At 56.3% G+C, this 57,671-nt stretch carries 51 protein-coding genes, 2 tRNA genes and 1 pseudogene (1 of these 54 running past the window's edge); 24 read left to right on the top strand and 30 right to left on the bottom strand.

Annotated elements, in window-relative coordinates:
• From tolQ to sdhC, 14 genes are all read right to left on the bottom strand, one after another.
• A protein-coding gene (gene tolQ / locus ABLU78_RS12640) for a Tol-Pal system protein TolQ (RefSeq protein WP_015704769.1) crosses the window boundary here: on the bottom strand, positions 1–185 show its 5' end (the start). Its footprint begins 508 nt before the window's first position; only the first 185 of its 693 coding nucleotides appear in the window; its start codon is at positions 183–185; its stop codon lies beyond the left edge, outside the window.
• The gene (gene ybgC / locus ABLU78_RS12635) at positions 182–586 is read right to left on the bottom strand and encodes a tol-pal system-associated acyl-CoA thioesterase (RefSeq protein WP_004859689.1); all 405 of its coding nucleotides are present in this window, start codon (positions 584–586) and stop codon (positions 182–184) included. Before ybgC ends, tolQ begins: the two co-directional genes overlap by 4 nt.
• 160 nt (positions 587–746) lie before the next feature.
• Complete coding sequence (ybgE, locus tag ABLU78_RS12630) at positions 747–1,037, bottom strand: cyd operon protein YbgE (RefSeq protein ID WP_015367664.1); 291 nt, start codon at positions 1,035–1,037, stop codon at positions 747–749.
• On the bottom strand, positions 1,037–1,150 hold the full coding sequence (gene cydX, locus ABLU78_RS12625) for a cytochrome bd-I oxidase subunit CydX (protein WP_004100325.1): 114 nt from the start codon (positions 1,148–1,150) through the stop codon (positions 1,037–1,039). The genes ybgE and cydX overlap by 1 nt, the downstream gene beginning before the upstream one ends.
• 15 nt (positions 1,151–1,165) lie before the next feature.
• Positions 1,166–2,305 carry a cytochrome d ubiquinol oxidase subunit II gene (gene cydB, locus ABLU78_RS12620; RefSeq protein ID WP_015367665.1) on the bottom strand — a complete coding sequence of 380 codons (1,140 nt, stop codon included), beginning with the start codon at positions 2,303–2,305 and terminating at the stop codon, positions 1,166–1,168.
• A 15-nt stretch (positions 2,306–2,320) separates the two neighbouring features.
• Positions 2,321–3,889, bottom strand: coding sequence for a cytochrome ubiquinol oxidase subunit I (cydA, locus tag ABLU78_RS12615; protein ID WP_015367666.1), 1,569 nt, complete (start codon positions 3,887–3,889; stop codon positions 2,321–2,323).
• A 791-nt stretch (positions 3,890–4,680) separates the two neighbouring features.
• Positions 4,681–5,550 carry a succinate--CoA ligase subunit alpha gene (gene sucD / locus ABLU78_RS12610; protein WP_015367669.1) on the bottom strand — a complete coding sequence of 290 codons (870 nt, stop codon included), beginning with the start codon at positions 5,548–5,550 and terminating at the stop codon, positions 4,681–4,683.
• Complete coding sequence (gene sucC, locus ABLU78_RS12605) at positions 5,550–6,716, bottom strand: ADP-forming succinate--CoA ligase subunit beta (protein ID WP_015367670.1); 1,167 nt, start codon at positions 6,714–6,716, stop codon at positions 5,550–5,552. The genes sucD and sucC overlap by 1 nt, the downstream gene beginning before the upstream one ends.
• Positions 6,717–6,861: 145 nt before the next feature.
• Positions 6,862–8,082 carry a 2-oxoglutarate dehydrogenase complex dihydrolipoyllysine-residue succinyltransferase gene (gene odhB / locus ABLU78_RS12600; protein WP_020079338.1) on the bottom strand — a complete coding sequence of 407 codons (1,221 nt, stop codon included), beginning with the start codon at positions 8,080–8,082 and terminating at the stop codon, positions 6,862–6,864.
• Positions 8,083–8,096: 14 nt separating this feature from the next.
• Positions 8,097–10,904: a 2-oxoglutarate dehydrogenase E1 component gene (gene sucA / locus ABLU78_RS12595; RefSeq protein ID WP_015367672.1), complete on the bottom strand. Its 2,808-nt coding sequence runs from the start codon at positions 10,902–10,904 to the stop codon at positions 8,097–8,099.
• Positions 10,905–11,240: 336 nt separating this feature from the next.
• On the bottom strand, positions 11,241–11,957 hold the full coding sequence (sdhB, locus tag ABLU78_RS12590; protein WP_008805686.1) for a succinate dehydrogenase iron-sulfur subunit SdhB: 717 nt from the start codon (positions 11,955–11,957) through the stop codon (positions 11,241–11,243).
• A 15-nt stretch (positions 11,958–11,972) separates the two neighbouring features.
• Positions 11,973–13,739 carry a succinate dehydrogenase flavoprotein subunit gene (gene sdhA / locus ABLU78_RS12585; RefSeq protein WP_032707635.1) on the bottom strand — a complete coding sequence of 589 codons (1,767 nt, stop codon included), beginning with the start codon at positions 13,737–13,739 and terminating at the stop codon, positions 11,973–11,975.
• A complete protein-coding gene (gene sdhD / locus ABLU78_RS12580; protein WP_015367674.1) occupies positions 13,739–14,086 on the bottom strand; it encodes a succinate dehydrogenase membrane anchor subunit in 348 nt (115 codons plus the stop codon). The genes sdhA and sdhD overlap by 1 nt, the downstream gene beginning before the upstream one ends.
• Complete coding sequence (sdhC, locus tag ABLU78_RS12575; RefSeq protein WP_020079340.1) at positions 14,080–14,484, bottom strand: succinate dehydrogenase cytochrome b556 subunit; 405 nt, start codon at positions 14,482–14,484, stop codon at positions 14,080–14,082. The genes sdhD and sdhC overlap by 7 nt, the downstream gene beginning before the upstream one ends.
• A 639-nt stretch (positions 14,485–15,123) precedes the next feature.
• Here sdhC and gltA point away from each other — a divergent pair.
• Complete coding sequence (gene gltA / locus ABLU78_RS12570) at positions 15,124–16,407, top strand: citrate synthase (RefSeq protein ID WP_015367676.1); 1,284 nt, start codon at positions 15,124–15,126, stop codon at positions 16,405–16,407.
• 97 nt (positions 16,408–16,504) lie between these two features.
• Here gltA and nei read toward each other — a convergent pair whose 3' ends face one another.
• The 8 genes from nei to ybgI form a co-directional block, all read right to left on the bottom strand.
• Positions 16,505–17,296, bottom strand: coding sequence for an endonuclease VIII (nei, locus tag ABLU78_RS12565; protein WP_032722427.1), 792 nt, complete (start codon positions 17,294–17,296; stop codon positions 16,505–16,507).
• Between the two features lie 15 nt (positions 17,297–17,311).
• Positions 17,312–17,956 carry a pyroglutamyl-peptidase I gene (gene pcp / locus ABLU78_RS12560; RefSeq protein ID WP_015704765.1) on the bottom strand — a complete coding sequence of 215 codons (645 nt, stop codon included), beginning with the start codon at positions 17,954–17,956 and terminating at the stop codon, positions 17,312–17,314.
• Positions 17,957–17,965: 9 nt separating this feature from the next.
• Positions 17,966–18,961, bottom strand: coding sequence for a DUF979 domain-containing protein (locus tag ABLU78_RS12555; protein WP_015367679.1), 996 nt, complete (start codon positions 18,959–18,961; stop codon positions 17,966–17,968).
• Complete coding sequence (locus ABLU78_RS12550; protein WP_015704763.1) at positions 18,958–19,683, bottom strand: DUF969 domain-containing protein; 726 nt, start codon at positions 19,681–19,683, stop codon at positions 18,958–18,960. Before ABLU78_RS12550 ends, ABLU78_RS12555 begins: the two co-directional genes overlap by 4 nt.
• 73 nt (positions 19,684–19,756) lie before the next feature.
• Positions 19,757–20,500 (bottom strand): 5-oxoprolinase subunit PxpA, encoded by a 744-nt coding sequence (gene pxpA, locus ABLU78_RS12545; protein WP_020079344.1) that lies wholly within the window; start codon positions 20,498–20,500, stop codon positions 19,757–19,759.
• On the bottom strand, positions 20,490–21,422 hold the full coding sequence (gene pxpC / locus ABLU78_RS12540; RefSeq protein ID WP_020079345.1) for a 5-oxoprolinase subunit PxpC: 933 nt from the start codon (positions 21,420–21,422) through the stop codon (positions 20,490–20,492). The genes pxpA and pxpC overlap by 11 nt, the downstream gene beginning before the upstream one ends.
• The gene (gene pxpB, locus ABLU78_RS12535; RefSeq protein ID WP_015704760.1) at positions 21,416–22,072 is read right to left on the bottom strand and encodes a 5-oxoprolinase subunit PxpB; all 657 of its coding nucleotides are present in this window, start codon (positions 22,070–22,072) and stop codon (positions 21,416–21,418) included. The genes pxpC and pxpB overlap by 7 nt, the downstream gene beginning before the upstream one ends.
• Positions 22,073–22,086: 14 nt before the next feature.
• Positions 22,087–22,830, bottom strand: a complete 744-nt coding sequence (gene ybgI, locus ABLU78_RS12530; protein ID WP_015367684.1) for a radiation resistance protein YbgI — start codon at positions 22,828–22,830, stop codon at positions 22,087–22,089.
• Between the two features lie 268 nt (positions 22,831–23,098).
• On the opposite strand from ybgI, the gene ABLU78_RS12525 reads away from it, so the two are divergent.
• On the top strand, positions 23,099–24,577 hold the full coding sequence (locus tag ABLU78_RS12525; RefSeq protein WP_032705585.1) for an MFS transporter: 1,479 nt from the start codon (positions 23,099–23,101) through the stop codon (positions 24,575–24,577).
• Positions 24,578–24,580: 3 nt separating this feature from the next.
• On the opposite strand, the gene phrB is transcribed toward ABLU78_RS12525, so the two are convergent.
• Together phrB and ABLU78_RS12515 are read right to left on the bottom strand one after the other, a co-directional pair.
• On the bottom strand, positions 24,581–25,990 hold the full coding sequence (gene phrB / locus ABLU78_RS12520; RefSeq protein ID WP_116328455.1) for a deoxyribodipyrimidine photo-lyase: 1,410 nt from the start codon (positions 25,988–25,990) through the stop codon (positions 24,581–24,583).
• Positions 25,991–26,169: 179 nt separating this feature from the next.
• Positions 26,170–26,376, bottom strand: coding sequence for a DUF2517 family protein (locus ABLU78_RS12515; protein ID WP_015367687.1), 207 nt, complete (start codon positions 26,374–26,376; stop codon positions 26,170–26,172).
• 313 nt (positions 26,377–26,689) lie between these two features.
• Here ABLU78_RS12515 and kdpF point away from each other — a divergent pair, with 313 nt between their 5' ends.
• The 6 genes from kdpF to kdpE are packed head-to-tail and all read left to right on the top strand — an operon-like array spanning position 26,690 to position 34,475.
• Entirely contained in the window at positions 26,690–26,779 is a 90-nt protein-coding gene (kdpF, locus tag ABLU78_RS12510; protein WP_020079348.1) for a K(+)-transporting ATPase subunit F, read from the top strand.
• On the top strand, positions 26,779–28,458 hold the full coding sequence (gene kdpA, locus ABLU78_RS12505) for a potassium-transporting ATPase subunit KdpA (protein WP_032707629.1): 1,680 nt from the start codon (positions 26,779–26,781) through the stop codon (positions 28,456–28,458). The genes kdpF and kdpA overlap by 1 nt, the downstream gene beginning before the upstream one ends.
• Positions 28,459–28,478: 20 nt before the next feature.
• The gene (gene kdpB / locus ABLU78_RS12500; RefSeq protein WP_015704756.1) at positions 28,479–30,527 is read left to right on the top strand and encodes a potassium-transporting ATPase subunit KdpB; all 2,049 of its coding nucleotides are present in this window, start codon (positions 28,479–28,481) and stop codon (positions 30,525–30,527) included.
• Between the two features lie 10 nt (positions 30,528–30,537).
• Positions 30,538–31,110 carry a potassium-transporting ATPase subunit KdpC gene (gene kdpC, locus ABLU78_RS12495; RefSeq protein ID WP_047055997.1) on the top strand — a complete coding sequence of 191 codons (573 nt, stop codon included), beginning with the start codon at positions 30,538–30,540 and terminating at the stop codon, positions 31,108–31,110.
• A 3-nt stretch (positions 31,111–31,113) separates the two neighbouring features.
• Complete coding sequence (gene kdpD / locus ABLU78_RS12490) at positions 31,114–33,801, top strand: two-component system sensor histidine kinase KdpD (RefSeq protein ID WP_048228541.1); 2,688 nt, start codon at positions 31,114–31,116, stop codon at positions 33,799–33,801.
• A complete protein-coding gene (gene kdpE, locus ABLU78_RS12485) occupies positions 33,798–34,475 on the top strand; it encodes a two-component system response regulator KdpE (RefSeq protein ID WP_020079352.1) in 678 nt (225 codons plus the stop codon). The genes kdpD and kdpE overlap by 4 nt, the downstream gene beginning before the upstream one ends.
• A gap of 54 nt (positions 34,476–34,529) precedes the next feature.
• Here the strand turns inward: kdpE and pgm are convergent, their stop codons facing one another.
• The gene (pgm, locus tag ABLU78_RS12480) at positions 34,530–36,170 is read right to left on the bottom strand and encodes a phosphoglucomutase (alpha-D-glucose-1,6-bisphosphate-dependent) (protein WP_015367693.1); all 1,641 of its coding nucleotides are present in this window, start codon (positions 36,168–36,170) and stop codon (positions 34,530–34,532) included.
• A 32-nt stretch (positions 36,171–36,202) separates the two neighbouring features.
• The gene (seqA, locus tag ABLU78_RS12475; protein ID WP_015367694.1) at positions 36,203–36,763 is read right to left on the bottom strand and encodes a replication initiation negative regulator SeqA; all 561 of its coding nucleotides are present in this window, start codon (positions 36,761–36,763) and stop codon (positions 36,203–36,205) included.
• Between the two features lie 229 nt (positions 36,764–36,992).
• Between seqA and ybfF the strand changes: the two genes are divergently transcribed.
• From ybfF to ABLU78_RS12435, 8 genes are all read left to right on the top strand, one after another.
• Positions 36,993–37,766, top strand: a complete 774-nt coding sequence (gene ybfF / locus ABLU78_RS12470; RefSeq protein WP_048228540.1) for an esterase — start codon at positions 36,993–36,995, stop codon at positions 37,764–37,766.
• 133 nt (positions 37,767–37,899) lie between these two features.
• Positions 37,900–38,193, top strand: a complete 294-nt coding sequence (gene ybfE, locus ABLU78_RS12465; RefSeq protein ID WP_045366391.1) for a LexA regulated protein — start codon at positions 37,900–37,902, stop codon at positions 38,191–38,193.
• Between the two features lie 149 nt (positions 38,194–38,342).
• Positions 38,343–38,873: a flavodoxin FldA gene (fldA, locus tag ABLU78_RS12460; RefSeq protein WP_048228538.1), complete on the top strand. Its 531-nt coding sequence runs from the start codon at positions 38,343–38,345 to the stop codon at positions 38,871–38,873.
• Positions 38,874–39,165: 292 nt separating this feature from the next.
• Positions 39,166–39,618: a ferric iron uptake transcriptional regulator gene (fur, locus tag ABLU78_RS12455; protein ID WP_015367698.1), complete on the top strand. Its 453-nt coding sequence runs from the start codon at positions 39,166–39,168 to the stop codon at positions 39,616–39,618.
• A gap of 113 nt (positions 39,619–39,731) precedes the next feature.
• Positions 39,732–40,658, top strand: coding sequence for a tricarballylate utilization LysR family transcriptional regulator TcuR (gene tcuR, locus ABLU78_RS12450; RefSeq protein WP_048228537.1), 927 nt, complete (start codon positions 39,732–39,734; stop codon positions 40,656–40,658).
• A gap of 96 nt (positions 40,659–40,754) precedes the next feature.
• Positions 40,755–42,158: an FAD-dependent tricarballylate dehydrogenase TcuA gene (tcuA, locus tag ABLU78_RS12445; RefSeq protein WP_048228535.1), complete on the top strand. Its 1,404-nt coding sequence runs from the start codon at positions 40,755–40,757 to the stop codon at positions 42,156–42,158.
• Positions 42,145–43,284, top strand: a complete 1,140-nt coding sequence (gene tcuB / locus ABLU78_RS12440) for a tricarballylate utilization 4Fe-4S protein TcuB (RefSeq protein WP_048228533.1) — start codon at positions 42,145–42,147, stop codon at positions 43,282–43,284. The genes tcuA and tcuB overlap by 14 nt, the downstream gene beginning before the upstream one ends.
• A gap of 54 nt (positions 43,285–43,338) precedes the next feature.
• Positions 43,339–44,634, top strand: a complete 1,296-nt coding sequence (locus ABLU78_RS12435) for an MFS transporter (protein WP_032723580.1) — start codon at positions 43,339–43,341, stop codon at positions 44,632–44,634.
• A 52-nt stretch (positions 44,635–44,686) separates the two neighbouring features.
• Here ABLU78_RS12435 and chiQ read toward each other — a convergent pair whose 3' ends face one another.
• Both chiQ and chiP read right to left on the bottom strand, forming a co-directional pair.
• Positions 44,687–45,019, bottom strand: coding sequence for a ChiQ/YbfN family lipoprotein (gene chiQ / locus ABLU78_RS12430; protein WP_015367703.1), 333 nt, complete (start codon positions 45,017–45,019; stop codon positions 44,687–44,689).
• Positions 45,020–45,066: 47 nt separating this feature from the next.
• Positions 45,067–46,467, bottom strand: a complete 1,401-nt coding sequence (chiP, locus tag ABLU78_RS12425; RefSeq protein ID WP_015704749.1) for a chitoporin — start codon at positions 46,465–46,467, stop codon at positions 45,067–45,069.
• A gap of 105 nt (positions 46,468–46,572) precedes the next feature.
• On the opposite strand from chiP, the pseudogene ABLU78_RS12420 reads away from it, so the two are divergent.
• Positions 46,573–46,650 (top strand): annotated as a pseudogene (locus ABLU78_RS12420) (methionine synthase); the annotation flags it as partial.
• 252 nt (positions 46,651–46,902) lie between these two features.
• Here ABLU78_RS12420 and glnS read toward each other — a convergent pair.
• Both glnS and nagE read right to left on the bottom strand, forming a co-directional pair.
• Positions 46,903–48,570, bottom strand: a complete 1,668-nt coding sequence (gene glnS / locus ABLU78_RS12415; protein WP_015704748.1) for a glutamine--tRNA ligase — start codon at positions 48,568–48,570, stop codon at positions 46,903–46,905.
• 177 nt (positions 48,571–48,747) lie between these two features.
• A complete protein-coding gene (gene nagE, locus ABLU78_RS12410; protein WP_048228531.1) occupies positions 48,748–50,700 on the bottom strand; it encodes a PTS N-acetyl glucosamine transporter subunit IIABC in 1,953 nt (650 codons plus the stop codon).
• 314 nt (positions 50,701–51,014) lie between these two features.
• Between nagE and nagB the strand changes: the two genes are divergently transcribed.
• The 7 genes from nagB to ABLU78_RS12375 all read left to right on the top strand — a co-directional run bounded on the left by nagB (position 51,015) and on the right by ABLU78_RS12375 (position 57,593).
• Positions 51,015–51,815: a glucosamine-6-phosphate deaminase gene (gene nagB, locus ABLU78_RS12405; RefSeq protein ID WP_015367707.1), complete on the top strand. Its 801-nt coding sequence runs from the start codon at positions 51,015–51,017 to the stop codon at positions 51,813–51,815.
• Positions 51,816–51,917: 102 nt separating this feature from the next.
• On the top strand, positions 51,918–53,066 hold the full coding sequence (nagA, locus tag ABLU78_RS12400; RefSeq protein WP_015367708.1) for an N-acetylglucosamine-6-phosphate deacetylase: 1,149 nt from the start codon (positions 51,918–51,920) through the stop codon (positions 53,064–53,066).
• Positions 53,067–53,074: 8 nt separating this feature from the next.
• Complete coding sequence (locus tag ABLU78_RS12395; protein ID WP_015367709.1) at positions 53,075–54,295, top strand: N-acetylglucosamine repressor; 1,221 nt, start codon at positions 53,075–53,077, stop codon at positions 54,293–54,295.
• 45 nt (positions 54,296–54,340) lie between these two features.
• Complete coding sequence (locus ABLU78_RS12390; protein WP_015367710.1) at positions 54,341–55,093, top strand: HAD-IIA family hydrolase; 753 nt, start codon at positions 54,341–54,343, stop codon at positions 55,091–55,093.
• A 279-nt stretch (positions 55,094–55,372) separates the two neighbouring features.
• Complete coding sequence (gene asnB, locus ABLU78_RS12385) at positions 55,373–57,037, top strand: asparagine synthase B (protein ID WP_015367711.1); 1,665 nt, start codon at positions 55,373–55,375, stop codon at positions 57,035–57,037.
• A 386-nt stretch (positions 57,038–57,423) separates the two neighbouring features.
• A tRNA-Met gene (locus ABLU78_RS12380) sits at positions 57,424–57,500 on the top strand.
• An 8-nt stretch (positions 57,501–57,508) separates the two neighbouring features.
• Positions 57,509–57,593, top strand: a tRNA-Leu gene (locus tag ABLU78_RS12375).
• Positions 57,594–57,671 lie beyond the last annotated feature (78 nt).

Here is a 57,671-nt window from a genome sequence, read left to right as displayed (position 1 = left end):
AGTTCAATGCCGGACCAGAACTTATCTTCAAACGCTTCGGCTTCGCGGCTGGCGGAATTGAGGATACGCGTTCTCTGAATAATAATAGCCCAGGAAGCGATAGAAAAACCAATCAAAATCAACATGATAAGTTTAACCAGAAGGCTCGCCTTCAGGAACAAATCAAGGATATTCATGTCAGTCACTGCTTAAACTCCGCGACAATAGACTTGGGAAGCGCACGAGGCTTCATTAAGAGTGGATCAACGCACACAATGAGAACTTCAGCTTCGTTCAAAACTGTATTCTCGGCGTTGACGATTCGCTGCGTGAAAACCAAAGAGGTGCCTCGCATCGAGGTAATTTCCGTCTGGATTTCGAGCATGTCGTCGAGTCTGGCGGGCGCAAAATACTCCAGCGTCATTTTGCGAACGACAAAGGCAACTCGTTCAGCCAACAGAACCTGCTGACTGAAGTGATGGTGGCGCAGCATCTCTGTGCGTGCTCTTTCATAAAAAGCGACGTAACTGGCGTGGTAAACCACACCACCGGCATCGGTATCTTCGTAGTAGACCCGGACCGGCCATCGAAACAGCGTTGTATTCACTTTACATCCCGGTAATGCAAAAAAAGAGTAGTGCTTTCAAACTTCGCTACTATACGCGCGGGAATCGTGGTTTGGAATGGGAGAAAGTAAACGGCGAGTAAATTTTTATGGGCTTATGCAAGCCCATGCGGTTAACAGACTTCTCTTATACTCTTATCTTTCAAAAGAAGAAAAAGATCAGGCCTGCAAAGAGAACAATATCAGCGATAAGCGGACAGAAAATCCCCTGCCAGTGCACGGCTTTCGGACGGAAGCCCACACCGTGAATGACGCCGGCGCACACCGCCCACATCAGCAAGAAACCATGCCAGATTTCAAGCCCACTGGTCTTCGCCGCAAAGCGCGACGGGTCCCAGAAGATGCAGCCTGCCAGCAGCAGCGCCATTAATAAGGAAAGCGCCCTTAACGGGCGCTTGTCCATCATCGCGTAAAGGGTCGCGATAATTTTCATCAATGCTCTTCTTTACCTGCTTTGGTTGCTTCCACGTGCTCAAGCGCCAGCGCGGTAATCACCCCAAAGGCACAGGCAAGCAGCGTTCCCAAAATCCATGCGAAGTACCACATATATAGCTCCTTACCTTAGTACAGCGAGTGGGTGTTCTTTTCGATGTCTTCGCGGGTAATGCGGCCAAACATCTTCCAGTAACACCAGGTGGTGTAGCCGAGGATAATCGGCACAAACACGATAGCCACGTAGGTCATCACATTCAGCGTCAGCTGGCTGGAGGTGGCATCCCACATCGTCAGGCTCGCATTAAGCATCGTGCTGGACGGCATGATGAACGGGAACATCGCGATACCCGCGGTCAGGATGATGCAGGCCAGCGTCAGCGAGGAGAACAGAAACGCCATGGCGCCTTTATCTGCTTTTGTCGACGCGACGGTCAGCAGCGGCAGCACCACGCCCAGGGCAGGAATAGCCCACAGCGCTGGCATATTGTTAAAGTTAACCATCCACGCGCCGGCTTCACGCGCCACTTCTTTGGTCAGCGGGTTAGACGGGCCGGTATGATCCAGCACCGATTTCACCACGTAACCGTCGATACCGTAGTAGACCCATACGCCCGCCAGCGCGAAGCAAACCAGCGTCACCAGCGCCGCCACCGTGGAGACGGTGCGGGTGCGCAGATGCAGTTCGCCTACGGTACGCATCTGCAGGTAGGTCGCACCCTGCGTCAGGATCATCGCCACGCTGACGATACCCGCCAGCAGACCAAACGGATTCAGCAGCTGGAAGAAGTTGCCGGTGTAGTACAGACGCAGATACTCATCAATATGGAACGGTACGCCCTGCAGCAGGTTGCCGAAAGCCACGCCGATAACCAGCGGCGGCACAAAGCTCCCCACGAAGATGCCCCAGTCCCACATGTTGCGCCAGCGGGTATCTTCAATCTTGGAGCGGTAGTCGAAGCCCACCGGACGGAAGAATAAAGATGCCAGCACCAGAATCATCGCCACATAGAAGCCGGAGAACGCGGCGGCGTATACCATCGGCCAGGCAGCAAACAGCGCGCCGCCGGCGGTGATGAGCCACACCTGGTTTCCGTCCCAGTGCGGGGCGATGGAGTTGATCATGATTCGACGCTCGGTGTCATTACGACCGAGGAAACGGGTGAGCATGCCCACCCCCATGTCGAAACCGTCGGCGACGGCGAAGCCAATCAGCAGGATGCCGATCAGTAGCCACCAGATTAAACGCAATACTTCATAATCGATCATTTGACGACTCCTGTCTTAGCGTGCCGACTGAATAGCCGCGGAGGACTGTTCAAAGTGATAGCGACCCGTTTTCAGGCTGCTCGGTCCTTTGCGGGCAAACTTGAACATCAGGAACAGTTCAGCCACCAGGAACAGCGTATACAGACCGCAGATCAGCAACATCGAGAAGATCAGATCGCCCGCGGTCAGCGATGAGTTCGCCACCGCTGTAGGCAGCACTTCACCAATCGCCCACGGCTGACGGCCATATTCGGCAACAAACCAGCCCGCTTCAACGGCAATCCACGGCAGCGGCAGACCGAAGAACGCGGCGCGCAGCAGCCATTTTTTCTCGCCAATGCGGTTACGAATCACGGTCCAGAAAGAGGCGCCGATAATCAACAGCATCAGTACGCCGCACGCCACCATGATACGGAAGGCGAAGTACAGCGGCGCTACGCTCGGAATAGAGTCTTTGGTCGCTTTAGCAATCTGCTCTTCCGTGGCGTCGGCGACGTTCGGGGTATAGCGCTTGAGCAGCAGGCCATAACCGAGGTCTTTCTTAACATCATTGAACCGATCGCGTACCGCCTGATCGGTGGAACCGGCGCGCAGCTGTTCCAGCAGCGCATAGGCTTTCATCCCGTTACGAATACGCTCTTCATGCTGCGCCATCAGATCTTTCAGGCCGATAACCGGCTTATCCACCGAGCGGGTAGCGATGATACCCAGCGCGTAAGGGATCTGGATGGAGAAGTGGTTGGTTTGCGCTTCCTGATCGGGAATACCAAACAGGGTAAAGGCAGCCGGCGCCGGCTGAGTTTCCCATTCTGCTTCAATCGCCGCCAGTTTGGTTTTCTGCACGTCACCCATTTCGTAACCGGACTCATCGCCGAGGACGATAACGGAGAGGATAGCGGCCATACCAAAGCTTGCAGCAATCGCGAAGGAGCGCTTAGCAAAGGCGAAATCACGGCCTTTAAGCATGTACCAGGAGCTGATAGCAAGGATGAACATCGCGCCAGTCACATAGCCGGAGGCCACGGTGTGGACGAATTTAACCTGAGCAACCGGGTTCAGGACCAGCTCAGAGAAGCTGACCATCTCCATACGCATGGTTTCAAAGTTAAAATCCGATGCGATCGGGTTCTGCATCCAGCCGTTGGCCACAAGGATCCACAGCGCGGAGAGGTTAGACCCCAGAGCGACCAGCCAGGTCACCGCCATGTGCTGAACTTTGCCCAGACGATCCCAACCGAAGAAGAACAGACCTACAAAGGTAGATTCGAGGAAGAAGGCCATCAGACCTTCAATGGCCAGCGGCGCACCGAAGATATCGCCCACATAGTGAGAATAGTAAGACCAGTTAGTCCCGAACTGGAACTCCATGGTCAAACCGGTTGCGACACCCAGAGCGAAGTTGATACCAAACAACTTGCCCCAGAACTTGGTCATATCTTTATAAATCTGTTTGCCGGAAAGGACGTAGACCGTTTCCATGATGGCCAGCAGGAACGCCATACCGAGCGTTAGCGGCACAAAAAGGAAGTGGTACATCGCGGTCAAGGCAAACTGTAAGCGCGACAGTTCGACTATATCTAACATCATGACTCCTTGCTCATCGCATGAAGACTCCGAGAACGAACCCAAAATTCAGGTTCATACGCATGCCCCAATACAAAATTATTTGCTCCCTGGTACGTTACTGCTCATCTGGCGATGAAACAGTGCCCTCGCAAAGGTTACAAATACGTTAACGAAAAAACCAAATGATTCTCTAATATATTACGCCGCAATAACCTTACAATAAATAGGATTTTATTGTTCCAGCTTTACATTTTTCGACGGTGATCAATATATAGCGAAAATGCCCTGAATAGGCCAATTTGATTTGCGACAATTTAACGTTTTTTGGGGATTTTTTCCAAGTATTAAGCATTGATATAAATCAATTTTTCCCGCCTATGTTAATTATGTGGCGCAATAAAGAATAACAGTGAAATTGATGTTAAAAATGTGTTTAAAGTCTGCCGCTAGCGGTTACTAAAAAGAGAGAGATGAGAATTATAGGTAATATAATTTTAACTTTGACCAATTTAAGGTAAGAAATGATGCGATCCTAATAATGTTAGACCGGTCACACTATTTTTCCCAATCGAAATGCAAAAAATAACGTCTGCGTTTTTCTGTTTATTTTCACATAAAATTAACCATCTCCCCGCCCCCGGCAAAGCGGCGAGTGATTATTCCCAATAATATTCAGTAAATCAATATAATAGCGTTTTTTAACGCAAGAGAGCGCCTGCGGCTGTCGACAAGGCAAAAAAAAGGCCACCTGACGGTGGCCAACCATGTCGAAATCGGACATTAGTCTGCTCCTGAGGAGCAGTGAGGGTTTACTTGATGATAGCTTTCAGCGCTTCGCCGATATCCGCCAGGCTGCGAACGGTTTTCACACCGGCCGCTTCCAGCGCAGCAAATTTCTCATCAGCAGTACCTTTACCGCCCGCGATGATGGCGCCGGCGTGGCCCATACGCTTGCCTTTCGGCGCGGTAACGCCCGCGATGTAGCCGACAACCGGCTTAGTCACGTGCTCTTTAATGTAAGCTGCCGCTTCTTCTTCCGCGCTGCCGCCGATTTCACCGATCATGACGATCGCTTCGGTCTGCGGGTCTTCCTGGAACATTTTCAGGATATCGATGAAGTTGGAGCCCGGGATCGGGTCGCCGCCGATACCGACGCAGGTAGACTGGCCGAAGCCGTAGTCGGTGGTCTGCTTAACCGCTTCATAGGTCAGGGTACCGGAACGGGAAACGATGCCCACTTTACCCGGCTTGTGAATGTGACCCGGCATGATGCCGATTTTGCATTCGCCCGGGGTGATAACGCCTGGGCAGTTCGGGCCGATCATGCGAACGCCAGCTTCGTCCAGCTTCACTTTCACGGTCAGCATATCCAGGGTCGGGATACCTTCGGTGATGGTGATAATCAGCTTAATGCCCGCGTCGATAGCCTCCAGAATGGAGTCTTTGCAGAACGGCGCCGGAACGTAGATGACGGTCGCAGTCGCGCCGGTGGCTTCAACGGCTTCGCGCACGGTGTTAAATACCGGCAGGCCCAGGTGGGTGGTGCCGCCTTTACCTGGCGTTACGCCGCCAACCATCTGAGTGCCGTAAGCGATCGCTTGTTCAGAGTGGAATGTACCCTGGCTACCGGTAAAGCCCTGGCAGATAACCTTGGTGTCTTTATTAATTAAAACTGACATTATTTCCCCTCCACTGCGGCAACAACCTGCTGTGCTGCGTCCGTCAGACTTTTCGCTGCAATAATATTCAGGCCGCTGTCAGCCAGTTTTTTCGCGCCCAGTTCGGCGTTGTTACCTTCGAGACGTACAACAACCGGTACGTTAACACCCACTTCTTCAACCGCGCCGATGATGCCGTCAGCGATCAGGTCGCAACGTACGATACCGCCGAAGATGTTAACCAGAACCGCTTTAACGTTGTCGTCAGAGAGGATGATTTTGAACGCTTCGGTCACGCGCTCTTTGGTGGCGCCGCCGCCAACGTCGAGGAAGTTAGCCGGTTCGCCGCCGTGCAGCTTAACGATGTCCATGGTACCCATCGCCAGGCCTGCGCCGTTAACCATGCAACCGATGTTGCCGTCGAGGGCAACGTAGTTCAGTTCCCACTGCGCCGCCTGAGCTTCGCGCGGATCTTCCTGAGACTGGTCGCGCATTTCACGCAGATCCGGCTGGCGGAACAGCGCGTTGCCGTCAGCGCCCAGTTTACCGTCGAGGCAGATCAGGTCACCCTGCTTGGTGATAACCAGCGGGTTGATTTCGATCAGCGCCAGATCGCGCTCCAGGAAGATGGTCGCCAGACCCATGAAGATCTTGGTGAACTGCTGAACCTGTTTACCTTCCAGACCCAGTTTGAACGCCAGTTCGCGACCCTGGTAAGGCATCGGGCCCGCCAGCGGATCGATGGCGATCTTGTGGATCAGGTGCGGGGTTTCTTCCGCTACTTTTTCGATTTCCACGCCGCCTTCGGTAGACGCCATGAACACCACGCGACGGGAGCTACGGTCAACAACCGCGCCCAGATACAGCTCTTTATCAATATCGGTCGCTGCTTCAACCAGAATCTGGTTTACCGGCTGGCCGTTAGCATCTGTTTGGTAAGTCACCAGGCGTTTGCCCAGCCAATGCTCAGCAAAAGCGCGAATCTCTTCTTTGCTCTTAACTACTTTCACACCGCCCGCTTTACCGCGGCCACCAGCGTGAACCTGACATTTCACTACCCACGGACCCGCGCCGATTTTTGAAGCGGCTTCTTCTGCTTCACGCGGAGTAGTACAGGCATAACCCACCGGCGCCGGTAAGCCATAGCGGGCAAAAAGTTGTTTTGCCTGATATTCATGTAAGTTCATGTGTTCAGTCCATCCTTCAGGTAATAATTATCTTTAAACCTGTAGGCCTGATAAGACGCGCAAGCGTCGCCATCAGGCATCTCATCAACGCCGGATGGCGGCGCGAACGCCTTATCCGGCCTACGGTAGGTAATACTCTTACTGACTACACGTCCAGCAGCAGACGAGTCGGATCTTCCAGCAGCTCTTTAATCGCTACCAGGAAGCCTACCGATTCACGTCCGTCGATCAGACGGTGGTCGTAGGAGAGCGCCAGGTACATCATCGGCAGAATTTCTACCTTGCCATTGACCGCCATCGGACGGTCTTTAATGGCATGCATACCCAGAATGGCGCTCTGCGGTGGGTTGATGATCGGCGTGGACATCAGAGAACCGAATACGCCGCCGTTGGTAATGGTGAAGTTACCGCCGGTCAGGTCATCTACGGTCAGCTTGCCGTCACGGCCTTTCACTGCCAGCTCTTTAATATTCTTTTCGATATCCGCCATGCCCAGCAGGTCAACGTCACGCAGCACCGGAGTCACCAGGCCACGTGGGGTCGAAACCGCCATGCTCACGTCGAAGTAGTTGTGATAAACCACATCGTCGCCATCGATGGAAGCATTCACTTCCGGGTAGCGTTTCAGCGCTTCAACAACCGCTTTCACGTAGAAGGACATGAAGCCCAGACGGATACCGTGACGTTTTTCGAACGCTTCGCCGTACTGCTTACGCAGATCCATAATCGGCTTCATGTTGACTTCGTTGAACGTGGTCAGCATGGCGGTAGAGTTTTTCGCTTCCAGCAGACGCTCGGCAACGCGTTTACGCAGACGGGTCATCGGTACGCGTTTTTCAGAGCGGTGGCCCAGTTGCGCAACCGGCGCCGCAGCAGCGGCTGGCGCTTTCGCTTCAGCTTTCGCCGGCGCGCTCGCCAGATGTTTCTCAACGTCTTCGCGGGTCAGGCGGCCGCCAACGCCGGTGCCTTTAATCGCCGCCGCGTCGAGGCTGTGTTCAGCCAGCAGACGACGGATAGCCGGGCTAAGCGCGTCGTTGCTCTGCTCTTCCAGAGACGCTTGCTGACGCTGAGCCGGGGTGGACTCTTTGGTATCAGCTTTCGCATCAGCGGCTTTACCGGCGCTGTTGCCTTCACGCAGGCGGCCCAGAATCTGACGAGACAGCACGGTGGCGCCTTCGTCTTCCAGTACTGCATCCAGAATGCCGTCCGCTGATGCCGGTACTTCCAGTACCACTTTGTCAGTTTCGATTTCGACCAGAACTTCGTCGCGGACTACCGCGTCGCCCGGTTTTTTGTGCCAGGTGGCGACGGTTGCGTCAGCTACGGACTCAGGAAGGTCGGGAACCAGAATATCTACGCTACTCATTGTGTATCCTTTAATTAATCGACGTTCAGCGCGTCATTGACCAGATCTTGTTGCTGTTTCTGGTGAACGGACATATACCCTACCGCCGGAGAGGCGGAGGCCGGGCGGCCTGCATAACGCAGAGAGGCCCCAAATGGAACTACTTCACGAAGGTGGTGCTGGCTGCAGTACCATGCGCCCTGGTTGAGCGGCTCTTCCTGGCACCAGACAAAATCGTGGACGTGCGAGTAAGCTTTCAGCGCTTCCTGTACCGCCTGATGCGGGAACGGATAGAGCTGTTCGATACGCACGATGGCGACATCTTTTTGCTCGTTTTTACGGCGCTGTTCCAGCAGGTCGTAGTAAACCTTACCAGAGCACAGTACGACGCGTTTCACGGCTTGCGGATCGAGCTCGTCGATTTCGCCAATCGCCGGCATAAAGGTGCCGTTCGCCAGTTCGTCCATGCTGGAAACCGCCAGCGGGTGACGCAGCAGAGATTTCGGCGACATGACCACCAGCGGACGGCGCATACCGCGCAGCGCCTGACGACGCAGCATGTGGTAAACCTGTGCCGGAGTGGACGGTACGCAAACCTGCATGTTCTGCTCAGCGCACAGCTGCAGATAACGTTCCAGACGCGCGGAGGAGTGCTCCGGGCCCTGCCCTTCGTAGCCGTGCGGCAGCAGCATCACCAGGCCGCACATCCGGCCCCATTTCTGCTCGCCGGAGCTGATGAACTGGTCAATCACCACCTGCGCGCCGTTGGCGAAGTCGCCGAACTGCGCTTCCCAGATGGTCAGGGTGCGTGGTTCCGCGGTGGCGTAACCATATTCGAATGCCAGTACCGCTTCTTCAGACAGCACGGAATCCCAGACGCGGAACTGGCCCTGACCGTTGTGTACGTTCTGCAGCGGCGTATAGGTAGAACCGTTGCTCTGGTTATGGATAACCGCATGACGGTGGAAGAAGGTACCGCGACCGGAGTCTTCGCCGGACAGACGCACCGGGATACCCTCATCAACCAGGGTGGCGTACGCCAGGTTTTCCGCCGCGCCCCAGTCGAACAGTTTCTCACCGGCGGCCATCAACTGACGGTCGCCGTAGATTTTCGCTACGCGAGACTGCATCTCAACGGTTTCCGGCACCGTACTGATGCGTTTGGCCAGCTCTTGCAGACGTTTTGGCTCAACTTTATCCGGGTAGCTCTCGTCCCACTCATGGTTGAGGTATGGAGACCAGGTAAAGGAGTGCATGTTCATCGGACGCCATTCCGCTACCACGCAATCGCCGGCATCCAGCGCATCGCGGTAGAGGTTAACCTGTTCGGTAGCGTCTTCCAGCGTCGCGACTTTGTCCTGTTCCAGCTTGTCAGCATAGATTTTGCGCGGAGTCGGATGCTTTTTGATTTTCTGGTACATCAGCGGCTGGGTTGCACTCGGCTCGTCGGCTTCGTTGTGGCCGTGACGGCGGTAGCACACCAGGTCGATGAAGACATCGCGTTTGAAGGTATTACGGAAATCCAACGCCAGACGGGTAACGAAAGCAACCGCTTCCGGGTCATCCGCGTTAACGTGGAAAATCGGCGCCTGAACCATCTTACCGATATCGGTGCAGTACGGCGTAGAACGCGCATCCAGCGGGTTGGACGTGGTGAAGCCAACCTGGTTGTTGATAACGATGCGAACGGTTCCGCCCACTTCGTAACCGCGCGCTTTGGACATGTTCAGGGTTTCCTGAACCACGCCCTGGCCGGCTACCGCGGCGTCGCCGTGGATGGTGATTGGCAGCACTTTGTTGCTGCTCGGCTCGTCCAGACGATCCAGACGGGCGCGTACGGAGCCGATAACCACCGGGCTAACGATTTCCAGATGCGACGGGTTAAACGCCAGCGCCAGGTGAACCAGACCGCCTTCGGTTTCCATATCGGAAGAGAAGCCCATGTGGTACTTCACGTCGCCGGTGCCGAGGTGTTCTTTATGTTTGCCCGCGAATTCGTCGAACAGGTCCTGCGGTTTTTTACCCAGCACGTTGACCAGTACGTTCAGACGACCACGGTGCGCCATGCCCAGCACCACTTCACGGGTGCCGCTTTTACCGGCGTGGCGGATGATCTCTTTGAGCATCGGGATTAACGCATCGCCGCCTTCCAGCGAGAAGCGTTTCGCGCCCGGGAATTTGGCGCCGAGATAGCGCTCCAGGCCTTCCGCGGCGGTCAGCTCGCTCAGGAAGCGCTTTTTCTCTTCCGCGGTAAAGCTCGCTTTGCCTGCTACTGACTCAATGCGCTGCTGGATCCAGCGTTTTTCTTCAGTAGAGGTGATGTGCATGTATTCCGCGCCGATGGAGCCGCAGTAGGTTTGCTTAAGCGCCGCGATCAGGTCGCCCAGCTTCATCGTGTCTTTTCCGATGGCGAAAGAACCTACGTTATAGCTTTCCTGGAAATCGGCCTCGGTGAGATCGTGGTAAGCCGGATCGAGATCCGCCACTCTCTCTTGCTGCCACAGTCCCAGCGGATCGAGATTCGCCTGCTGGTGACCACGGAAGCGGTATGCGTTGATGAGCTGCAGGACTTTAACCTGCTTCACATTGGTATCAGGGTCGGATATCGAAGAAGTGTAACGTGAGGCATCCTTCGCCAGTCGACGGAAATAATCACGCGTTTTCGAATGAAATTGATCCGGTTTAACTCCGGTGCCAGGTAACTGCTGGAACATCGAACGCCAGTTGGCGTCAACAGAGTCAGGATCGGTTAAGAAGTCTTCATAGAGCTGTTCTATCCAGCTCTGGTTCGAACCAGAGAGGTAAGAAGAGTCCAGCCAGGCTTTCATTGCGCCGTTCTGCATCGTGATCCCTTAAGCATTTTTATGCTTATTTCGCCGTAGAAACTACCACGCACACCGAGTGCACGTGCCGGGGTTCACTTGTTGCGGACGAGTTGTGGTTTCTATCCGCTAAGGAACCTTTAAAAACTGTCTAACTATCAGGGGCAGTTTTTAGAGGTTTCCTGCTATCTCTATTGCCTGATGGCGCTTCGCTTATCAGGCCTACACATTACTGGTACATCTTGTGGCGGTTTTTAAAGATTTCCTGCTATATCCCCGGCGGCGCTCAGGCTTGCCGGGGCTACTGCTTTGGTAGCCCGGATAAGCGCACGCGCCATCCGGGACAGACCGTGTTGCTTACGCGCTGCGCTGCAGCAGCATCGACTTAATATGGCCGATAGCGCGCGTTGGGTTCAATCCCTTAGGACACACACTGACGCAGTTCATAATGCTGTGACAGCGGAATACGCTGAAAGCATCGCTCAGACCTTCCAGACGCTCGCTGGTTTCGGTATCGCGACTGTCGATCAGGAAGCGATACGCGGCCAGAAGGCCTGCCGGGCCGATGAACTTGTCCGGGTTCCACCAGAACGACGGGCAAGAGGTCGAACAACATGCGCACAGAATACACTCGTACAGACCATCGAGTTTCTCGCGCTGCTCAGGCATCTGCAGATGCTCGCGAGCCGGAGGATTTTGCCCATTATTCAATAAGTAAGGCTTGATCTTCTCATATTGTGCGTAGAATTGCCCCATGTCTACCACCAAATCGCGGATAACCGGCAATCCAGGCAGCGGACGGATAACAATTTTCTTACCCGGCTGATTCAGCGCGGAGATCGGCGTGATGCACGCCAGACCATTTTTACCGTTCATGTTCAGACCATCGGAACCGCACACCCCTTCACGGCAGGAGCGGCGGAACGACAGCGACGGATCTTTTTCTTTCAGCTGGATAAGCGCATCCAGCAACATCATGTCGCGACCTTCTTCCGCTTCGAGGGTGTAATCCTGCATATGCGGAGCGTCGTCAACATCCGGGTTATAGCGATAAATTGAAAACTCGAGTTTCATATTCCTGTCTCCGCATTAATAAGTACGAATCTTCGGCGGGAATGCCGGACGCAGTTTCGGTTCCATGTTGACCGCTCGACGCGTCATGGATTCCGACTCTGGCAGATACAGGGAATGGCACAGCCAGTTTTCATCATCACGTTCCGGGAAGTCGAAGCGGCTATGCGCGCCGCGGCTTTCGGTACGGAAGTTTGCGGATACCGCCGTGGAATAAGCCGTTTCCATCAGGTTATCCAGCTCCAGACACTCGACGCGCTGGGTGTTGAACTCGCTGGAAGTGTCGTCCAGGCGCGCATTTTTCAGACGCTCGCGGATCTCTTTCAGCTGTTCCAGACCTTTATGCATCGCGTCGCCTTCACGGAAGACCGAGAAGTTATGCTGCATACATTCCTGCAGCGCTTTGCGGATAGCAACCGGGTCTTCGCCGGAACGGGTGTTGTTCCAACGATTCAGACGGTCCAGGGAAGCTTCGACATCGGACTCGCTGGCAGCGCGCAGCGCGCCCTGCTCGGCGATGGATTCCTGCAGATGCAGACCCGCCGCGCGGCCGAAGACCACCAGGTCCAGCAGCGAGTTGCCGCCCAGACGGTTGGCGCCGTGTACCGATACGCAGGCGATTTCGCCAACGGCGAACAGGCCCGGGATCACCACATCTTCGCCCTTCTCGTTCACGGTCAGCGCCTGGCCGGTCACTTTGGTCGGAATACCGCCCATCATGTAGTGGCAGGTTGGGATAACCGGAATCGGTTCTTTAACCGGGTCAACGTGGGCAAAGGTACGAGACAGTTCAAGAATGCCCGGCAGACGGGATTCCAGCACTTCTTTACCCAAGTGATCCAGTTTCAGCTTGGCGTGCGGGCCCCACGGACCATCGCAGCCGCGGCCTTCGCGGATTTCGATCATGATGGAACGCGCCACCACGTCACGACCCGCCAGGTCTTTCGCGTTCGGCGCATAACGCTCCATAAAGCGCTCGCCGTGTTTGTTCAGCAGGTAACCGCCTTCGCCGCGGCAACCTTCGGTGACCAGCACCCCCGCCCCGGCGATACCGGTCGGGTGGAACTGCCACATTTCCATATCCTGCACCGGAACGCCCGCGCGCAGAGCCATACCGACGCCGTCGCCGGTGTTGATGTGGGCGTTGGTGGTGGATTGATAAATACGGCCTGCGCCGCCGGTCGCCAGCACGGTAGCGCGAGCTTTGAAGTACACGACTTCACCGGTTTCGATGCACAGAGCGGTACAACCGACCACCGCACCGTCCTGGTTTTTCACCAGATCGAGGGCATACCATTCGGAGAAGATAGTGGTGTGGTTTTTCAGGTTCTGTTGATACAGGGTGTGCAGCAGCGCGTGACCGGTACGGTCGGCCGCCGCCGCGGTACGTGCCGCCTGCTCGCCGCCGAAGTTTTTCGACTGGCCGCCAAACGGACGCTGATAAATACGGCCGTCATCAAGACGGGAGAACGGCAGACCCATATGTTCCAGCTCAAGAATCGCTTCCGGGCCGGTCTTACACATATATTCGATGGCGTCCTGGTCGCCGATATAGTCCGACCCTTTCACGGTGTCGTACATGTGCCATTCCCAGTTATCTTCATGGGTATTACCGAGCGCAACGGTGATGCCACCCTGCGCGGAAACGGTATGGGAACGGGTAGGGAAAACTTTAGAGAGCAGCGCACAGGTCTGTCCGCTCTGGGAAATCTGCAGCGCCGCGCGCATACCTGCGCCGCCGGCACCAATTACAACTGCATCAAATTCTCTGACTGGCAATTTCATTACACACCCCACACCACAACAAATCCATAAAGAACGTAAGCCACCAGCGCCACAACGATAATCAGTTGCAGAACTAAGCGCACGGCCAGTGGTTTAACGTAGTCCGTCAACACCTGCCACATACCGATCCAGGCGTGAATCAGGATGGAAACGAGAGCCAGCAGGGTAAAGACTTTGGTGAACGCGGAGGAGAAGAATCCGGTCCAGATTTCCCAGGAGATCTCACCGGAGGTGGCGAAGAAGCCAACCATGTAGATGATGTAGAGGGTCAGAACGATGGCGGTAGCACGGACCAGAATAAAGTCATGTACGCCGTTGCGTCCCAGTGCTGAGGCGTTGCTTACCATACGAGGACTCCTGCGAGAAGTGAAAGCACGACAGTAATAACAAAAGAAATTTTGGCGGAGCGTGTCCCTGCTTCGAGGGTTTCTTCCAGATAGCCAAAGTCCATCAGCAGATGGCGGATACCGACAACGGCGTGATAAGCCAGCGCGGTGAGGATGCCCCACATGATGAACTTCACGAAGAAGCTATTCATGATGGAGGCGGCCGTTAGGAAGCCCTCCGGAGAGGAAAGGCTGGTGCCCAGCAACCAAAGCAGAATACCGACCGCCACAAAAGTGATCACACCGGATACGCGATGGAGAATGGACGCTATCGCCGTGATTGGGAATCGAATCGTTTGTAGATCCAGATTGACAGGTCTTTGTTTTTTCACATTTCTTACCATGAATAACGCCCACATGCTGTTCTTATTGTTTCCTTCCTCCGGTCTGCTTGCGGGTCAGACAGCGTCCTTTCTATAACCAGAAGTCATGTTAAAACCCCTTTCCAGGAGTAAAAGCGTGACCAAACAACGCTGGGTGGCTCGGGATTGCAGGGTGTTCCGGAGACCTGGCGGCAGTATAGGCCGTTCACAAAATCATTACAATTAACCTACATATAGTTTGTCGGGTTTTGTCCGGAACAGTGATCAAGGTCACGATTACAACATTATTTTAAATTTTAATCACCTGATTTGACAAATATTAAACATTCTTGTTACAACCATTACTAGATTAATGCAATAATGCCCAAAAGTTATGGGGTCACTCTTTCACCTGAGAATAAGTTATGTAACAGTGTGATGGTATTGACCGATGTAATCAGGACAGTTATTAGTGGTATACAGGTTTTAATATTCGGGCTGCTAAAACGCTGATTTGCTGCCGTTTCACTCCCGGGCTGAAGACGTACCATCAAGCGCCTGCGCTCTGTACCCTGCAATTTTCGCGACACAGAGCTGTGAGCAACATAACAATCTGGTAACGTAGTCAGGTTCGGGCCGAATGCAAATCCACCACCCGGCAGTCTTAAGCAATAAAAGGCGCTAAGGAGACCATAAATGTCTGATGCTAAAGCAAAAATCACCCTGGGTGGTGACACTGCTATTGAACTTGATGTGCTAAAAGGCACGCTCGGTCAGGATGTTATTGATATTCGTAGTCTTGGTTCAAAAGGTGTCTTCACCTTCGACCCCGGTTTCACTTCAACAGCCTCGTGTGAATCTAAAATTACTTTTATCGATGGCGATGAAGGGATCCTGCTCCACCGCGGTTTCCCGATCGATCAGCTGGCTACCGAGTCAAATTATCTTGAAGTGTGCTACATCCTGTTGAACGGCGAAAAACCGACTCAACAGCAGTACGACGAATTCAAAACTACCGTTACCCGCCACACCATGATCCACGAGCAGATTACCCGTCTGTTCCACGCGTTCCGCCGCGACTCTCACCCGATGGCGGTGATGTGCGGTATTACCGGCGCGCTGGCGGCGTTCTATCACGATTCCCTGGACGTAAATAACCCACGTCACCGTGAAATCGCCGCCTATCGTCTGCTGTCCAAAATGCCGACCATGGCAGCGATGTGTTACAAATATTCTATCGGCCAGCCTTTCGTGTATCCGCGCAACGATCTCTCCTACGCGGGTAACTTCCTGAATATGATGTTCTCCACGCCGTGCGAAACCTATGAGGTTAACCCGGTGCTGGAACGCGCGATGGACCGTATCCTGATCCTGCACGCTGACCACGAACAGAACGCCTCAACCTCTACCGTGCGTACCGCTGGCTCTTCCGGCGCTAACCCGTTCGCCTGCATCGCTGCGGGTATCGCCTCCCTGTGGGGGCCGGCGCACGGCGGCGCCAACGAAGCCGCGCTGAAAATGCTGGAAGAGATCAGCTCCGTTGAACACATTCCGGAATTCGTGCGCCGCGCGAAAGACAAGAATGACTCTTTCCGCCTGATGGGCTTCGGCCATCGCGTGTACAAGAACTACGATCCGCGCGCCACCGTAATGCGTGAAACCTGCCACGAAGTACTGAAAGAGCTGGGCACCAAGGACGATCTGCTGGAAGTGGCGATGGAACTTGAGCATATCGCGCTCAACGACCCGTACTTCATCGAGAAGAAACTGTATCCGAACGTCGACTTCTACTCCGGCATCATCCTGAAAGCGATGGGTATTCCATCCTCGATGTTTACCGTCATCTTCGCGATGGCGCGTACCGTCGGCTGGATTGCCCACTGGAACGAAATGCACAGCGACGGTATGAAAATTGCCCGTCCGCGTCAGCTGTATACCGGCTACCAGAAGCGCGATTTCAAGTCCGATCTCAAGAAGTAATTTCAACCCTGTCGGGGTTAGCAAAAAAAATCGGGGACCTTCCCCGATTTTTTTTATTTAAGCGTACAAAAAAATTTGAATCACTCAACAACTGGCGTTAGTGCTGGCAGCCAGGACACCAGTAAAAGGGTCGCGATGACAGCATGGTTTTCTCAATGATACTGCCGCAGCGTTCGCAGGCCTCACCCTCGCGATGAAAAACCTTAAAGCGGAATAGCGCGCCATGATGTTTGTTTTCATCCACTTGCCCGCGGGTGCGGTAAGAAAGGCGCGGGATATCCAGCAGCGCGTGCGCCAGCGCATCGAGCTGCGTGTCATTGAGCTCGGCGGCCTTATGCTGCCCGGTCAGCCCCACCTGCCACAGGATCTCCACTCGCAGATAGTTACCGAGCCCGGCGAGAAACGCCTGGTCCAGCAACAGGCCGGAAAACTGGCGATTGCGAAATTTCGCCGATAACAGCCGCTCTCTGACCTGCCCGGCGGTTAACGTCATATCCAGCACATCCGGCCCGACCCGTTGTAAAAACGGATGATGGGCCAGCTCTTGCGCCGTCAGTATCTCAATCTCGGAGGCGCTATAGAGCAAAATCGCCTTGCGTGCGGTCTGTAACCTGACGCGCAGCACGCGCTTCGATTGCGGCTCAACGCCCGCATCCACCACGCGCCAGACGCCATACAGCTGGTTATGGCTATACAGCGTCAATCCGCCGGAGAAGTGGGTTAACAGGGCCTTGCCGCGGGTGGCGATATGGGTCACCCGCTGACCAATTAGCTGAGTTTGATAGGGTTGCAACTGTGGAAAGGCGAACCAGGCTTCGGTTAACGGTTCGCCTTTGATAGCCGCCTCCAGGGTATCCGCCGCGCGGCGGATCTCCGGGCCTTCAGGCATAGTTTCGTCCTTCTGTTAGTGCGTGGCGCCGCCGCCAATTTTGACGTCGTCATCCTGTTCAAGGGCGACGGCAATCGCCGTTTCCAGCGCCGCGCGTACCGTCTCGACCGACATACTCGCCTGCCCCGGATGGGCCGCCGCCTGTTCAGGTAGATAAGGAATATGGATAAAACCACCCTTCTGCCCGCTTTTTCCCTGCAGCTGATGCAGCAAACCATACATCACGTGATTGCAGACGAAGGTGCCCGCGGTTTGCGACACCGAGGCCGGGATCCCCTGCTGGCGCAACGCGCTAACGATCGCTTTGATCGGTAGCGTACTGAAGCATGCCGCGGGGCCGTCAGCGACGATCGGCTCATCGATCGGCTGCTGGCCTTTATTGTCGGGGATCCGCGCATCATCGACGTTGATAGCCACACGTTCGACGGTAATATCGACACGGCCTCCGGCCTGCCCGACGGCAATCGTTAGCTGTGGTTGATAGGTTTCCAGCGCGGCGTTCAGCACCGTTAGCGCCTCGCCGAACACGCAAGGTAACTGTTTAGCCACCACCTGCTGCCCGCGAATAATCATGCCATCAAGCTGCTTAACCACTTCCCATGAAGGATTAACCGTTTCGCCGCCGAACGGCTCAAAACCGGTAATTAATACGCCAGCCATCATCCCTCCTTACAGGAACATCAGGAAATAGAGTAAAAATACGTTGACGATCAGCAGCAGGATACCGGTCGGTACCTGGGCTTTAATCACCGCGTTTTTATCCGGCAGTTCCAGCAGCGCCGCCGGTACGATATTAAAGTTTGCCGCCATCGGCGTCATCAGCGTGCCGCAGTAGCCGGAAAACATACCAATCGCCGCCATTACCGCCGGATTGCCGCCGTGCTGCAGAACTAAAATCGGAATGCCAACCCCGGCTGTCACAATCGGGAAAGCGGCAAAGGCATTGCCCATCACCATCGTCAACACCGCCATGCCGATGGCGTACACGGCCACGGCGATAAAACGGTTATCTACCGCCAGATAGTGCTCGGTCAGCCACGAAATGCTGGTTCCGACACCCGCCGTGGTGAACAGCAGCCCCAGCACCGCGAGGATCTGCGGCAGGATAAAGGCCCAGCCGACGGAATCAAGCAAACGGCGCGCTTCCTGCATCGGCTGCGCCACCGTTTCATGGGTCATACGAATCGCCATCGCCAGGCCAATCAGCGTACCGACGGTCATCGAGAACAGGGTAATCAGCGTCGCGTGGTTGCCCGGCCCGAAGAGCGCCACCTGCCATGAAGGCAGATTGTTAAACAGCAGTACGCCAATGACGGTGACGACCGGAATCGCCAGCGCCGGATAGAAAAGTTTGTTGCCGAGGCGTTTCGCGCTGGCGGTTTTCTCTTCCTGGCTACGCTGATGGTAGCTGCCGAGGCGCACACCGCCAAAACCGGCGATCAGCGCCAGTACCACCACCACCCCGCCGACGGCGATATTCACCGCACGCTTATCGCCCACCAGTTGATACGTCCAGTCGCCGAGCAAGAACACCAGCCCGTACAGGCCCCAGAACAGGCCGGTTGTCAGACGCCGCGGATTGCTTTTGTCGCGCCAGGACATGATAGCCACGACCAGCAGTACCGCGCCGGCCAGCCAGTATAAATACGTTTGCTGGAAGTTCATGCCGCACCGCCTTTCGCCTGCCCGGCGTTAACCCGGTCCAGCTCACGCTGGAGATGGCGATCGAGGCGCCACAGGCGCGCGGCGTGGATCAGGAAGGCGCAGATCGCCGTCGGGATCCCCCACAGGGCAATATGCAACGGTTCCGTCTGGATCCCGCCCGACTCCAGCATAAAGTTGTGCATGAAGATGATCGCGCCAAAGGCAACAAAAATATCTTCACCGAAAAACAGCCCGACGTTATCGGTCGCCGCCGACATCGCGCGCAGGCGGTAGCGCACATGACCCGGCAGCGGGCCAAAGCGCTTTTCCGCCGCCCCCTCCGCCATTGGCGCCAGCAGCGGGCGCACCATTTGCGGATGCCCGCCGAGGCTGGTCAATCCCAGGGCGGCGGTGGCTTCGCGCACAAACAGATAGACGATCAGCAGTCGTCCGGCGGTCGCGCTATGGATCTTCGCGATCCACGCCTGCGCCCGCTCTTTCAGACCATGTCGCTCCAGCAGCCCGATCACCGCCAGCGGCAGTAGCAGAATAAACGGCAGATTACGGGTATTGAGGAAGCCCTCGCCCAGTTTCTCCAGAATAGTGGCTATTGGCATATGCGCCGCCACGCCGGTGACGATCCCGGAGATTATCACCACCAGCACCGGGTTAAAGCGTAATACAAAACCGACCACAATCACGGCAATGCCGATCAGCGGCCAGAGGGATATCGCCTCTTGCATAATAACGTCCTGTTCAGTTGTGAGTGTTGTTTATTGTTTGATTTAATTATTATTAAAATACTCAGGCGGACGATTAATCGATGTCCGCGCTGACGTCAATATTGCGCCCGGCAAACGCGGCGCGCAGGCGTCGGGCGAAATCGAGCGCATGAGCACCATCGCCATGCAGACAGACCGTTTCCGCCTTCACATGCGCCCATTCGCCGCTCAGGCTGCGCACCCGATTGTGCTGCACCATTTCCAGCGTTTGCGCCAGCGCCTGCTCTTCGCTCTCTATCAGCGCGCCCGGCTGGCTGCGCGGCACCAGGCTACCGTCGGCGAGATAACCGCGATCGGCGAAGACTTCCTGGCGCGTCGTCAGCTGATAGCGCTGTCCGGCGCGGATAAGCTCGCTCCCCGCCAGCCCGACCAGCACCAACCCGGCGTCGGCATCGCGCACCGCACGGGCGATGGCATCGGCCAAAGCCGGCTCTTTCGCCGCCTGGTTGTACAACATGCCATGCGGTTTGACGTGCCGCAGCTCGCCGCCCTGGGCATGCACGATTGCCGCCAGCGCGCCAATTTGATACAGCACCTGGGCATAGACCGTCTCTGGCGGTAACTGCATCGCGGTGCGGCCGAAATTTTCCCGGTCCGGGAAGCTTGGGTGCGCGCCAATAGCGACGCCATTTTTCAGTGCCTCGCGCACGCACTGCTGCATGAGCAGCGCATCGCCGGCGTGAAAGCCGCAGGCGATATTGGCGGAAGAGACCAGCTGCAGCAGCGCGCTATCGCTGGCGCAGCCTTCGCCGAGGTCGGCATTTAAATCAATTCTCATCGCTTAATCTCCAGGCCAGTTGTTCAAGGTAGCGCTGCTGGTCGGCGCGCGCTTTCAGCGCTTCTTCCAGCGAACATGGGACGAAATGGATCGGCTGACCCAGTGGAATTTGCGCCAGTTGGTACATATCAGCTTCAATAATGCACGCTATACGCGGATAGCCGCCAGTGGTCTGCGCATCGTTCATTAACACAATCGGCTGGCCGTTATGCGGTACCTGTACCACGCCGGGCAGCAGGCCATGGGAGAGCATTTCCCGGTCGGTTGTGCGCTTGAGCGGCTGACCCTGCAGGCGGTAGCCCATACGGTTGCTCTGCGGGCTCAGCTTCCACGGCGAGCGCCAGAAAGACTCCTGCGACACGCTGTCGAATTCGTGATACTCCGGCCCCGGCAGCGCGCGAATAATATTGCCTATCGGCAGCTGTTTAACGCCGCGCGAAGCGCTAAAGCGGCGGGAGGATTTCCCAATCTTCAATTGATCGCCATCCTGCAACCGGCGCCCTTCGATTCCGCCGATACCGACTTTCAGATCGGTAGAGCGGGAACCTAAAACTTCAGGAACGTCGATACCTCCCGCCACCGCCAGGTAGCTGCGGATCCCATGCTGAGGATTTTTTAGCACCAGCCGCTGTCCTGCCTTCGCTTCCATTCGCCAACCCAGCCAGACCGGCGCGCCGTCGAGCGTCGCTTCGCAGGCGGCGCCGGTCAACGCGAACCAGCAATGACGGGTAAACTGTACATCGACCTGACCCAGCGTAATTTCCAGCGCCGCCGTCTCCGGCGCATTGCCCACCAGCAGATTGGCAATGGTCATCGCCGGTTTATCCAGCGCGCCGCAGCGGCTAATTCCCCACTGGCGCTGGCCTTCCCGGCCGCCATCCTGTACCGAGGTGTACATGCCGGCGCGGATAAATTTCAACATACCCCCTCCTTCTGCGGCACAAAGCGCACGCGATCGCCAGAACGCAGCAGCACCGGCTCTTCACGCTTTGGATCGAATAATGCCAGCGGCGTGCGCCCCAGTAGCTGCCAGCCGCCCGGCGTCGCCAGCGGATAAATACCGGTTTGCGATCCGCCGATACCAACCGATCCCGCCGGTACCAGTACGCGCGGCTCGGCGCGACGCGGCATCGCCAGCTGCTCCGGCAGGCCGCCAAAGTACGGAAACCCCGGCTGGAAACCCAGAAACCACACCATGTACTCCACCGAAGAGTGCAGTTCGACCACCTGCTTTTCGCTCAATCCGCAATGGCGCGCGACGTCGCCAAGGTCTGGCCCCGCCTCGCCGCCATAGATAACAGGGATACTTATCTCACGGGATTCCGGCTCCAGCGCTTCGCTCTCTTCCCACCAGCGTTGCAGCTTGTCAATCGCCTCCCACGCCATCTCCTGCGGGCGGCGCAGTACAACGGTGATGTTGTTCATCCCCGGTATCACTTCAACCACTTCTTCGTGGTCGGTTAACCGCTGCGTCAGGCCCCAGATACGTTTTTGGCTCTCCAGGGTCACCGGAGGCTCAAGCTCCAGGACCACCGCCGTTTCACCTAATAGATAACAACGCGCTCGCTGCACTTTTTTCTCTCTCATCAGGCCGGGTTAGGGATATCAATAAAGGTGACGTCCAGGTCGGTATTTTCCGTCAACCACTCGCTCAGGGCGCGAATACCGCCACGCTCGGTGGCATGATGGCCAGCGGCATAAAAATGCAACCCTTGCTCACGGGCGGAATGGATGGTCTGCTCAGATACTTCGCCGGTAATAAAGGCATCGACGCCAAAGCGGGCCGCGCTATCGATAAAGCTCTGGCCGCCACCGGTACACCAGGCGACGCGGGCGACTTTGTCCGGCCCGGTATCGCCGCACCACAGCGGTTTACGTCCCAATCGCGCTTCAATCCACGAGGCCAGTTCCAGCCCGGATACCGGCATAGACAGCTCGCCCCACGGCACCAATGGTTCGATTTCCCCCATCACGTTGATCCCCAGCAGTTGCGCCAGTTGGGCGTTATTGCCCAGTTCCGGATGCGCATCCAGCGGTAAATGCCAGCCATAAAGGTTGATATCGTTGGCCAGCAACGTTTTCAGCCGATTGCGCTTCATGCCGCGGATCACCGGCGACTCGCCTTTCCAGAAGTAGCCGTGATGCACAATCACCGCATCCGCCTGCAGACGCACGGCTTCATCGAGCAGCGCCTGGCTGGCGGTCACGCCGGTAACGATTTTCCGCACCGACTCCCGCCCTTCGACCTGCAGGCCATTCGGGGCGTAATCACTGATGGCCGCGCTATTCAGTTTTTCGTTAATTAATTGTTCCAGTTCGCTATTTTTCATTGCCGCTCCATCAGAAAATCAGTTTGTACAAACCTATAACATAACCACATCCGCCCGAGTCGTCGATAGCGACGCCAAAGGGTCTATTTCAGCCATTCGCATAATCGCCCAAATTGTCTCTTCCCCTCACCGCGCATTAGCGTATATTTATGCACTTATAAAGCATATTAAATAACCAGAAAGCCATTTAGGCCATGAATAACACCAAACAAACGCTATTCATGCAGAAAGATCGACTTTCGTTTTACGGCCAGGAAATGAACGTTACATGAACAAACAAACTTCACAACCACGGGCGATTTATTACGTCGTTGCGCTGCAAATTTGGGAATACTTCAGTTTTTACGGCATGCGGGCGCTGTTAATCCTGTACCTCACCAACCAGCTCAAGTACGACGATAACCACGCTTATACCCTGTTTAGCGCCTACTGCTCCCTGGTCTATGTCACCCCTATTCTCGGCGGCTTCCTCGCCGACAAACTGCTCGGCAACCGCATGGCGGTGATGCTCGGGGCGCTACTCATGGCTATCGGTCACCTGGTGCTCGGCGCCAGCGAAATCGCCCCCACCTTCCTCTATTTATCGCTGGCGATTATCGTTTGCGGTTACGGGCTGTTTAAATCCAACGTCAGCTGCCTGCTTGGCGAACTGTATGAGCCGACCGATCCGCGCCGCGATGGCGGCTTCTCGCTGATGTACGCCGCGGGTAATATTGGTTCGATCATCGCGCCTATCGCCTGCGGCTACGTGCAGGAAGAGTACAGCTGGGCGATGGGCTTTGCGCTGGCGGCAGTCGGTATGATTGCCGGTCTGGTGATCTTCCTCTGCGGCGGTCGCCACTTCCGCCATACCACCGGCGTTAACCGCGAGGCACTGTGCGCGCGGACCTTCCTCCTGCCGAACTGGGGCTGGCTGCTGGTATTGCTGGTGGCGACGCCGCTGTTGATTACCGTGCTGTTCTGGCAGGAGTGGTCGGTGTATGCGCTGATCGTCGCGACGGTGATTGGCCTGGCGGTACTGGCGCGTATTTACCTGCGCGCGGAGAACGACAAACAGCGTAAAGAGCTGCGTCTGATTATCGTCCTCACCGGTTTTAGCCTGCTGTTCTGGGCCTTTGCCCAGCAGGGCGGCAGCTCCATCAGCCTGTATATCGACCGTTTCGTGAACCGCCACGTCATGAGCTATGAAGTACCAACCGCGATGTTCCAGTCGGTTAACGCCTTCGCGGTAATGCTCTGCGGTATGGTGCTGGCATGGCTGGTCAAAGAGAACATCAAGGGCAACCGCACCGTGCGTATCTGGGGGAAATTCGCCCTCGGTCTGGGGCTAATGAGCGCCGGGTTCTGCATTCTGACCTTAAGCGCCCGCTGGTCGGCCGCGTATGGCCACTCCTCCATGCCGCTGATGGTACTGGGGCTGGCGGTGATGGGTTTCGCCGAACTGTTTATCGACCCGGTTGCGATGTCGCAAATCACCCGGATCGAAATCCCCGGCGTCACCGGGGTGCTGACCGGTATCTATATGCTGCTTTCCGGGGCGATCGCCAACTATCTGGCCGGCGTCATCGCCGACCAGACGTCGCAGGCGTCGTTTGATGCCGCGGGCGCGGTTAACTATTCGATTGAAGCCTACATCGACGTCTTCAGCCAGATCACCTGGGGCGCGCTGGCCTGCGTTGGCCTGGTGCTGGTCATCTGGCTGTATCACTCCGTGAAGGTCAAAACCCGCCAACTGGCGGTAGAGTAGAAACTATCTGGCGGCTTCCCAGGCCGCCAGCGTCTCCAGCCGCGCCTGCTTATGGTCAACCAGCGGGCGCGGATACCTCAGCGTTACCCCCTGTTTATCCGCCCACAGCCACGGCTGATGCAGCGCTTTTTCTGGCACTTCAGCCAGTTCCGGCAGCCAGCGGCGAATAAACTCGCCCTGCTTATCAAATTTCTCGCCCTGGGTCGTCGGATTGAAAATACGAAAATAAGGGGCTGCATCGGTACCGGTCGAGGCCGCCCACTGCCAGCCGCCGTTGTTGGCCGCCAAATCGCCGTCGATCAGTTGGCTCATGAAATAGCGCTCTCCTTGCCGCCAGTCGAGGCGCAGGTCTTTCGCCAGGAAGCTGGCGACAATCATCCGCAGACGGTTGTGCATCCAGCCGGTGGCGTTAAGCTGCCGCATGGCGGCATCGACGATGGGGAAACCGGTTTGCCCCTGTTGCCAGGCCTGCAGTTCATCCTCATTGCTGCGCCAGGCGACCTTGTCGGTCCAGGCGACAAACGGCCGGCCTTTACACAGTTTCGGGTAGTAAACCATCAGATGACGATAGAACTCGCGCCAGATAATCTCGTTCAGCCAGCTTGCGCCCGCTTCGCCATCCAGCGCGCCGGGCTGCTCCCGTAACAAGCGATGCAGGCACTGGCGCGGCGACAATACGCCTACCGCGAGACACGGCGATAGCCTGCTGGTTCCCTCTATCGCCGGAAAATCGCGCTGCTGGTCGTAATCCGCCGCCGGCTGCTGACAAAACGCGCGCAATCGAGCCAGCGCCGTTTTTTCATCCGCCGCGAACAGATCGGTGTCGAACGGCGTTTGCGGATAGTTGATCTCAGGCAGCGGCGAGGCCTGTCGGGTGGCTGACTGGCGCGGTTTCGGCGCCGCCACGCACTCCGGCAGCCCTTCACGCAGGCGGCGGATAAAGGCATTTTTAAACGGCGTAAAGACTTTATACATCTCACGGTTGCCGGTCATCACGCTGCCCGGCGGCAACAGCACGCTGTCATCAAACCCCTGGCAGGTGACTTCTGTCAGGATTTTCTCAACACCGGCGTCGCGCTGGCGCTCATTAAACTCATACTGATAATTATAAAATAGATGGCTAACCTGGTGCTGTTTACAGATGCGCGTCAGCAGCTCGATGCTGGCGGCGAAATTGTCCGCTTCTTCAACCAGCAGCGGGATACCGCGTTCCGCCAACGCCGCGTGGAGGCTGCGTAAATGGCTGGCGATAAAGGCCGCCTGGCGCGGTGCCATGTGATGTTGGCGCCACTGTTCTGGCGTAGCGATATACAGCGCCAGCACCTGCGCGTTCGGGTCGCGGCAGGCGGCGGCCAGCGCCAGATTATCGTTAAGGCGTAAATCCATGCGAAACCAGACCAAATGGGTGGCCATAAAACTCCTCACTCTCCGTAAGCAAAACTCAGCACTCAGGCTGGCAAAATAGCGCGCTGCGGTAAAATACGCACCTGCCAATTCTGCCACGGCGCGTGAAAGCTAAGTGTAGACAGCAGACGAAAAAAAACCGCCGGTCGTCAACCGGCGGTTTTGATATTCGTCGCAGCAGCGCGGATTTAGTAGAAGTCGTGCGCGGCTTTTTCCGCCTGCGCCATCCATACCGGCTGTTCGCTGGTTTTCGCCCATACGCGATGCAGCCAGCTGTAATAACGGGCGCGATCTTTCCAGAACAGCATCACCGGCAGCGCAGCGACCCCGGCCACGACGGCGAAAGCGCGACGCATCAGGATAATGTGAGCAGGATAAGCTTTGTACAACGCCATAATTTCTCTCCCCTTTGTCAGGCCGGCAAGCAACGCCGGTAAATGTCACAATGTTTGTCTGCACAAATAGTACCGCGCTGGTTGTAATTTTACTACTCATCCGACCACTAAAAAGCACTTATTTATACTTAATTTACATTAACAGCGTAACTGAGTTACAAAAAAGTTAAATTAATACTAACCATTAGTTAAATTGTGCCTTTAGCCATTTTTATACTTTTTTTACACCGCCCGCGGCGATTTTTGCGAAATCTTTGCGCCGAAATTCCTACCCTCTCGGTATATCAATAAGAGACACACCCGGAGGTGGAAAGTGACTACAGGCATCATTGCCGGCGTAACGCTGGTGTTCCTGCTGCTGGCGTATCTGGTCTATGCCCTGATACATGCGGAGGCGTTCTGATGGCCGCGCAAGGGTTCTTACTTATCGCCAGCTTCCTGCTGGTACTGCTGGTGCTGGCGCGGCCACTCGGTTCGCTGCTGGCGCGAATGATCAACGATGTTCCGCTTCCTGGACTTGCCGGCGTTGAGCGCGGTATCTGGCGGCTGGCGGGGATTCGCAGCCAGGAGATGGACTGGCGGCAGTACCTGATCGCCATTGTGCTGTTTAACGCTATTGGTCTCGCGGCGCTGATGGCGCTGCTGATGTGTCAGGGATGGCTGCCGTTCAATCCGCAGCACTTCCCCAACCTGTCATGGGATTTAGCGTTGAATACCGCGGTAAGCTTCGTCAGCAACACTAACTGGCAGGCCTACGCCGGGGAAACCACCATGAGCTATCTCAGCCAGATGGTGGGCCTGGCGGTGCAAAACTTCCTGTCAGCCGCGACCGGTATTGCGGTGATCTTCGTGCTGACCCGCGCCTGGGCGCGACAGAAAGTCAGCACCCTCGGCAACGCCTGGGTCGACCTGACCCGCATTACACTGTGGCTGCTACTGCCAATCTCTCTGCTGATTGCGCTGTTCTTTGTGCAACAGGGCGTGCCGCAGAACCTGCAGGCTTATCAGCCGTTCACCAGCCTGGAAGGCGTTCGCCAATGGCTACCGATGGGGCCGGTCGCCTCGCAGGAAGCGATCAAAATGCTCGGTACCAACGGCGGCGGTTTCTTTAACGCCAACTCATCGCATCCGTTTGAGAACCCGACGGCGTTAACCAACCTGGTGCAGATGCTGGCGATCTTCTTGATCCCGGCGGCGCTGTGTTTTGCCTTTGGCGAAGCGGTCGGCGATCGCCGTCAGGGGCGCGCCATCCTGTGGGCGATGGCGCTGATTTTCGTGGTTTGCGTGGCGGTGGTGATGTGGGCGGAAACCCGCGGAAATCCGCATCTGCTCAGCCTTGGCGCCGACAGCAGCCTGAATATGGAAGGGAAAGAGAGCCGCTTTGGCATTCTCGCCAGCAGCCTGTTTGCGGTGGTCACCACTGCGGCCTCCTGCGGCGCGGTGAACGCGATGCATGATTCCTTCACCGCGCTGGGCGGTATGGTGCCGATGTGGTTGATGCAGATTGGCGAGGTGGTCTTCGGCGGCGTAGGCTCCGGGCTGTACGGCATGCTGCTGTTCGTCATGCTGGCGGTATTTATCGCCGGGCTGATGATTGGCCGCACTCCGGAATATCTCGGCAAGAAAATCGACGTGCGCGAAATGAAAATGATCGCGCTGGCGATTCTGGTGACCCCGACGCTGGTACTGCTCGGCACCGCGCTGGCGATGATGACCGAAGCCGGACGCAGCGCCATGTTGAATCCTGGGCCGCACGGCTTTAGCGAAGTGTTGTACGCCGTCACCTCGGCGGCCAACAACAACGGCAGCGCCTTCGGCGGCTTAAGCGCCGGCACGACATTCTGGAACCTGCTGCTGGCGTTCTGCATGCTGGTGGGCCGCTTCGGAGTGATCGTCCCGGTGATGGCGATTGCCGGGTCGCTGGTGAATAAGAAAATTCAGCCCGCCAGCTCCGGCACGCTCGCCACCCACGACGCGCTGTTTATCGGCCTGCTGATCGGCACCGTCCTGCTGGTCGGCGCCCTGACCTTTATCCCCGCACTGGCGCTCGGCCCGGTGGCGGAACACTTCTCTTTACTTTAAGCGATGCGGAGCAGCCTGTTATGAGTCGCAAACAATTAGCCCTGCTGGAGCCGACGCTGGTGCGTCAGGCGCTGCTGGATGCGGTGAAAAAACTCAGCCCCTCGGTGCAGTGGCGTAACCCGGTGATGTTTATCGTCTGGATTGGCAGCGTGCTGACCACCCTGCTGGCGATGGCCATGGCCGGGGGGTATCTCACGGGTCACGCCGGCTTTACCGCCGCCGTCAGCCTGTGGTTATGGTTTACCGTACTGTTCGCCAACTTCGCCGAAGCCATGGCCGAAGGACGTAGCAAAGCGCAAGCCAACAGCCTGAAAGGGGTGAAGAAAACCGCTTTCGCCCGTAAGCTGCGCGCGCCGCAGCACGATGCTCCGATGGATCACGTCCCGGCGGAAGAGTTACGCAAAGGCGATATCGTGCTGGTCGAAGCTGGCGACATTATCCCCTGCGACGGCGAAGTGATCGAAGGCGGCGCTTCGGTAGATGAAAGCGCCATCACCGGGGAATCCGCGCCGGTGATCCGCGAGTCCGGCGGCGATTTCGCCTCGGTCACCGGCGGCACCCGGATCCTCTCTGACTGGCTGGTGATCCGCTGCAGCGTCAACCCTGGCGAAACCTTCCTTGACCGGATGATCGCTATGGTTGAAGGCGCGCAGCGCCGTAAAACTCCAAACGAAATCGCGCTGACGATCCTGCTGATCGCCCTGACGCTGGTGTTCCTGCTGGCCACCGCCACCATCTGGCCCTTCTCGGCGTGGAGCGGTAATGCGGTTAGCGTTACCGTGCTGGTCGCGCTGCTGGTGTGTCTGATCCCGACCACCATCGGCGGCCTGCTCTCCGCTATCGGCGTCGCCGGGATGAGCCGAATGCTCGGCGCCAACGTTATCGCCACCAGCGGCCGCGCGGTGGAAGCCGCCGGCGATGTCGACGTACTGCTGCTGGATAAAACCGGCACCATCACCCTCGGCAACCGTCAGGCCTCGGCTTTCCTGCCGGCGCGCGGCGTCGAAGAGCGCGTGCTGGCCGATGCCGCACAGCTGTCGTCGCTGGCGGATGAAACGCCGGAAGGCCGCAGCATCGTGGTACTGGCGAAACAGCGCTTTAATCTGCGCGAACGCGACCTGCAGTCGCTGCACGCCACATTTGTCCCCTTTACCGCCCAGACCCGTATGAGCGGTATCAACATCGACCAACGCATGATCCGCAAAGGGTCGGTGGACGCGATTCGCCGCCATATCGAAGCCAACGGCGGCCACTTCCCGGCCGATGTCGATAAGCAGGTAGAAGAGGTCGCCCGCCAGGGGGCCACGCCGCTGGTGGTGGCGGAAGGCGAACGCGTGCTGGGCATTATTTCACTCAAAGATATCGTCAAAGGCGGCATTAAAGAGCGTTTCGCCCAGCTGCGCAAAATGGGCATTAAGACGGTGATGATCACCGGTGATAACCGTCTGACCGCCGCCGCTATCGCCGCCGAAGCGGGGGTTGATGATTTTCTTGCCGAAGCGACGCCGGAAGCCAAGCTGGCGCTGATTCGCCAGTATCAGTCGGAAGGACGGCTGGTGGCGATGACCGGTGACGGTACCAACGACGCCCCGGCGCTGGCGCAGGCTGATGTGGCGGTCGCGATGAACTCCGGCACCCAGGCAGCAAAAGAGGCGGGCAATATGGTGGATCTCGACTCGAACCCGACCAAACTGATTGAAGTGGTGCATATCGGTAAACAGATGCTGATGACCCGTGGGTCGTTAACCACATTCAGTATCGCCAACGACGTCGCCAAGTATTTCGCGATTATTCCGGCCGCCTTCGCCGCCGCCTATCCGCAGCTGGCGATGCTGAACGTGATGCATCTGCACTCGCCCTCTTCGGCGATCATGAGCGCGGTTATTTTCAACGCCCTGATTATCGTCTGCCTGATCCCTTTAGCGCTGAAGGGCGTGAGCTATCGTCCGCTGTCGGCATCGGCGATGCTGCGCCGCAACCTGTGGGTTTACGGCCTCGGCGGGCTGATTGTGCCGTTTGTCGGTATTAAAGCTATCGACCTGTTGCTGACCCTGACCGGTCTGGTGTGAGGAAACTACCATGTCATTAATTCGTCCGGCACTTGTGCTATTTATTCTGTTAACCCTGCTCACTGGCGGCCTGTATCCGTTGCTGACTACCGCCTTAGGGCAGTGGTGGTTCCCGCAGCAGGCTAACGGCTCGCTGATCCAGATCGATGGCGAGGTGCGCGGCTCCGCTCTGATCGGGCAGAACTTTACCGCCGCCGGTTATTTCCACGGACGCCCTTCCGCGACGGCAGAGGTGGCGGATAATCCGCTGGCCTCTGGCGGCAGTAACCTGGCGGTCAGCAATCCGGCGCTGGATAAAGCGATTAGCGAGCGGGTAGAGGCGTTACGCGCCGCTAACCCGCAAGCGAATTCGACGGTGCCGGTCGAGCTGGTTACCGCATCGGCCAGCGGGCTGGATAACAACCTGACCCCTGCCGCGGTGCTGTGGCAGGTACCGCGCGTCGCCAAAGCGCGCAATCTTAGCGATGCGCAGGTGAAACAGTTAGTGGATCAGGCGACGCAAAAACCGTTGCTCAGTTTTCTCGGCCAACCTGTGGTAAATATACTGCAACTGAATATGGCGCTGGATGCCCTGAAGGATTAATCAATGAGTGACGAGCCGCTGCGCCCGGACCCCGACCGTCTGCTGCAACAAACCGCTGCGCCGCATCGCGGCAAGCTGAAGGTGTTTTTCGGCGCCTGCGCCGGGGTGGGTAAGACCTGGGCTATGCTGGCGGAAGCGCAGCGGCTGCGCGCTCAGGGGCTGGATATTCTGATCGGCGTGGCGGAAACCCACGGCCGCAAAGATACCGCCGCCATGCTGGAGGGGCTTAGCGCCCTCCCGCAAAAGCGCATTTCCCATCGCGGACGCTACGTCCATGAGTTTGACCTCGATGCCGCGCTGGCCCGCCGCCCGGCGCTGATCCTGGTGGACGAACTGGCGCATAGCAACGCGCCGGGTTCGCGCCACCCGAAACGCTGGCAGGACGTCGAAGAACTGCTCGAAGCCGGTATCGACGTCTTCACCACCGTCAACGTCCAGCATCTTGAAAGCCTCAATGATGTGGTCAGCGGTATTACCGGCGTGCAGGTACGCGAAACCGTCCCCGACCCCTTCTTTGACGCCGCCGATGATGTAGTACTGGTGGATTTGCCGCCGGACGATCTGCGCCAGCGCCTGAATGAGGGCAAGGTGTACATTGGCGGTCAGGCCGAACGCGCCATCGAAAACTTCTTCCGCAAAGGTAATCTGATCGCCCTGCGCGAGCTGGCGCTGCGCCGTACCGCCGACCGGGTAGACGAGCAAATGCGCGCCTGGCGCGACCGCCAGGGGCAGGAAAAAGTCTGGCACACCCGCGACGCCATTCTGCTGTGCATCGGCCACAACACCGGCAGCGAAAAACTGGTTCGCGCCGCCGCCCGGCTGGCAGCCAGGCTCGGCAGCGTCTGGCACGCGGTCTATGTAGAAACGCCCGCGCTGCACCGACTGCCGGAGGCCAGGCGGCGGGCGATCCTCGCCGCGCTGAAGCTGGCGCAAGAGTTAGGCGCCGAGACCGCCACCCTCTCCGACCCATCGGAAGAAAAAGCGGTGCTGCATTACGCTCGCGAGCACAACCTCGGCAAAATTGTGATTGGCCGTCAGGGAGAGCGCCGCTGGTGGGAACGAGCCGGGTTTGCCGACCGTCTGGCGCGTCGCGCCCCGGACCTCGATCTGGTGGTGATCGCGCTGGATGAAAAACCGGCCTCCCTGCCCGCCCGCGCGAACGACAACCGTACGGCGCTCGACAAATGGCGCCAGCAGTTGAAGGGCTGTCTGTTAGCCGTGGCGCTGTGCGCCATTATCACCGTAGTCGCCATGCAGTGGCTGATGGCCTTCGAAGCCGCCAACCTGGTGATGCTCTATCTACTGGGCGTGGTGATTATCGCCCTGCTGTATGGCCGCTGGCCATCGGTGCTGGCGACCTTTATCAACGTCATTAGCTTCGATCTCTTTTTTGTCGCCCCACGCGGCACGCTGGCGGTTTCCGACGTCCAGTATCTGCTGACGTTCGGCGTGATGCTGACCGTTGGTCTGGTGATCGGCAACCTGACCGCCGGGATGCGTTACCAGGCGCGGGTGGCGCGTTATCGCGAGCGGCGCACCCGCCACCTTTATGAAATGTCGAAAGCGCTGGCGGTCGGCCGCAGCCGCGAAGATATCGCCGCCACCAGCGAACGCTTTATTTCCTCCACCTTTCAGGCCCGCAGCCAACTACTGCTGCCAGATGAGAACGGGCAGCTGCAGCCGATGACCCAGCAATCCGGCGTTTTCTCGTGGGATGATGCGATTGCCCGCTGGAGCTTCGATAAGGGCCAGCCAGCCGGAGCCGGTACCGACACTCTCCCCGGCGTGCCGTATCAAATTCTGCCGCTACAAAGCGCCGCCCGCACCTGGGGACTGCTGCTGGTCGAACCGGAAAATCTGCGTCAGCTGATGATCCCCGAACAGCAACGGCTGCTGGAAACCTTTACCCTGCTGGTGGCCAGCGCCCTTGAACGCCTGATCCTGACCGCCAGCGAAGAGCAGGCGCGCTTGACCAGCGAACGCGAAAGTCTGCGCAACTCACTACTGGCCGCCCTCTCCCACGATCTGCGGACGCCGCTGACGGTCCTGTTCGGCCAGGCAGAGATCCTGACCCTCGATCTGGCCAGCGAAGGTTCGAAGCACGCGCCGCAGGCCAACGAAATTCGCCAGCACGTGCTCAACACCACCCGGCTGGTGAATAATTTACTGGATATGGCGCGTATTCAGTCCGGCGGCTTTAATCTACATAAAGAGTGGTTAACCCTCGAAGAGATAGTCGGTAGCGCCCTGCGTATGCTGGAGCCGGGGCTTGGCGGCCAGCACATCCAGCTGTCGCTGCCGGACCCGCTACTGCTGCTCCACGTAGACGGCCCGCTGTTTGAGCGGGTGCTGATCAACCTGCTGGAAAACGCGCATAAATACGCCGGCGCGCAGGCGCAGATTGGCATTCACGCCGAAGCGGATAGGCAGCAGTTGATCATTGAAGTCTGGGATAATGGTCCGGGGATCCCGGCAGGCCAGGAACAGGCTATCTTTGATAAGTTCGCGCGTGGTAATAAAGAGTCGGCTATCCCCGGCGTCGGTCTGGGACTGGCAATTTGCCAGGCCATTGTCGAGGTGCACGACGGTAGCATTACCGCCAGCAACCGTCCGGAGGGCGGAGCCTGTTTCCGTGTTACACTGCCGCGAGAAGCGCCCCCAGAACTGGAAGAGTTAACCGAGGACATGTGATTAACGTTTTAATCATCGAAGACGAACATGCTATCCGCCGCTTTCTGCGCACCGCGCTGGAAGCCGACGGTATGCGCGTATTTGAAGCCGAAACCCTGCAGCGGGGGCTCATCGAAGCCGCCACCCGCAAACCGGATTTAGCGATCCTCGATCTCGGCCTGCCGGACGGGGACGGTAATGATTTTATCCGTGAAGTTCGCCAGTGGAGCCAGATGCCGATTATCGTGCTGTCGGCGCGCAGCGAAGAGCATGACAAAATCGCCGCCCTTGACGCCGGCGCCGATGACTACCTGAGTAAACCGTTTGGCATAGGCGAACTGCAGGCGCGGCTGCGCGTCGCGCTGCGCCGTCACGGCAGCGCGCAGGCCGATGAGCCGGTGGTGCGCTTTGCTGATATTAGCGTCGATATCCCCGCCCGCCGTATCATGCGCGGCAGTGAAGAAATTCATCTGACGCCCATCGAGTTTCGCCTGCTGGCGGCGCTATTGAACAATCCGGGCAAAGTGCTTACCCAGCGCCAGCTTCTGAATCAGGTATGGGGACCTAACGCCGTGGAGCACAGTCACTATTTGCGGATTTATATGGGGCACTTACGGCAAAAACTGGAGGCTGACCCGGCGCGGCCGCAGCATCTGCTGACCGAAACCGGTATTGGCTATCGCTTTATGCCTTGAAGGGAACAAATCAATGACCCCGGCGGTCGGTTAACGCCGCCGGGGTAAACAGGGTCAGGCGTTTTTCAGCACTTCACTGACAATTTCTACCGCTTCTTTTTCAATCAGCTTGCGATGTTCTTCGCCAAGGAAGCTCTCGCAGTAGATTTTGTAGGCGTCTTCGGTGCCTGACGGACGGGCCGCGAACCAGCCGTTGTCGGTCATCACTTTCAGCCCGCCGATAGAAGCGCCGTTGCCCGGCGCCGCGGTCAGACGCGCGGTGATTGGATCGCCCGCCAGCGTGTCGGCGCTAACCATTTCCGGCGACAGCTTAGACAGCGCCGCTTTCTGCGCGGAAGTGGCCGATGCCTGCAGACGGTTGTAACTCGGGGCGCCAAAGCGTTCCGCCAGCTCGTTGTAGTGCTCCTGCGGGTTCTTACCGGTCACCGCGGTGATTTCCGCCGCCAGCAGGCACATGATGATACCGTCTTTATCGGTGGACCACGGCGTGCCATCGAAACGCAGGAATGATGCCCCTGCGCTCTCTTCGCCGCCGAAGCCGAAGCTGCCATCGAACAGACCGTCAACAAACCACTTGAAGCCCACCGGCACTTCCACCAGCTTACGGCCCAGATCGTTAACCACGCGGTCAATCATCGCCGAGGAAACCAGCGTTTTACCAACCGCAACGTCTTTACCCCACTGCGGACGATGCTGGAACAGGTAGTTGATAGCCACCGCCAGATAGTGGTTCGGATTCATCAGGCCAGCCGGGGTCACGATACCGTGACGGTCGTAATCCGGATCGTTGGCGAAGGCCAGATCGAACTTATCGCGCAGCGCCAGCAGACCCGCCATCGCACACTCGGAGGAGCAGTCCATGCGGATCGCGCCATCTTTATCCAGGTGCATAAAGCGGAACGTCTGATCGACCTGATCGTTAACGATGGTCAGATCCAGCTTGTAATGCTCGCCGATGCGTTTCCAGTATTCGATACCCGAACCGCCCAGCGGGTCGACACCCAGTTTCAGGCCCGCTTTCTGAATAGCCGCCATATCGACGATATCCGCCAGCCCTTCAATAAACGGCTGTACCAAGTCCTGCTCTTTCACGTGGCCGGAAGCCAGCGCGGCGTCGAGAGAAATACGCTTCACGCCCTGCAGACCGGCGGCCAGCAGTTCATTCGCACGGTTCTCCACCACTTTAGTCACGTTGGTATCAGCCGGGCCGCCGTTTGGCGGGTTGTACTTAATACCGCCATCTTCCGGCGGGTTGTGCGACGGGGTGATAACGATACCATCCGCCAACGGGCCGCCTTTTTTGTTATGCACCAGAATCGCGTTGGAAACCGCCGGCGTCGGGGTGAAACCGTTGTTTTCCTGAACGATCACATCAACACCGTTCGCCGCCAGCACTTCCAGCACGGAAATGAAGGCCGGTTCGGATAAAGCGTGGGTATCCTTACCAACGTAGCATGGGCCGGTGATGCCGTTTTTCGCGCGGTTTTCCGCAATCGCCTGCGCAATCGCCAGAATATGCTGCTCATTGAAATTGTGGCGCCCTGCGCTACCGCGATGGCCGGAGGTGCCAAACTTAACCGCATGCTCCGCATTACCCGCTTCCGGCTTCAGCACATAGTACTGAGCGGTCAGCTGGGCGACGTTAATCAAATCACTCTGTTGTGCCGGCTGACCCGCACGTTTATCGATTGCCATTGCCTGATCCTTCTGGTGCAAAGTTTAATTAACTAGATCGTGCCGCATACCTTTTCAATCAGCTCCGCAGGGAACTGCATTGATTGCATGATGTGTTCGATCATGCTGCATTTACGGCCGGTATTAGTATTGGTGATAACCCACCACGGCGTACCAGGAACCTGTTTCGGTTTGGTCTGATTACCGCTTTTCAGCAGCGTCCGTGAGTCTTCGGCGAAGTATACGCGGGTGCGTCCGTGCAGAGACTCAGTGGCTTCTGAAAATGCCTTGCTGTCTAACGAGTAAAGCGTAGTCAATACCAGCATGAAGCGGTTAACCGCGCGCTTTTGTTCAGCGTATTCGTCAGATAACAGCAGCTCGCGCATGGCGCGGACTTTATCTTTAACCGGGTTGGCCGGCTTCGCTTCGACGACTGGCGCCGCCGCAGGAGCAGCCGCCGGCGCGGCTTTCGCCGCTGGCGCGCCAGATGCAGGCTGAGAAACGGCGGAAAATTTCAGCATGCGCCGTAAAATGTCGGATGCGCTCTCGCCGATATGCAGAGTGTGGCTGGCAATATAGCGGTAGAGCTCATCATCAACTTCGATTGTTTTCATCTTAATCCAGTGCGATTTCTTTGTTTCTGAATACAAGTCGTCGGGATTAACTATCCTTTGTCTTTCACACTACAGCACAAAAGGCATCAGATAGAGGACAAATCCCAACCGCGAATAGCGTCAAACCAGGATGGCGGTAAAACTCAGAATGCTTCCGGGTCTTGCAGCCTAATGGCAGAATGTCCAACATAATACCCTAACCCGACGGAGCGAAAAAAAGAACTTTGCCATGAAATTAAATAGCCGAGCGCAATCTGCACAAAACCCGCACAATAAATCCCCAATCGTCCTGGTACACGGCCTGTTCGGCAGCCTGGACAACCTTGGGATCCTCGCCCGCGATCTGGTCGCCGACTACGATATATTGCAGGTCGATATGCGCAACCACGGCTTATCGCCGCGTTCACCGGAGATGACCTACCGCGCGATGGCGCAGGATCTGCTCGATACCCTCGACGATCATCAGATCGAGAAAGCGACCTTTATCGGCCATTCGATGGGCGGCAAAGCGGTGATGGCGCTGACCGCGCTGGCGCCGGATCGCATCGCCGGGCTGGTGGCGATTGATATTGCGCCGGTGGCTTATCACGTCCGCCGTCATGATGAGATCTTCGCGGCGATTAACGCCGTCAGCGAATCCGCCGCCAGCACCCGCCAGCAGGCGGCGCAGGTAATGCGCGAGTATATAAATGAAGAAGGCGTCATTCAGTTTCTGCTGAAATCCTTTGTCGACGGCGCGTGGCGCTTCAACGTGCCGGCGCTGTGGGATCAATACCCGCATATTGTCGGCTGGGAAACCGTGCCCGCCTGGCCGCACCTGGCGCAATTTATTCCCGGCGGCAACTCCCCTTATGTCACTGATGAATACCGCGACGCGCTGCTGGCGCAGTTCCCGCAGGCCCGGGCCCACGTCATTGCCGGCGCCGGACACTGGGTGCATGCGGAAAAACCCGAGGCGGTTTTACGCGCAATTCGCCGTTATCTGAGCACAATTGAAGCCTGAGTGGCTAAAAAACGCCCGACCGCGCGGCATAATGCCCGCGGTCGTTGGCGCAGCGGTTCGCCTGATGTATTATGGCGCGCTATCTGCGCCGGCTATAGCCCGGCAGCTTGTTTCCCCGAAGTCACTCTGAATCATGGCAAAAGAACAAACGGACCGAACGACATTAGATTTGTTCGCAAATGAGCGTCGCCCGGGTAGACCGAAAACCAATCCGCTTTCGCGCGATGAACAACTGCGCATCAACAAACGCAATCAGCTCAAACGCGATAAGGTTCGCGGCTTGAAGCGCGTTGAGTTGAAGCTCAACGCCGATGCGGTCGACGCGCTTAATGAGCTGGCGGAAGCCCGCAACATGAGCCGCAGCGATCTTATCGAAGAGATACTGATGCACCAACTGGCCTGCCTGCGTAACCAGGGCGAAGTCTGAAAAACGCAAAAAAATCGCTTTCATGTAGCAGAGTGTGCACCAGGACGTTATTGCTGTTTCCGCGCCCTTCCCTGTTCTGCTATGATTGCCGTTAACTGTAGGCATAATGCCACTACCACATCATTAAGTTTCAAGAGGTTATTTTACTCATGGCAATCATCGGCATCTTTTTTGGCAGCGACACCGGCAACACCGAAAATATTGCAAAAATGATCCAAAAGCAGCTCGGTAAAGACGTTGCTGAAGTTCACGACATTGCCAAGAGCAGCAAAGAAGATCTGGAAAGCCACGATATTCTGCTGCTCGGCATCCCAACCTGGTACTACGGCGAAGCGCAGTGCGACTGGGACGACTTCTTCCCGACGCTGGAAGAGATCGACTTCAACGGTAAGCTGGTAGCCGTCTTTGGCTGCGGCGACCAGGAAGATTACGCAGAATACTTCTGCGATGCGCTGGGCACCATTCGTGACATCATTGAACCGCGCGGCGCAACCATCGTTGGCCACTGGCCGACCACGGGTTACCACTTCGAAGCGTCTAAAGGCCTGGCGGACGACGATCACTTCGTCGGTCTGGCGATTGATGAAGACCGTCAGCCGGAACTGACCAACGAGCGCGTTGAGAAGTGGGTGAAGCAGATTTCCGAAGAGCTGCATCTGGAAGAAATCAAAAACGCCTAAGAATCAAACAGCGCAGCTATTAAGCTGCGCTGGATTAATAGATAAAAGCAATCAAACTAATAGCTACAAGTTTTTAACTTTTCATCACATATCTGTACAATGTCCTCTGATTCCACGAGGTCACGTGACACAGTTTGTAGCTGGTAATTCGTTTTTGACAGCTTACAAGGCGCGATGCTTGCAGTTTTCATTTCAGAGTAGCAGCTCTATAATGAGACGCATTACATCGGGTGATTCTCTGTATTGCTTCCCTTTGAAGGAAGCCGATCTTTAGCAACAGGACAGATTCCGCATGACTGACAACAATATCGCATTAAAGAAGGCTGGCCTGAAAGTCACACTTCCCCGACTGAAAATTCTGGAAGTGTTGCAGGAACCGGATAACCATCACGTCAGTGCGGAAGATTTATATAAACGCCTGATCGATATGGGTGAAGAGATTGGTCTGGCTACCGTTTACCGCGTGCTGAACCAGTTCGACGATGCAGGCATCGTGACTCGTCACAACTTCGAAGGCGGTAAATCCGTATTCGAGCTGACTCAGCAGCACCACCACGATCACCTGATTTGCCTCGATTGCGGCAAAGTGATCGAGTTCAGCGATGATTCTATCGAATCCCGCCAACGTGAAATTGCTGCGCAACACGGCATCCGCTTAACCAACCACAGCCTGTACCTCTACGGCCACTGTGCGGAAGGCGACTGCCGCGAAGATGAACATGCCCACGATGCGGTGAATAAATAATTTCCCGTCTCGTATGTAATGAAAAGCCAGCCTTCAGGTTGGCTTTTTTTATGGGCGAAATCCGCCTGAATGCGTATTCTGTCAGAGCCTAACGCCTTGTACGGAGAGTCACTATGGAGCTGCGCCAGCTACGCTATTTTGTCCGCATCGTGGAAACAGGCAGTATGGGCCGCGCCGCGCTCGATCTGAATATTGGCGTCTCTGCGCTCAGCCAGCAAATGGCGCGTCTGGAAAATGAACTCGCTATCCGCCTGCTGCAACGGACTTCGCGCGGCGTAATGCCCACCAGCGCCGGCCTCGCCTTTTACTCGCAGGCGCAACTGGCGCTGCGCCATGCTGACGATGCCATTCTCGCCGCGCGTGAGGCGCGCCTTTCCGGTCACGTCAGCGTCGGTATGGCGCCGAGCACCGCTTCTGTGCTGGGCGTACCTTTTATCAACGCGATGCGCGAAAGCTACGCCGACGTCCGCCTGCACCTGGTGGAAAGCCTCTCCGGCAATCTGGAACGGATGATCAACACTCGCCAGCTCGATTTAGCCATCGTTTTCCAGAAAGAGAAGATCCTGCGCTGGAGCGCCAGACCCATTCTTGAGGAACGTCTGTTCCTGATTGGCGCCCATGACGTGCTGGCGCCGCTGCCCGGCGATAGCATCTCTCCGGACAAGCTTGCCGCCATCCCGCTGATTATGCCAAGCCAGGGACATGGCCTGCGCGGCAGGCTGGACGCTATTTGCCAGGAGCACGCCATCAACGTTGACGTGGTGGCTGAAATCGATGGCCTGGCCCTGCTGATGCGCGCCGTCCGTGACGGGCTCGGCGCCACGCTGCAGCCGGGCGCGGCGATTTCTCATCTCGACAGCGAGGCGCTAAGAGTGATCGGCGTCGACAATCCGGTACTAAGCCGACCTAATTTTCTGGTCAGTCTCTCAGATGACGAACTCACCCCGGCAGGCCTTGCCGCGCGCGTGATACTGACCAAAGTCATGCGTCAGCTTGTGGAAACTGGCTGCTGGCCGGGCGCCAGCCTTTACACTTTCTAAACCCCTCTTTAGCTTTACGCCATAGCGCCTGTCGCTCCTGAGCCTTACATTTCCATTACAAATTTAACAATTAGTCAAAGCGTAATGGAGCCGATAATGGTGGATGTACTGGTGATTGGCGGCGGCAACGCCGCGTTATGCGCCGCCTTAACCGCCCGGGAAGCAGGCGCATCCGTATTGCTGCTGGAAGCCGCGCCGCGGGAATGGCGAGGCGGTAACTCTCAGCACACGCGTAACCTGCGTTGTATGCACGATGCGCCGCAGGATGTCTTAGTCGACAGCTACCCGGAAGAAGAATACTGGCAGGATCTGCTGCGCGTCACCGGGGGCAACACCAACGAAGCGCTGGCTCGCCTGGTGATCCGCACTTCATCACAATGTCGGGACTGGATGCGCCGTCATGGCGTTAACTTTCAACCGCCCTTATCCGGCGCCCTGCACGTCGCCCGCACCAACGCCTTTTTTATGGGCGGCGGTAAAGCCCTGGTCAATGCCTATTACCGCAGCGCCGAGCAGATGGGCGTGCAGATCCGCTATAACACGCCGGTGCAGGCGCTTGAATTACGTGATGGCGAATTCGTCGCCGCGCTGGCAGGCGCCGAGCGCATCGCCGCGAAAACCTGCGTGCTCGCCGCTGGCGGTTTTGAATCTAACCGCGAGTGGCTGCGCGAAGCCTGGGGGCAAAATGAGCGCGGCGAGTGGCCTGCCGACAACTTTCTCATCCGCGGCACCCGTTTTAACCAGGGAGTGCTGCTCAAATTTATGATCGACGCCGGAGCCGATATCATCGGCGATCCTTCACAGTCGCACTGCGTCGCCATTGACGCCCGGGCGCCGCTCTATGACGGCGGCATCTGTACCCGCGTCGACTGCGTGTCGCTGGGGGTGGTGGTGAACCGCGATGCAGAGCGCTTTTATGATGAAGGGGAGGATTTCTGGCCCAAACGTTACGCCATCTGGGGCCGTCTGGTCGCCCACCAGCCGGGGCAAATCGGCTATTCGATCATCGACAGTAAAGCCGTTGGACAGTTTATGCCGCCCGTTTTTCCGGGCGCCCAGGCCAATACCATCGCGGAACTGGCCCGCCAATTGGGGCTGGATGGCGAACGTTTGTCGCAGACCATCGCCAGCTACAATGCCGCCTGTACGCCAGGCCAGTTCGACCATACCCATCTTGATAACTGCGCTACCTCCGGCCTGACGCCGCCAAAAACTCACTGGGCGCGGCCTATCGATACGCCGCCTTATTATGGTTATGCCCTGCGTCCAGGGATCACCTTCACCTACCTCGGGCTGTACGTCAATCAACACGCCGCCGTTCACTTTGCCGGTAAGCCGAGCCGCAACCTGTTTGTCGCCGGCGAAATGATGGCCGGCAACGTACTGGGCAAAGGCTATACCGCCGGCGTAGGCATGTCGATCGGGACCACATTCGGCCGCATTGCCGGTCAGCAAGCCGCCCTGGCGGCGCAGCAGGAGAAACATCATGAAGTCGCTTGAAAAGCTGATCATCGAGGCGCAAATCATCACCGAGCCGGAGGCGGAAGTCGAACGGGTGATGCAGGTCTGTAACGCCTGTCGCTATTGCGAAGGGTTTTGCGCCGTATTCCCTGCCATGACCCAGCGTCTGGCATTCGGCAAGGCGGATATTAACTATCTGGCGAACCTGTGCCACAACTGCGGCGCCTGTCTGCACGCCTGTCAGTATGCCCCGCCGCACGAGTTTGCGATTAATGTTCCCAAAGCAATGGCGGAAGTGCGGCTGGAAACCTATCAACATTACGCCCGGTCCGCCGCTTTCGGCAGTTTATATCGCCGTGCGGGGATCGCCACGGTGCTGGCGCTGGTCGCGGGTCTTGTCCTGTTTCTGCTGCTGGCAATGGGTCTTAAAGGTTCGCTGCTGCACCCGCCGCTGGCCGGTGATTTCTACCAGATTTTCCCGCATAACCTGCTGGCGTGGATGTTCGGTTCGGTTTTCATTGTGGCCATTGGTTTATTGATGAGCGGGGTGATTCGTTTCTGGCGCGAGATCTCACCTGGCCAACCGCAAGCTGGTGATATCGCCAGGGCCTCGCATGATGCGCTGACGTTGAAATATCTCGACGGCGGACACGGTAAAGGCTGTAACGAGGCCGATGACGCCTTCACGCTGATGCGCCGCCGTTTTCACCACTTCACATTTTACGGTTTTATGCTCTGTTTCGCCGCCACGCTGGTGGCTACGGGCTATCACTATCTCGCCGGTTGGGAGGCGCCCTACCCGTTCTTTAGCGTACCGGTGCTGCTTGGCACGCTCGGCGGCGTCGGGCTGCTGGTAGGCCCTGCGGGTTTGCTATGGCTAAACCTGCGCCGCTCGCCGCTGCACGGCGACGCGCGGCAAAAACCAATGGATCGCGCTTTTATCCTACTGTTGCTGCTGACCAGTTTTACCGGGCTCGCGCTACTGGCGGGCCGGGACACCTCGTGGATGGGCATTCTGCTTGCTATCCATCTCGGGGTGGTGATGGCGCTGTTTTTAACGCTGCCTTACGGAAAATTTGCCCACGGATTTTATCGCTGTGCGGCGCTACTCAAGTGGGCGATTGAGAAACGCCGCGGAAAACAGGCGGCAGTCGCAGGTGACTAACCCGCCCCTCTTACCTCTATAAAAACAAGATAAAGACAATGGAGAGCAAACCCTATGACCCAACCAACCTCGCGCGCCGGTACCTTCAGTGCAATTCTCCGCGTAACCAGCGGTAATTTTCTCGAGCAATTCGACTTCTTTCTGTTTGGTTTCTACGCCACCTATATCGCCAGGACCTTCTTTCCGGCAGAGAGTGAGTTCGCGGCGTTGATGCTCACCTTTGCCGTATTTGGTTCCGGTTTCCTGATGCGCCCCATCGGCGCGGTGGTATTAGGAGCTTATATCGACAGGATCGGTCGCCGCAAAGGGCTGATGGTCACCCTGGCGATTATGGGCTGCGGCACGTTACTGATTGCGCTGGTGCCGGGCTACCAAACCATCGGCGTGCTGGCGCCGGTGCTGGTATTAATTGGCCGTTTGTTGCAAGGATTCTCGGCCGGGGTCGAGCTCGGCGGCGTATCGGTCTATCTGTCGGAAATCGCCAAACCGGGGAAAAAGGGGTTCTATACCAGTTGGCAGTCCGCCAGCCAACAGGTCGCCATCGTCATGGCGGCGCTGATTGGCTACGCGCTGAACGAGACGCTGGGTCACGACGAGATTGCAGAATGGGGCTGGCGCATTCCCTTCTTTATCGGCTGCCTGATTATCCCGCTGATTTTCGTGCTCCGGCGTTCGCTGCAGGAGACCGAAGCGTTTCTGCAGCGTAAGCATCGTCCCGATACCAAAGAGATACTGACCACTATTGTTAAAAACTGGCGCATCATCAGCGCGGGCACCTTACTGGTGGCGATGACCACCACCACCTTTTATTTTATTACCGTCTATACCCCAACTTATGGCAGAGCGGTACTGCATCTGAGCGCACGCGACAGCTTGCTGGTCACGATGCTGGTCGGTATCTCTAACTTTATCTGGTTGCCGATTGGCGGAGCGCTGTCAGACAAAATAGGCCGTCGTCCGGTGCTGATGGGAATTACCGTCCTGGCGCTGCTGACCACCTGGCCGGTGATGCAATGGCTCACCGCCGCGCCGGATTTCACCCGCATGACGCTGGTGCTGCTGTGGTTCTCGTTCTTCTTTGGTATGTATAACGGCGCAATGGTGGCGGCGCTAACGGAAGTGATGCCGGTCTACGTTCGCACCGTGGGCTTTTCGCTGGCGTTTAGCCTCGCCACCGCTATCTTCGGTGGGCTGACGCCGGCTATCTCTACCGCACTGGTCGAAATCACCGGTGATAAGAGCGCGCCAGGCTGGTGGCTGATGTGCGCGGCCCTATGCGGATTCGCCGCCACCGCCATGCTGTTCATGCGTCTGAGCCGCGGCTATCAGCCAGCGGAAATACCGCGTTAAAATAGCGACGGGCGGAGTGTGCGCTCCGCCCGTTTACGCTTAACTGTCTGCTTTACTTAGTGGTGTTATTACTGCGAATCTCCTGCCAGATTTTATCGCAGCGCGCTTTGACCGCCTGGTCATTACCGGTGCGCGTCGCCTGAATACAGGCCTGATAATCCAGCACTCTGACGCTCTCCTGCGTCGCAAACTGCTGATGCGGTTTCTCTTCCTTCAGGACGTTGAGTACGCTCTGACAGGCTTCAATCTTGTCCGGATTACCTTCTGCCGTGTTGATACAGGCGCTATAGGCATCTTTCAATTTGGAATCTTCTTTCGGCGCTGGCGATGGCGCGCAGGCAACCAGACCCGATGCCATGATGGCGATGAGCAGCAACTTTTTCATAGTTATTCTCCCAGAGGGGCGGCAGGCTTACGCCCGCCGCGCAGGCATCAGAAAATGGTGAACGGCGCGATAACCATAAACTTCACGTCACGCTCATCCTGGAAGATGTTGCCGTAACCACCGCTCCAGCTTGGGATGTCGGAGTGGTTGTCGTATTGCGTGAAGTGCAGTTTGAACATCGTTCCTTTCGCCCGGCCTTCCTGCAGGGTGTAGATAGCATCCAGACTGTAGGCGGACTCTTTCAGACGATAGTTAGGATCGTAGTAAGCATCCGGGGATGCCATTCTGCCAGGCTTCGCATCCCAGGCGTAAACATAGGAAGCGCCAAACGCCCAGCCCGGCATATCCCAGTTCTTCATGTCATACATCGCGCCGAAGAATACTGCTTTCTCGCCGTTGGCGTTAAAGTCGGAGCGGTTATCCCACCAGATATCGAGACGACCATTAGAGGAGGCATAGGTTGGCGTCATACGCTGCAGGAAGTAGCCCTGCTGACCATCGGCTTTAACCCAAGTCCCTTCCAGACGCAGATCCAGCACATCGGCCGCTTTATAGCCAAAGGTGATCGCCTGCAGCCACGCGGTGCCGTCGTAGATGTCGTTGACGCCGCCGTTGCTGACTTTATCGCGGGTACCATAGAACTGATAGCTGGCGCTTAACGGCGAACCGGCGATATCAAATTTGTAGCTGGCCTTCGCAAAGTATTGATCGATATAACCTTCAGCCTGGCCAAAAGCGGCTTCCAGCACCAGATCGTTTTTAAAATCGTATTTCGCGCCAAGAGAGTGCAGATAGTCGACCTTGGTTTTCTTATCGTTCTGGTAGAAATCATCCATCTCGATATGCCACGGCGCTTTATATTCGTTGGTCCACATGTAGGAGAAACTCAGCGCGCCGTTATCGCCATAGTCGAAGTTGGCTCCGGCTTCCGCCCCCTGATAGGTACCCGGCATAAAGCTCCAGTGCGGCGCCAGCAGCGTTTGCCCGGTCGGCTGGATATAACCCGCGCGCGCCCACGCCGGGCCGAATTTAAATTTAGCCGCTGCTTTATACAGGCTAATCCCGCTCTTATCGCCGGAATAATCTTCACTGTAGGCACGGTTACTGGAGGAGAAGGCAATTTCGTTCGGGTGGCCGCTGTCGCCGTTTTCCGCCATTTCTATCGCGGTGAAGGCGGCAATATCAATCCCGAACATATCAGCGGCATAGCCGGACTGGAAATCCAGGTTGGCGTTCCAGGTAGAATGGGAAAGGTTGGTTTCATACTTGTCGGTTTCTACGTTTTTACGGTCGCGCTCGCGCTGCCAGTAATAGATACCGCCAGTTAAAGTAGAATCATCGATAAAGCCTGCTGCGCTGGCCTGTGGAGCCACAACCCAACCCGACATCGCGGTGACGGCGGCAATAGCCAGCGCCAGCGTACTACGTTTGCCACTAAACGTACGCATGTGCATATCCTCTTTGACGTTTTAAAATTGCGATTGCCAAAGGCAGCTCGCTAAAAAAATAAAAAAGTACTAAAAGCGGTGCGGTTAAAAGTCCGCGAAACCACTATGGATAGACTATTTTTCGTGACGCGAATTATCAATCTCTTTCGCAGAGCAAAGCTTAAGATTATGACAAAGCGCACATAATTTATGTCTTTTTGTTACAGACTTACTTCTCAGCTTTTTTAACGATAAGTCATGGTTATATCGAAAAAAAATTGATAGTTGCCGGAAGCTGAAACGGTTAAATGTAAATACACCGGCAGGAAGAGATGGGGAATTATTACGGTGTTTTAATAAGATTAATTCGCATCGAAAAAATATCGATTTTTAATTCACTGATTCTGAAATAAAAAAAACGCCGCAATGTGCGGCGTTTCATGAATACGGTGAGCATTACTCGCCGATTTTAGCCCAGGTGTCACGCAGGCCAACGGTGCGGTTAAAGACCAGATGGCCCTCGGTGGCGTAGCGGCTGTCGAGGCAGAAGTAACCTTCGCGCTCGAACTGGTATGCTTTACCCGCCTGCGCTTTCGACAGGCTCGGCTCCGCGAAACCTTGCTTGATGACCAGAGATTCCGGGTTCATTACCGCCAGGAAGTCATCCGCCGCGCCCGGGTTCGGCACGCTAAACAGACGGTCATAGAGGCGAATTTCAACCGGCAGCGCGTGCGCCGCGCTCACCCAGTGGATAACGCCTTTGACCTTGCGGCCATCGGCCGGGTCTTTACTCAGGGTGTCGGCATCGTAAGTACAGAAGATAGTAGTGATGTTACCCTCTGCATCTTTCTCAACGCGTTCCGCTTTAATCACGTAGGCGTTGCGCAGACGCACCTCTTTACCCAGCACCAGACGCTTGTACTGTTTGTTAGCTTCTTCGCGGAAGTCCGCGCGATCGATCCAGATCTCAGCGCTGAATGGTACTTCGCGGCTGCCCATCTCCGGCTTGTTCGGATGGTTCGGCATCGCCACCATTTCGCTTGCGCCCTGCGGATAGTTTTCGATAACCAGTTTAACCGGATCGATCACCGCCATCGCGCGCGGCGCGTTTTCATTCAGATCTTCACGAATGCACGACTCCAGCGACGCCATCTCAATGGTGTTGTCCTGCTTGGTCACGCCGATGCGTTTGCAGAACTCGCGGATGGATTCAGCGGTATAGCCGCGACGGCGCAGACCGGAAATAGTCGGCATACGCGGGTCATCCCAGCCTTCCACATGCTTTTCGGTCACCAGCTGATTCAGCTTACGCTTGGACATCACGGTGTATTCGAGATTCAGGCGCGAGAATTCATACTGACGCGGATGCACCGGAATACTGATGTTGTCGAGCACCCAGTCGTACAGACGACGGTTGTCCTGGAACTCCAGGGTACACAGAGAGTGGGTGATACCTTCCAGCGCATCGCTGATGCAGTGGGTGAAGTCGTACATCGGGTAGATGCACCATTTGTTGCCGGTCTGATGGTGTTCGGCAAATTTAATGCGATACAGCACCGGGTCACGCATCACGATGAATGGCGACGCCATGTCGATCTTCGCGCGCAGGCAAGCCTTACCCTCTTCAAAACCGCCGGTACGCATTTTTTCGAACAGCGCGAGGTTCTCTTCCACGCTGCGATCGCGGTACGGGCTGTTTTTACCCGGTTCTTTCAGAGTACCGCGGTATTCGCGGATCTCGTCGGCGGACAGTTCGTCAACGTAGGCCAAACCTTTGTTGATCAGTTCAACCGCATACTGATGCAGCTGATCGAAGTAATCAGAGGAGTAGCAGACATCGCCGGACCAGTGGAAACCTAACCACTGCACGTCGTTTTTAATCGACTCCACGTATTCGATATCTTCTTTCACCGGGTTGGTGTCATCGAAACGCAGATTACATTGACCTTGATAATCCTGAGCGATGCCGAAGTTCAGGCAAATGGATTTTGCATGGCCAATGTGCAGGTAACCGTTCGGTTCCGGCGGGAAGCGGGTATGAACGGTGGTGTGCTTACCGGTAGCCAGATCTTCATCGATGATCTGACGGATAAAGTTAGTCGGGCGGGCTTCTGCCTCACTCATCACGGGTTCCTCAAAGCGTAAACAACGTATAACGGCACATGATCTTACAAGCAGGGCGCAGAGACAACTATTAGTTACGCAAAATACGTATCTGTTGTTGGATATGGGGGTATTTGCTGCAAAAAAAAGCGGCGCAGGTTTCGCTGCGCCGCTGAGGCAAAACTCTACTCAGGAGCCTTACTTGCCTTTAATCTCGAACAACGGCGTTTGGCCGGCAACAACGTTACCCGTTGCCTGAATCACCAGCGCGCTGTAATCATCGCTGTTGCTGCAGACGACCGGACTGATCATCGAGCGGGCGTTGGCGTTAAGGAACGCCAGATCCATTTCCAGGATCGGCTCGCCGGCTTTCACCTGTGCGCCCTCTTCAACCAGACGTTTAAAGCCTTTGCCTTCCAGCGCGACGGTATCAATGCCCATATGGACGACGATTTCCGCGCCGTTATCGGTTTCCAGGCAGAATGCGTGGTTGGTGTTGAAGATTTTCACCACCGTACCGGCCGCCGGCGCGACAACGATGTTATCGGTCGGTTTCACCGCGATACCGTCACCAACGGCTTTGCTGGCGAAGGCTTCATCCGGCACCTGCTCAAGCGCCACCACTTCACCGGTGATCGGGGAAACCAGCGCTTCGACGGTTTTAGCGTTCGCGACCGCCTGCGGTTTGGCCGCAGGCGCGGCGGCTGGCGCGCTGTCAGTCGAAGCAGCTGCAGCAGCAACCGGACCACGGGCAACCACTTTCTTCATGGCGTCGCCAACGGATTCCGCTTTCGCGCCAACAATGACCTGGATGGTCTGTTTGTTCAGTTTCACCACGCCGGAAGCGCCAAGACGTTTACAGGCGGCATCGTTGACTTTCGCCGAGTCGCCGACGGTCAGACGCAGACGGGTGATACAAGCATCAATGGCTTTCAGGTTATCGGTACCGCCTACGGCTGCGATGTAGTTGGTCGCCAGCTGAGTCAGACCTTCTTCGGTGTTGCTGTTAGCTTCTTCAGTCACGACGTCGTCGGTTTTATCTTCACGACCCGGCGTTTTCAGGTTGAACATGCGGATAACCGCGCTGAACAACAGGAAGTAAACGAAGAAGAACACCACGCCCATCACCAGCAGCATCCAGACGTTTTTGCTGGCTGCCGGCAGGCTGTACATCAACACGTAGTCGATAGCGCCCGCGGAGAAGGAGAAGCCCGCGTGGATACCCAGCGCCGTTGCGATGAACAGGCTGATACCGGTCAGGATAGCGTGCAGGAGGTACAGCAATGGCGCCAGGAACATGAACAGGAATTCCAGCGGCTCGGTCACACCGGTCAGGAACGCGGTGATGGCGACGGACAGCAGCATACCGCCGACCATCGGACGACGCTCTTTCGGCGCAGCCAGATACATCGCCAGCGCCGCGCCCGGCAGACCGAACATCATGATCGGGAAGAAGCCGGACATGAACATCCCCGCGGTGCCGTCACCGGCGTAGAAGCGGTTGATGTCGCCGTGGAAGACCGCGCCCGCGGCGTTGGTGAACTCGCCAATCTGGAACCAGGCAATGGTGTTCAGCACCTGATGCAGACCGGTTGGGATCAGCAGACGGTTGATGAAACCGAAGATACCGGAGCCCAGCGCGCCCGCAGAGACGATCCATTCGCCGCCCGCATGAATAGCGTGCTGCACCGGCGGCCAGACATAGCCGAAGATAGCGGCCAGCACCAGACAGAAGAAGCCGGTAGCGATCGGTACGAAGCGTTTGCCGCCGAAGAAGCTCAGGAAGTCTGGCAGTTTAATGCCGGCCCAGCGGTTATAAACAGCACCCGCGACCAGACCGGTAATGATACCCGCCAGCACGCCCATGTTAATTTCCGGGTTAATGGTGACCATCGCTTTGGTCATCACGAAATAACCTACCGCGCCGGCCAGCGCCGCAGAACCCGCATTATCCTTGGACCAGCTTGATGCCACGCCGATGGCGAAGATCAACGCTAAGTTGTCAAAGATTGCCCCACCCGCTTGCGCGATGAAGGGTACGTTCAGCAGATCTGGTTGCCCGAATCGCAGCAGCAATGCCGCGACCGGCAGCACTGCGATAGGGAGCTGTAAAGCCCTACCCAGCCGCTGAAAGAAACCTAAAATATTCATCTTATTCCCCCTATGAGACCCCGATGAGGCTCATTTCAAAGCCACTTTTTTATTGTGTAACAAGGTCGGATTTATCACTTACCGGCAAAGTGTGTGAAAAATTAATTCGTATCGCAAATTAAACGGGTATTTTTTGTGACTATAATCACCAAATATCGTATTCACCCCTCCCTTTGACTGGCTAACATCGAAAACTTATTTTATCATTCAAAAAATCAACACGGATTGACCCCGGTCGGCGCAGTTGCTGCAATACTCTTCATAGTATGCTGGCGCCAATCCGCCAGGTTCTAATTTAACTATAGAGGTGAAGAATGAGACTGATCCCCCTGGTAACAGCTGAACAAGTAGGTAAATGGGCTGCCCGTCATATCGTTAACCGCATTAACGCGTTCAAACCGACCGCGGACCGTCCGTTCGTACTGGGTCTGCCTACCGGTGGTACGCCTCTTACCGCTTACAAAGCGCTGGTTGAAATGCATAAAGCAGGCCAGGTTAGCTTCAAGCACGTTGTTACCTTCAACATGGATGAGTATGTCGGCCTGCCGAAAGAGCATCCGGAAAGCTATCATAGCTTCATGCACCGCAATTTCTTTGACCATGTTGATATTCCAGCTGAAAATATCAACCTGCTGAATGGTAATGCGCCAGATATCGATGCAGAATGCCGTCGTTATGAAGAAAAAATCCGCTCCTACGGTAAAATCCACCTGTTTATGGGCGGCGTAGGTAACGATGGTCATATCGCGTTTAACGAACCGGCCTCTTCTCTGGCGTCCCGTACCCGTATTAAAACCCTGACCCATGACACCCGCGTGGCCAACTCCCGCTTCTTCGACGGCGATGTGGATCTGGTGCCGAAATATGCGCTGACCGTGGGCGTGGGTACCCTGCTGGATGCAGAAGAAGTGATGATTCTGGTACTGGGCCATCAGAAAGCGCTGGCGCTGCAGGCGGCGGTCGAAGGTAACGTCAACCACATGTGGACCATCACCTGTCTGCAGCTGCATCCGAAAGCGGTTGTGGTCTGCGACGAGCCGTCCACGATGGAACTGAAAGTGAAGACCCTTAAATATTTCAACGAATTAGAAGCTGAAAATATTAAAGGTCTGTAATGTAGTCAGTCCCGCGCCCTGGCGTGGGACCATCTTTTTCTTTGTATGCAACGCCAGAACAATGCGAGTTGAGCTGGTGGGGCGTATATACCGGGGGTCGTAATGTATGCATTAACCCAGGGCCGGGTTTACACCGGTCATGAAATTCTCGATGACCATGCGGTCGTTATCGCCAATGGCCGTATCGAACGTCTCTGTCCGCTGGCTGATTTGCCGTCTGAAATTGAGCAACGCTCGGTCAACGGCGCGATTATTGCCCCCGGTTTCATCGACGTCCAGCTGAACGGCTGCGGCGGCGTGCAATTCAACGATAGTCCGGATGCGGTCACCGTCGAAACGCTGGAAATTATGCAGAAAGCGAATGAGCGTTCCGGCTGCACCAACTTCCTGCCGACGCTGATTACTTCCAGCGATGATCTGATGAAGCAAGGCATCCGCGTCATGCGCGAATACCTGCAAAAACACCCCAACCAGGCGCTGGGTCTGCATCTGGAAGGGCCGTGGCTGAATATCGTCAAGAAAGGCACCCATAACCCGGACTACGTGCGTAAACCGGACGCCGCGCTGGTTGATTTCCTGTGCGACAACGCCGACGTTATCACCAAAGTGACGCTGGCCCCTGAGCGCGTCGAGCCGGAAGTGATCCGTAAACTGGTCGCCGCCGGCATCGTGGTTTCGGCAGGCCACTCTAACGCTACGCTGAAAGAAGCGAAAATCGGTTTCCGCGCCGGTATCACTTTTGCGACGCACCTTTATAATGCCATGCCGTACATTACCGGCCGTGAACCAGGTCTGGCCGGCGCCATTTTCGACGAGCCGGATGTCTACTGCGGTATCATCGTTGACGGCATGCACGTCGATTATGCCAACGTGCGTAACGCTAAACGCCTGAAAGGCGATAAACTGTGCCTGGTGACTGACGCCACCGCGCCGGCAGGGGCTAATATTGACCAGTTCATTTTTGCTGGTAAAACAATATACTACCGTAATGGTCTGTGCGTGGATGAAAACGGCACTCTCAGCGGTTCTTCGCTGACCATGATCGAAGGGGTACGTAACCTCGTTGAACATTGCGGCGTAGCGCTGGACGAAGTGCTGCGTATGGCGACGCTCTACCCAGCGCGCGCGATTGGCGTGGACAAGCAGCTCGGCAGCATTGCGCCGGGTATGGTCGCTAACCTGACCGCTTTCAGCCGCGATTATAAAATCATCAAGACCATCGTTAATGGTAACGAGGTCGTCACTGAGTAAGTAAAAGTATGACAGCAGGCGGACAAGCTCAAATTGGTAACGTCGATCTGGTAAAACAGCTGAACAGCGCGGCCGTCTATCGGCTGATTGACCAACATGGTCCCATCTCGCGCATTCAGATAGCGGAACAAAGTCAGCTTGCCCCTGCCAGCGTAACCAAAATTACGCGTCAGCTTATTGAGCGCGGCCTGATCAAAGAAGTCGATCAGCAGGCCTCCACCGGGGGGCGCCGCGCCATCTCTATCATTGCGGAAACCCGCAATTTCAACGCTATCGGCGTGCGGCTTGGCCGCTATGACGCCACCCTGACCCTCTATGATTTAAGCAGTAAGACGCTGGAAGAAGAGCACTTCCCGCTGCCGGAGCGTACCCAGGAAACGCTTGAGCACGCGCTGCTGAATATCATCGCCACCTTTATTGAAAATTGTCAGCGCAAAATCCGCGAGCTCATCGCCATTTCGGTCATTCTGCCGGGGCTGGTCGATCCGGAAAGCGGCGTTATCCGCTATATGCCGCACATTCAGGTAGAGAACTGGGGGCTGGTCGAAGCACTGGAAAAACGCTTTAACGTCACCTGTTTTGTCGGCCACGACATCCGCAGCCTGGCGTTGGCCGAGCACTATTTTGGCGCAAGCCAGGATTGCGAGGACTCTATTCTGGTGCGCGTACACCGCGGTACCGGCGCGGGCATTATTTCCAACGGGCGCATTTTTATCGGCCGTAACGGTAACGTCGGCGAAATTGGCCATATCCAGGTTGACCCATTAGGCGAACGCTGTCACTGCGGCAACTTCGGCTGTCTGGAAACCGTCGCCGCGAACGCCGCTATTGAGCACCGCGTCCGCCATCTGCTTGAGCAGGGCTATCAAAGCCGCATCACGCTTGATGACTGCAATATCAAAACCATCTGCAAAGCGGCAAATAAAGGCGATGCGCTGGCCTGTGAAGTGGTCGAATACGTTGGCCGTCATCTGGGCAAAACCATCGCCATCGCTATCAACCTGTTTAACCCACAAAAAGTGGTGATTGCCGGTGAAATCGTCGAGGCGGAAAAGGTGCTGCTGCCGGCCATAGAAAGCTGTATCAACGGCCAGGCGCTGAAAGCGTTTCGCCACAATTTGCCGGTGGTACGCTCGACGCTCGATCACCGCTCCGCCATCGGCGCCTTTGCGCTGGTCAAGCGCGCGATGCTCAACGGCATCCTGCTACAGCATTTGCTGGAAAGTTAATCCAGCTTTATAGTTTCGCCTTTCGTTAATGATGTTGGACTGTCCATGACCATTCAAAACGTAATTTGTGATATCGACGGCGTGCTGATGCACGATAACGTGGCTGTTCCCGGCGCCGCTGAATTTATCAAACGCATCCTGGAAAAAGGCATGCCGCTGGTGATGCTGACCAACTATCCTTCGCAAACCGGGCAGGACCTGGCCAACCGCTTCGCCACCGCCGGTATCGAAGTGCCGGATACCGCGTTCTACACCTCCGCCATGGCCACCGCCGATTTCCTGCGTCGCCAGGAAGGTAAAAAAGCCTATGTGGTTGGCGAAGGCGCGCTCATCCACGAACTGTATAAGGCCGGCTTCACCATCACCGACGTTAACCCTGATTTCGTCATCGTTGGCGAGACCCGCTCCTTTAACTGGGAAATGATGCATAAAGCGGCTTTCTTTGTCGCCAACGGCGCGCGTTTCATCGCCACCAACCCGGATACTCACGGCCGTGGCTACTACCCTGCTTGCGGCGCGCTCTGTGCGGGAATCGAAAAAATCTCCGGCCGTAAACCGTTTTATGTCGGTAAGCCGAGCCCGTGGATTATCCGTTCCGCGCTTAACAAAATGCAGGCCCACTCCGAGCAAACGGTGATCGTCGGCGATAACCTGCGTACTGATATCCTCGCCGGCTTCCAGGCGGGCCTTGAGACCATTCTGGTGCTCTCCGGAGTCTCCACGCTGGACGATATCGACAGCATGCCGTTCCGCCCGTCGTGGATTTATCCGTCGGTCGCCGAAATCGACGTTTTTTGAGCCGAAACCACGTCCCTGGACGTGGTTTTTTATTTTTGGCGCTGCCAAAAATAGATTCATCTAATGAAAATGGCTTATCGCTAAACAATCATCAATAAAGCCGAGCTAAACATACTCATTTTTCAACATCCGGCAATCAGCATTGCACTTTTTACGTTTCTGCCGGTAAATCTCTTGCGCCCCACTCTCCTTTACGGCATTTTCTTTAACACGCACTAAGACCTTGCAAGAGACGAGGTCTGCATAACATCACTACAAGACAGGATAACGGAGAAGGCTATGTGTTCTATTTTTGGCGTACTGGATATCAAAACTGACGCAGGCGAACTGCGTAAAAAGGCACTGGAACTTTCCCGCCTGATGCGCCACCGCGGACCGGACTGGTCCGGCGTTTATGCCAGCGATAAAGCGATTCTCGCCCACGAACGTCTGTCGATCGTCGACGTCAACGCCGGCGCCCAGCCGCTCTATAACCAACAAAAAACCCATGCCCTGGCGGTCAACGGTGAAATCTACAACCACCAGGCGCTGCGCGCCGAATATGGCGATCGCTATCAGTTCCAGACCGGTTCCGACTGTGAAGTGATCCTCGCGCTGTACCAGGAAAAAGGGCCTGAGTTCCTCGATGAACTGCAGGGGATGTTTGCCTTCGCGCTGTATGACAGCGAAAAAGACGCTTATCTGATTGGCCGCGACCATATCGGTATTATCCCGCTGTATATGGGCCACGACGAGCACGGCAACTTCTACGTCGCCTCTGAAATGAAAGCGCTGGTGCCGGTCTGCCGCACGATTAAAGAGTTCCCTGCTGGTAGCTACCTGTGGAGCCAGGATGGCGAAATTCGCCAGTACTATCAGCGCGACTGGTTCGACTACGACGCGGTAAAAGACAACGTCACGGATAAAAACGAGTTGCGTCAGGCGCTGGAAGAGTCGGTGAAGAGCCACCTGATGTCCGATGTTCCTTACGGCGTGCTGCTCTCCGGCGGCCTGGACTCGTCGGTGATTTCGGCCATTACCAAAAAATACGCCGCCCGCCGCGTTGAAGATCAGGAGCGCAGCGAAGCCTGGTGGCCGCAGCTGCATTCATTCGCGGTCGGCCTCGAAGGCTCCCCTGACCTGAAAGCGGCGCAGGAAGTCGCAAACCACCTCGGCACCGTGCATCACGAAATTCACTTTACGGTACAGGAAGGGTTGGATGCGATCCGCGACGTTATCTATCACATCGAAACGTATGACGTGACTACCATTCGCGCCTCGACGCCGATGTACCTGATGTCGCGTAAAATTAAAGCCATGGGCATTAAAATGGTGCTCTCTGGCGAAGGTTCCGATGAAGTATTCGGCGGGTATCTCTACTTCCACAAAGCGCCGAACGCTAAAGAACTGCATGAAGAAACGGTGCGTAAACTGCAGGCGCTGCACATGTTTGACTGCGCCCGCGCTAACAAAGCGATGTCCGCCTGGGGGGTAGAGGCCCGCGTACCGTTCCTCGATAAGAAATTCCTCGATGTGGCGATGCGCATCAACCCGCAGGATAAAATGTGCGGCAACGGCAAAATGGAAAAACATATTTTGCGCGAATGCTTTGAGTCCTATCTGCCAGCCAGCGTCGCCTGGCGCCAGAAAGAGCAGTTCTCCGACGGCGTGGGCTATAGCTGGATTGATACGCTGAAAGAAGTGGCGGCAAAACAGATTAGCGACCAGCAGCTGGAGACGGCAAGCTTCCGCTTCCCGTACAACACGCCGACATCTAAAGAAGGTTATCTGTACCGCGAAATCTTCGAAGAGCTGTTCCCGCTGCCCAGCGCGGCGGAATGCGTACCCGGCGGCCCGTCCGTTGCCTGCTCTTCAGCGAAAGCCATCGAGTGGGATGAAGCGTTCAAAACCATGAACGATCCATCAGGACGCGCGGTCGGCGTCCACCAGTCAGCTTATAAATAAGCAATCAACACGCATAGCGGACCCTACGGGGTCCGCCAGGCTGCTGACAAAGAAGGAAAAAGCGTGGTTTTTCCTTCTTTGTGGCTATCAGTCGAAAATCAATGAATTGATTTTCCTTGTTATTTGCCTGTCGCTATCTGCAAACCTAACGATGTATAAGGTTTGTCATCAATCTCACGGACCCTACGGGGTCCGTTTTTTTTATGCCAAAATTGGCAAATAAAAACGATAAATAATCAATTCTTGCCGATTATTGCAGCATGCTGTTCGCAACCTAACCAAACAGTCACATTACGACGATTTTCCTTGAAAAAGTGGTTGACGCTCGCAGGCCCAATACGCATAATGCGCCCCGCAACGCCGATAAGGTAACGCGAAAAAAAGATGGCTACGTAGCTCAGCTGGTTAGAGCACATCACTCATAATGATGGGGTCACAGGTTCGAATCCCGTCGTAGCCACCATCTTTTTTGCGGGAGTGGCGAAATTGGTAGACGCACCAGATTTAGGTTCTGGCGCCGCAAGGTGTGCGAGTTCAAGTCTCGCCTCCCGCACCATTCACCAAAAAGCGTTGCACGGATGGGGTATCGCCAAGCGGTAAGGCACCGGTTTTTGATACCGGCATTCCCTGGTTC

Origin of the sequence: Klebsiella sp. JN_Kp122 (genome assembly GCF_040062085.1) — a bacterium.
GTDB classification, from domain to species: Bacteria; Pseudomonadota; Gammaproteobacteria; order Enterobacterales; family Enterobacteriaceae; genus Klebsiella; species Klebsiella aerogenes.
This window is presented reverse-complemented; position numbering and strand designations above follow the sequence as displayed.

What these genes read in the sequence shown, in the direction of transcription:
- ybgE (WP_015367664.1), bottom strand. Translation starts at nt 1,037, where the DNA reads ATGAAAATTATCGCGACCCTTTACGCGATGATGGACAAGCGCCCGTTA.
- cydX (WP_004100325.1), bottom strand. Translation starts at nt 1,150, where the DNA reads ATGTGGTACTTCGCATGGATTTTGGGAACGCTGCTTGCCTGTGCCTTT.
- cydB (WP_015367665.1), bottom strand. Translation starts at nt 2,305, where the DNA reads ATGATCGATTATGAAGTATTGCGTTTAATCTGGTGGCTACTGATCGGC.
- cydA (WP_015367666.1), bottom strand. Translation starts at nt 3,889, where the DNA reads ATGTTAGATATAGTCGAACTGTCGCGCTTACAGTTTGCCTTGACCGCG.
- sucD (WP_015367669.1), bottom strand. Translation starts at nt 5,550, where the DNA reads ATGTCAGTTTTAATTAATAAAGACACCAAGGTTATCTGCCAGGGCTTT.
- sucC (WP_015367670.1), bottom strand. Translation starts at nt 6,716, where the DNA reads ATGAACTTACATGAATATCAGGCAAAACAACTTTTTGCCCGCTATGGC.
- odhB (WP_020079338.1), bottom strand. Translation starts at nt 8,082, where the DNA reads ATGAGTAGCGTAGATATTCTGGTTCCCGACCTTCCTGAGTCCGTAGCT.
- sucA (WP_015367672.1), bottom strand. Translation starts at nt 10,904, where the DNA reads ATGCAGAACGGCGCAATGAAAGCCTGGCTGGACTCTTCTTACCTCTCT.
- sdhB (WP_008805686.1), bottom strand. Translation starts at nt 11,957, where the DNA reads ATGAAACTCGAGTTTTCAATTTATCGCTATAACCCGGATGTTGACGAC.
- sdhA (WP_032707635.1), bottom strand. Translation starts at nt 13,739, where the DNA reads ATGAAATTGCCAGTCAGAGAATTTGATGCAGTTGTAATTGGTGCCGGC.
- sdhD (WP_015367674.1), bottom strand. Translation starts at nt 14,086, where the DNA reads ATGGTAAGCAACGCCTCAGCACTGGGACGCAACGGCGTACATGACTTT.
- sdhC (WP_020079340.1), bottom strand. Translation starts at nt 14,484, where the DNA reads ATGTGGGCGTTATTCATGGTAAGAAATGTGAAAAAACAAAGACCTGTC.
- gltA (WP_015367676.1), top strand. Translation starts at nt 15,124, where the DNA reads ATGTCTGATGCTAAAGCAAAAATCACCCTGGGTGGTGACACTGCTATT.
- nei (WP_032722427.1), bottom strand. Translation starts at nt 17,296, where the DNA reads ATGCCTGAAGGCCCGGAGATCCGCCGCGCGGCGGATACCCTGGAGGCG.
- pcp (WP_015704765.1), bottom strand. Translation starts at nt 17,956, where the DNA reads ATGGCTGGCGTATTAATTACCGGTTTTGAGCCGTTCGGCGGCGAAACG.
- ABLU78_RS12555 (WP_015367679.1), bottom strand. Translation starts at nt 18,961, where the DNA reads ATGAACTTCCAGCAAACGTATTTATACTGGCTGGCCGGCGCGGTACTG.
- ABLU78_RS12550 (WP_015704763.1), bottom strand. Translation starts at nt 19,683, where the DNA reads ATGCAAGAGGCGATATCCCTCTGGCCGCTGATCGGCATTGCCGTGATT.
- pxpA (WP_020079344.1), bottom strand. Translation starts at nt 20,500, where the DNA reads ATGAGAATTGATTTAAATGCCGACCTCGGCGAAGGCTGCGCCAGCGAT.
- pxpC (WP_020079345.1), bottom strand. Translation starts at nt 21,422, where the DNA reads ATGTTGAAATTTATCCGCGCCGGCATGTACACCTCGGTACAGGATGGC.
- ybgI (WP_015367684.1), bottom strand. Translation starts at nt 22,830, where the DNA reads ATGAAAAATAGCGAACTGGAACAATTAATTAACGAAAAACTGAATAGC.
- ABLU78_RS12525 (WP_032705585.1), top strand. Translation starts at nt 23,099, where the DNA reads ATGAACAAACAAACTTCACAACCACGGGCGATTTATTACGTCGTTGCG.
- phrB (WP_116328455.1), bottom strand. Translation starts at nt 25,990, where the DNA reads ATGGCCACCCATTTGGTCTGGTTTCGCATGGATTTACGCCTTAACGAT.
- ABLU78_RS12515 (WP_015367687.1), bottom strand. Translation starts at nt 26,376, where the DNA reads ATGGCGTTGTACAAAGCTTATCCTGCTCACATTATCCTGATGCGTCGC.
- kdpA (WP_032707629.1), top strand. Translation starts at nt 26,779, where the DNA reads ATGGCCGCGCAAGGGTTCTTACTTATCGCCAGCTTCCTGCTGGTACTG.
- kdpB (WP_015704756.1), top strand. Translation starts at nt 28,479, where the DNA reads ATGAGTCGCAAACAATTAGCCCTGCTGGAGCCGACGCTGGTGCGTCAG.
- kdpC (WP_047055997.1), top strand. Translation starts at nt 30,538, where the DNA reads ATGTCATTAATTCGTCCGGCACTTGTGCTATTTATTCTGTTAACCCTG.
- kdpD (WP_048228541.1), top strand. Translation starts at nt 31,114, where the DNA reads ATGAGTGACGAGCCGCTGCGCCCGGACCCCGACCGTCTGCTGCAACAA.
- pgm (WP_015367693.1), bottom strand. Translation starts at nt 36,170, where the DNA reads ATGGCAATCGATAAACGTGCGGGTCAGCCGGCACAACAGAGTGATTTG.
- seqA (WP_015367694.1), bottom strand. Translation starts at nt 36,763, where the DNA reads ATGAAAACAATCGAAGTTGATGATGAGCTCTACCGCTATATTGCCAGC.
- ybfF (WP_048228540.1), top strand. Translation starts at nt 36,993, where the DNA reads ATGAAATTAAATAGCCGAGCGCAATCTGCACAAAACCCGCACAATAAA.
- ybfE (WP_045366391.1), top strand. Translation starts at nt 37,900, where the DNA reads ATGGCAAAAGAACAAACGGACCGAACGACATTAGATTTGTTCGCAAAT.
- fldA (WP_048228538.1), top strand. Translation starts at nt 38,343, where the DNA reads ATGGCAATCATCGGCATCTTTTTTGGCAGCGACACCGGCAACACCGAA.
- fur (WP_015367698.1), top strand. Translation starts at nt 39,166, where the DNA reads ATGACTGACAACAATATCGCATTAAAGAAGGCTGGCCTGAAAGTCACA.
- tcuR (WP_048228537.1), top strand. Translation starts at nt 39,732, where the DNA reads ATGGAGCTGCGCCAGCTACGCTATTTTGTCCGCATCGTGGAAACAGGC.
- tcuA (WP_048228535.1), top strand. Translation starts at nt 40,755, where the DNA reads ATGGTGGATGTACTGGTGATTGGCGGCGGCAACGCCGCGTTATGCGCC.
- tcuB (WP_048228533.1), top strand. Translation starts at nt 42,145, where the DNA reads ATGAAGTCGCTTGAAAAGCTGATCATCGAGGCGCAAATCATCACCGAG.
- ABLU78_RS12435 (WP_032723580.1), top strand. Translation starts at nt 43,339, where the DNA reads ATGACCCAACCAACCTCGCGCGCCGGTACCTTCAGTGCAATTCTCCGC.
- chiQ (WP_015367703.1), bottom strand. Translation starts at nt 45,019, where the DNA reads ATGAAAAAGTTGCTGCTCATCGCCATCATGGCATCGGGTCTGGTTGCC.
- chiP (WP_015704749.1), bottom strand. Translation starts at nt 46,467, where the DNA reads ATGCGTACGTTTAGTGGCAAACGTAGTACGCTGGCGCTGGCTATTGCC.
- glnS (WP_015704748.1), bottom strand. Translation starts at nt 48,570, where the DNA reads ATGAGTGAGGCAGAAGCCCGCCCGACTAACTTTATCCGTCAGATCATC.
- nagE (WP_048228531.1), bottom strand. Translation starts at nt 50,700, where the DNA reads ATGAATATTTTAGGTTTCTTTCAGCGGCTGGGTAGGGCTTTACAGCTC.
- nagB (WP_015367707.1), top strand. Translation starts at nt 51,015, where the DNA reads ATGAGACTGATCCCCCTGGTAACAGCTGAACAAGTAGGTAAATGGGCT.
- nagA (WP_015367708.1), top strand. Translation starts at nt 51,918, where the DNA reads ATGTATGCATTAACCCAGGGCCGGGTTTACACCGGTCATGAAATTCTC.
- ABLU78_RS12395 (WP_015367709.1), top strand. Translation starts at nt 53,075, where the DNA reads ATGACAGCAGGCGGACAAGCTCAAATTGGTAACGTCGATCTGGTAAAA.
- ABLU78_RS12390 (WP_015367710.1), top strand. Translation starts at nt 54,341, where the DNA reads ATGACCATTCAAAACGTAATTTGTGATATCGACGGCGTGCTGATGCAC.
- asnB (WP_015367711.1), top strand. Translation starts at nt 55,373, where the DNA reads ATGTGTTCTATTTTTGGCGTACTGGATATCAAAACTGACGCAGGCGAA.